This window comes from Candidatus Krumholzibacteriia bacterium (assembly GCA_035649275.1).
Classification (GTDB): Bacteria; Krumholzibacteriota; Krumholzibacteriia.
In genome coordinates this window covers 1-49,239 of sequence record DASRJW010000116.1, presented here as the reverse complement: position 1 = coordinate 49,239, position 49,239 = coordinate 1, and the positions used below count along the sequence as shown (strand labels likewise).

The 49,239-nt window shown below is 66.6% G+C and carries 39 protein-coding genes; 22 read left to right on the top strand and 17 right to left on the bottom strand.

Annotated elements, in window-relative coordinates:
* Nucleotides 1-235: 235 nt before the first annotated feature.
* Nucleotides 236-1,819, top strand: coding sequence for a hypothetical protein (locus VFE28_12335; GenBank protein ID HZM16781.1), 1,584 nt, complete (start codon nt 236-238; stop codon nt 1,817-1,819).
* Between the two features lie 50 nt (nt 1,820-1,869).
* On the opposite strand, the gene VFE28_12330 is transcribed toward VFE28_12335, so the two are convergent.
* Nucleotides 1,870-3,078, bottom strand: a complete 1,209-nt coding sequence (locus VFE28_12330; GenBank protein ID HZM16780.1) for a pyridoxal phosphate-dependent aminotransferase — start codon at nt 3,076-3,078, stop codon at nt 1,870-1,872.
* A gap of 466 nt (nt 3,079-3,544) precedes the next feature.
* Between VFE28_12330 and VFE28_12325 the strand changes: the two genes are divergently transcribed.
* Genes VFE28_12325 through VFE28_12295 form a run of 7 tightly spaced genes read left to right on the top strand, consistent with a single transcriptional unit; the run spans nt 3,545 to nt 14,933 of the window.
* On the top strand, nt 3,545-4,531 hold the full coding sequence (locus VFE28_12325) for a MoxR family ATPase (protein ID HZM16779.1): 987 nt from the start codon (nt 3,545-3,547) through the stop codon (nt 4,529-4,531).
* 29 nt (nt 4,532-4,560) lie between these two features.
* Nucleotides 4,561-5,607 carry a DUF58 domain-containing protein gene (locus tag VFE28_12320; GenBank protein HZM16778.1) on the top strand — a complete coding sequence of 349 codons (1,047 nt, stop codon included), beginning with the start codon at nt 4,561-4,563 and terminating at the stop codon, nt 5,605-5,607.
* A 46-nt stretch (nt 5,608-5,653) separates the two neighbouring features.
* Nucleotides 5,654-6,601, top strand: a complete 948-nt coding sequence (locus tag VFE28_12315; protein ID HZM16777.1) for a hypothetical protein — start codon at nt 5,654-5,656, stop codon at nt 6,599-6,601.
* Nucleotides 6,601-7,617 carry a VWA domain-containing protein gene (locus VFE28_12310; GenBank protein ID HZM16776.1) on the top strand — a complete coding sequence of 339 codons (1,017 nt, stop codon included), beginning with the start codon at nt 6,601-6,603 and terminating at the stop codon, nt 7,615-7,617. Before VFE28_12315 ends, VFE28_12310 begins: the two co-directional genes overlap by 1 nt.
* The gene (locus VFE28_12305) at nt 7,614-9,386 is read left to right on the top strand and encodes a VWA domain-containing protein (GenBank protein ID HZM16775.1); all 1,773 of its coding nucleotides are present in this window, start codon (nt 7,614-7,616) and stop codon (nt 9,384-9,386) included. The genes VFE28_12310 and VFE28_12305 overlap by 4 nt, the downstream gene beginning before the upstream one ends.
* 4 nt (nt 9,387-9,390) lie before the next feature.
* Nucleotides 9,391-11,988, top strand: a complete 2,598-nt coding sequence (locus tag VFE28_12300) for a BatD family protein (protein ID HZM16774.1) — start codon at nt 9,391-9,393, stop codon at nt 11,986-11,988.
* Between the two features lie 8 nt (nt 11,989-11,996).
* The gene (locus tag VFE28_12295; GenBank protein HZM16773.1) at nt 11,997-14,933 is read left to right on the top strand and encodes an insulinase family protein; all 2,937 of its coding nucleotides are present in this window, start codon (nt 11,997-11,999) and stop codon (nt 14,931-14,933) included.
* Here VFE28_12295 and VFE28_12290 read toward each other — a convergent pair.
* On the bottom strand, nt 14,870-16,507 hold the full coding sequence (locus VFE28_12290) for a HAMP domain-containing sensor histidine kinase (GenBank protein HZM16772.1): 1,638 nt from the start codon (nt 16,505-16,507) through the stop codon (nt 14,870-14,872). The two genes, VFE28_12295 and VFE28_12290, sit on opposite strands and share 64 nt — an antisense overlap.
* Before the next feature lie 163 nt (nt 16,508-16,670).
* Between VFE28_12290 and VFE28_12285 the strand changes: the two genes are divergently transcribed.
* The 5 genes from VFE28_12285 to VFE28_12265 all read left to right on the top strand — a co-directional run bounded on the left by VFE28_12285 (nt 16,671) and on the right by VFE28_12265 (nt 25,364).
* Nucleotides 16,671-19,601: a fused MFS/spermidine synthase gene (locus tag VFE28_12285; protein ID HZM16771.1), complete on the top strand. Its 2,931-nt coding sequence runs from the start codon at nt 16,671-16,673 to the stop codon at nt 19,599-19,601.
* A gap of 281 nt (nt 19,602-19,882) precedes the next feature.
* Nucleotides 19,883-20,926 (top strand): glycosyltransferase, encoded by a 1,044-nt coding sequence (locus VFE28_12280; GenBank protein HZM16770.1) that lies wholly within the window; start codon nt 19,883-19,885, stop codon nt 20,924-20,926.
* A 45-nt stretch (nt 20,927-20,971) separates the two neighbouring features.
* A complete protein-coding gene (locus tag VFE28_12275; protein ID HZM16769.1) occupies nt 20,972-22,801 on the top strand; it encodes an ABC transporter ATP-binding protein in 1,830 nt (609 codons plus the stop codon).
* The gene (locus VFE28_12270; protein ID HZM16768.1) at nt 22,798-24,483 is read left to right on the top strand and encodes a glycosyltransferase; all 1,686 of its coding nucleotides are present in this window, start codon (nt 22,798-22,800) and stop codon (nt 24,481-24,483) included. The genes VFE28_12275 and VFE28_12270 overlap by 4 nt, the downstream gene beginning before the upstream one ends.
* Complete coding sequence (locus VFE28_12265; GenBank protein ID HZM16767.1) at nt 24,480-25,364, top strand: polysaccharide deacetylase family protein; 885 nt, start codon at nt 24,480-24,482, stop codon at nt 25,362-25,364. The genes VFE28_12270 and VFE28_12265 overlap by 4 nt, the downstream gene beginning before the upstream one ends.
* A gap of 397 nt (nt 25,365-25,761) precedes the next feature.
* Here the strand turns inward: VFE28_12265 and VFE28_12260 are convergent, their stop codons facing one another.
* From VFE28_12260 to VFE28_12210, 11 genes are all read right to left on the bottom strand, one after another.
* A complete protein-coding gene (locus VFE28_12260; protein ID HZM16766.1) occupies nt 25,762-27,054 on the bottom strand; it encodes a GerMN domain-containing protein in 1,293 nt (430 codons plus the stop codon).
* Between the two features lie 179 nt (nt 27,055-27,233).
* A complete protein-coding gene (locus tag VFE28_12255) occupies nt 27,234-28,328 on the bottom strand; it encodes a secretin N-terminal domain-containing protein (protein HZM16765.1) in 1,095 nt (364 codons plus the stop codon).
* Between the two features lie 433 nt (nt 28,329-28,761).
* The gene (locus tag VFE28_12250) at nt 28,762-30,126 is read right to left on the bottom strand and encodes an ice-binding family protein (GenBank protein ID HZM16764.1); all 1,365 of its coding nucleotides are present in this window, start codon (nt 30,124-30,126) and stop codon (nt 28,762-28,764) included.
* A gap of 533 nt (nt 30,127-30,659) precedes the next feature.
* Complete coding sequence (locus VFE28_12245) at nt 30,660-31,394, bottom strand: ice-binding family protein (GenBank protein HZM16763.1); 735 nt, start codon at nt 31,392-31,394, stop codon at nt 30,660-30,662.
* Between the two features lie 305 nt (nt 31,395-31,699).
* Nucleotides 31,700-32,071 carry a response regulator gene (locus VFE28_12240; GenBank protein HZM16762.1) on the bottom strand — a complete coding sequence of 124 codons (372 nt, stop codon included), beginning with the start codon at nt 32,069-32,071 and terminating at the stop codon, nt 31,700-31,702.
* Between the two features lie 306 nt (nt 32,072-32,377).
* The gene (locus VFE28_12235; protein HZM16761.1) at nt 32,378-33,127 is read right to left on the bottom strand and encodes a response regulator transcription factor; all 750 of its coding nucleotides are present in this window, start codon (nt 33,125-33,127) and stop codon (nt 32,378-32,380) included.
* A 90-nt stretch (nt 33,128-33,217) separates the two neighbouring features.
* Nucleotides 33,218-33,580 (bottom strand): DUF1428 domain-containing protein, encoded by a 363-nt coding sequence (locus VFE28_12230; GenBank protein HZM16760.1) that lies wholly within the window; start codon nt 33,578-33,580, stop codon nt 33,218-33,220.
* Nucleotides 33,581-33,591: 11 nt separating this feature from the next.
* Nucleotides 33,592-34,269, bottom strand: coding sequence for a metal-dependent transcriptional regulator (locus VFE28_12225; GenBank protein ID HZM16759.1), 678 nt, complete (start codon nt 34,267-34,269; stop codon nt 33,592-33,594).
* Entirely contained in the window at nt 34,259-34,471 is a 213-nt protein-coding gene (locus VFE28_12220) for a hypothetical protein (GenBank protein ID HZM16758.1), read from the bottom strand. The genes VFE28_12225 and VFE28_12220 overlap by 11 nt, the downstream gene beginning before the upstream one ends.
* On the bottom strand, nt 34,471-36,525 hold the full coding sequence (gene feoB, locus VFE28_12215; protein ID HZM16757.1) for a ferrous iron transport protein B: 2,055 nt from the start codon (nt 36,523-36,525) through the stop codon (nt 34,471-34,473). Before feoB ends, VFE28_12220 begins: the two co-directional genes overlap by 1 nt.
* On the bottom strand, nt 36,522-36,998 hold the full coding sequence (locus tag VFE28_12210; protein ID HZM16756.1) for a Fur family transcriptional regulator: 477 nt from the start codon (nt 36,996-36,998) through the stop codon (nt 36,522-36,524). The genes feoB and VFE28_12210 overlap by 4 nt, the downstream gene beginning before the upstream one ends.
* 293 nt (nt 36,999-37,291) lie before the next feature.
* Between VFE28_12210 and VFE28_12205 the strand changes: the two genes are divergently transcribed.
* The 9 genes from VFE28_12205 (at nt 37,292) to VFE28_12165 (ending at nt 46,089) form a co-directional block, all read left to right on the top strand.
* Nucleotides 37,292-37,609: a hypothetical protein gene (locus tag VFE28_12205; protein ID HZM16755.1), complete on the top strand. Its 318-nt coding sequence runs from the start codon at nt 37,292-37,294 to the stop codon at nt 37,607-37,609.
* A gap of 116 nt (nt 37,610-37,725) precedes the next feature.
* Nucleotides 37,726-38,844 carry a hypothetical protein gene (locus VFE28_12200; protein HZM16754.1) on the top strand — a complete coding sequence of 373 codons (1,119 nt, stop codon included), beginning with the start codon at nt 37,726-37,728 and terminating at the stop codon, nt 38,842-38,844.
* A gap of 17 nt (nt 38,845-38,861) precedes the next feature.
* Complete coding sequence (locus VFE28_12195) at nt 38,862-39,821, top strand: metal ABC transporter substrate-binding protein (protein HZM16753.1); 960 nt, start codon at nt 38,862-38,864, stop codon at nt 39,819-39,821.
* A 22-nt stretch (nt 39,822-39,843) separates the two neighbouring features.
* The gene (locus VFE28_12190) at nt 39,844-40,665 is read left to right on the top strand and encodes a metal ABC transporter permease (protein ID HZM16752.1); all 822 of its coding nucleotides are present in this window, start codon (nt 39,844-39,846) and stop codon (nt 40,663-40,665) included.
* Nucleotides 40,666-40,694: 29 nt separating this feature from the next.
* A complete protein-coding gene (locus VFE28_12185) occupies nt 40,695-41,786 on the top strand; it encodes a prephenate dehydrogenase/arogenate dehydrogenase family protein (GenBank protein HZM16751.1) in 1,092 nt (363 codons plus the stop codon).
* 201 nt (nt 41,787-41,987) lie between these two features.
* The gene (locus VFE28_12180) at nt 41,988-42,485 is read left to right on the top strand and encodes a hypothetical protein (GenBank protein HZM16750.1); all 498 of its coding nucleotides are present in this window, start codon (nt 41,988-41,990) and stop codon (nt 42,483-42,485) included.
* 87 nt (nt 42,486-42,572) lie between these two features.
* Nucleotides 42,573-44,303, top strand: coding sequence for a HAMP domain-containing sensor histidine kinase (locus VFE28_12175; protein HZM16749.1), 1,731 nt, complete (start codon nt 42,573-42,575; stop codon nt 44,301-44,303).
* Entirely contained in the window at nt 44,300-45,040 is a 741-nt protein-coding gene (locus VFE28_12170) for a response regulator transcription factor (protein HZM16748.1), read from the top strand. The genes VFE28_12175 and VFE28_12170 overlap by 4 nt, the downstream gene beginning before the upstream one ends.
* Complete coding sequence (locus VFE28_12165) at nt 45,037-46,089, top strand: glycine cleavage T C-terminal barrel domain-containing protein (protein ID HZM16747.1); 1,053 nt, start codon at nt 45,037-45,039, stop codon at nt 46,087-46,089. The genes VFE28_12170 and VFE28_12165 overlap by 4 nt, the downstream gene beginning before the upstream one ends.
* Before the next feature lie 18 nt (nt 46,090-46,107).
* Here the strand turns inward: VFE28_12165 and VFE28_12160 are convergent, their stop codons facing one another.
* The 4 genes from VFE28_12160 to VFE28_12145 are packed head-to-tail and all read right to left on the bottom strand — an operon-like array spanning nt 46,108 to nt 49,075.
* Nucleotides 46,108-46,857, bottom strand: coding sequence for a response regulator (locus VFE28_12160; protein HZM16746.1), 750 nt, complete (start codon nt 46,855-46,857; stop codon nt 46,108-46,110).
* The gene (locus VFE28_12155) at nt 46,854-47,936 is read right to left on the bottom strand and encodes a histidine kinase (protein HZM16745.1); all 1,083 of its coding nucleotides are present in this window, start codon (nt 47,934-47,936) and stop codon (nt 46,854-46,856) included. The genes VFE28_12160 and VFE28_12155 overlap by 4 nt, the downstream gene beginning before the upstream one ends.
* Before the next feature lie 9 nt (nt 47,937-47,945).
* Nucleotides 47,946-48,641: a DUF5668 domain-containing protein gene (locus VFE28_12150; protein HZM16744.1), complete on the bottom strand. Its 696-nt coding sequence runs from the start codon at nt 48,639-48,641 to the stop codon at nt 47,946-47,948.
* Nucleotides 48,638-49,075, bottom strand: a complete 438-nt coding sequence (locus tag VFE28_12145; protein ID HZM16743.1) for a DUF5668 domain-containing protein — start codon at nt 49,073-49,075, stop codon at nt 48,638-48,640. The genes VFE28_12150 and VFE28_12145 overlap by 4 nt, the downstream gene beginning before the upstream one ends.
* Nucleotides 49,076-49,239 lie beyond the last annotated feature (164 nt).

Here is a 49,239-nt window from a genome sequence, read left to right as displayed (position 1 = left end):
CCGCAGCTTCGACGAGGGCATCGTCCCCCCGTTCGTGCAGAGGTGCGCTCGGCTCCACGCGCCCAGGCTACTCGGAGTGCAAGGCTCCGGGCCAGTTCAAGGTTGCCGCCCGACCGCGGGAATGGTTGGGCGTGCAGACTTAGGCACCCATGCCCCGTCGAGTGCGGAGTCGGCCGTGCGCCGGCTTGCTTCTCCGTCGACAGGGTGTGCACGACTCCCTAGACTCCAGCCGCACATGGCAGGAGTCGCGACGTTCATCCGCAGGTACTGGATACCCCTCGTCATCGCCGCCGCTGGCGCGGCACTCCTCGTCTTGCACGCCCTGGTTCTGCGCCGAATCTTCCTCGGCAACTCGGTGGACGATGCCTACATCTCCTACCGCTACGCCGACCACCTGGTGCGCGGGCTCGGGCTGGTGTTCAACCGCGGCGAGCACGTCGAAGGCTATTCGAACTTCCTCTGGGTGATCCTCCTCGCGCTGCTCCAGTCCGTGGGCGCCGACCCCGTGCGTGCTTCCCAAGGGCTCGGCGTCTCGTGCAGCGTCGCCTCCCTCGGGCTCGCTGTCATGGCAACGTGGAAGCATCTCGAGGTGCGCAGCGCTGGCGTCGTCGCCTTCGTCGCCGCGCTCCTCGCCGGCAGCGGTTACGTGGCCGCCTGGGCGGTAGGAGGGCTCGAGGGTCCTCTCTTCGGTCTGCTTCTCGTCGCGGCCTGGTGGGCATCGGCCGGCGAGAGTGCGATGTCGCTGCGCCGGCAAATCCTCGCCGCTTCGCTCTTCGCCTTGCTCGCCCTCACGCGTCCCGAGGGTGGGTTCGTCGCCCTCGGCGCGGTCGGCATGCACGTGGGGCGCGCGCACCGCCGCGGCGAGAGTTGGAGAGCGCCCAGCTTCTGGATGTTCCCGGCTCTCGTGCTCGGCGTCCTGACCGCGTATCACGCCTGGCGTTTCGTCTACTATGGCCCCCATCTCTTCCCGAACTCGGTGCGCGCCAAGCTCGGCGGCGGCGTGAGTTCTCCCTGGCGTGGCGTGCGCTACGTGGCGAGGCAATTCCTTTTTCCCTATCTGCCCCTGCTGTTGCCACCCGTGCTGCTCGGAACCTGGAAGAGGCTCGCTCCAGCCGCGGCGGCGGCCTTGCGCGCCGGGAATCCGCTCTTCCTGGGTCTGCTCCTCCTCGTCGCCGGCGTCGGAGGCGATTGGGGACAGGGGCGGTTCTTCGCGCCGCTGCTGCCGCTCGCAGCAGCTCTCTTCGCGATCTGGCTCGGGAACGGCATGGCGCGCTGGGGTTCGACTCGCTGGGGCGCCACCCTGTGGGGCCGTGGAACGTGGCGGCGCGCGGCACTCTGGGTGCTGGCGGCGGCGTATCTCGCCGGCAGCACTCTCGTGACCAGCGTGCGCCGCGAAGCAGCGGTGCGCCGCAGCTACGCCGCCGTCGACGCCGAGCGGATCATGCTCGGCAAGTGGCTGGCGGAGAACATTCCCGCCGACGTGGTGATCGCCGTGCACTCCGCCGGCCAGATTCCCTACTACTCCCGCCTGCCGGCGCACGACATGCTAGGGCTCAACGACGAGCACATCGCCGGGCTCCACGTGCCGCTCTTCGGCCGCGGCTACCCGGGGCACGAGAAGTTCGATCCTGCCTACACCCTCGAAACCATCCGGCCGGGAATCATCATCGACGGCCGTCTCATCCCGGGGCTCGAGCGCCATGTTCTCTACCGGAACGAGTACTACCCGCTGGTCCACACCTGGAAGCTGCACGAGGTGGCCATCCGCCGCGACCTGGCGCAGCGCCTCGGCAAGCTGCGGAGCGACGCGCCGCGTTGAACCAAAGGGCGAGAGGCGCGTGGCTCGAGCGTTGCGGGCGAGGGTGGAGGCTAGGGGACGGGGATCTGCCTCGGCTCCAGGCCGAGCTCGGCGGCGGCGGTTTTCCACACCGGCAGCGAGCGCTCGACGATGCCGTGATCCACTGCGTAGGAGATGCGGAAGTAACCTGGGGTGCCGAAGCCCGTGCCGGGAACGGTGAGGATGTGGTGCTTCTGCAGGTGGCGCACCAGGTCGATATCGTTCTCCAGAGGTGATTTCGGGAAGAGGTAGAAGGCGCCTTCGGGCTTGGTCATGGTGAAGCCGAGGCCGGTGAGCTCGCGGTAGAGGACATCGCGGTTGCGCTTGTAGTATTCCACGTCCACGGTGGAACCCATGATCTGCACGACGACGCGCTGCATGAGGGCGGGCGCGTTGACGAAGCCCAGTGTCCGGATGGCGAAGGCCATGCCATCGAAGAGCTCCTTGCTGTCGGTCGCGGCCGGCGAAATGGCGATGTGGCCGATGCGCTCGCCGGCGAGGCCCAGATCCTTGGAGTGCGAGGTGCAAAGGATCGTGTTGTCGTAGTAGGTGGCGACGATGGGGACTTCCACGTCGTCGTAGACGATGGCACGATAGGGCTCGTCGGTGATGACGTAGATCGTGGTGCCCAGTTCCTTCTGTTTGCTCTGCAGCAAGCGCGCCAGACCCTCGATGGAGCTGTGCCCGTAGACCCGGCCCGTGGGGTTGTTGGGATTGTTCACCACCACCGCGCGGGTCCGGGGACCGACGGCGGCCCGGATGGCGGCGAGATCGAGATCGAAATCGCTGGCGGTCGGCACGATCCGCGCCACCCCGCCGTGGTTGTCCACGTAGAAGCGGTACTCGGCGAAGAACGGCGCCAGCAGGATCACTTCGTCGCCCGGGTCGAGGACCGTCTTCAAGGTGACGTTCATGGCGCCGGCGGCACCCACGGTCATGACCACGTGATCGGCGGTGTAGTCGAGGCCGCTTTCCAGACCCAGGCGATCGGCGACCGCCTGGCGTACCTCGCGATAGCCGACGTTCTCCATGTACTGGTGTTGCCCTGGCTGCCGTTCCGCTACCACCTCGTCCAGAGCGTCGAAGAACTCGTCCGGGGGCTCCAGGATGGGGTTGCCGAGAGAGAAGTCGAAGACGTTCTGTGCCCCCACCCGCGCCTTGAGCGCCCGCCCCTCCTCGAACATGCGGCGGATCCAGGAAGCTTCGCTGATGTGTTCCTTGAGCTTCCTGGAAATGGGCATCGGCAGGTCCTTTGGGGAAGGTCCGGGGGGCGGGAGTGGGGCTCCGGACACAAGATCCGGCATCCGGACCCGTCTTGTCCAGCACGGTCCACGTCGCGAACGGCGCTGCGGGCCGGCCAACTCCGTGCCACCGGCGGACCGATCGCCGAACCCCGACACGGGACCAACCACCACCCCAGCCGGTGACCTCCCGTCAGGTGTTCAGGAGGGAGGCGCAATGGTGCGGAAAAAGGCAGAACGAAGCACTTCCGGCCTCGAACGCGCCGTTGCACGCGCCGGAGGCGTGGCACTACTCTGGGCGGCGCCCGCCCGGGCCGGGGCGGGAACGCCCCCGTCGCGGGGCGTGTAACTGCGTAGATCCGGAACTCCGGCTGGCGCGGCTGCCGGCGGCCAAGGGTGACTGGGCGGCGGTCTGGCTCGCCCGGGGTAGACGGCGCCCGCCCGGCGGCGCCTCAGGAGGTGATGCATGGACTCCCAGATCGCGAGCCTGAACGAGCGGATCAAGGAGGAATCGGCCTTCGTCGACGATCTCATGCACGAGATCGGCAAGATCATCGTCGGCCAGCGCTACATGGTGGAGCGGCTCGTCATCGGACTGCTGGCCAATGGCCATGTCCTACTCGAAGGCGTTCCGGGTCTGGCCAAGACCCTGACGGTGAAAACCCTGGCGCAAGTCATCCGAGGCAAGTTCCAGCGCATCCAGTTCACCCCCGATCTCCTGCCCGCCGACCTCATCGGCACGCTCATCTACAACCAGCGTGACGGCGTCTTCACCGTGAAGAAGGGACCGATCTTCGCCAACCTGATCTTGGCGGACGAGATCAATCGCGCCCCCGCCAAGGTGCAGAGCGCTCTCCTCGAGGCCATGCAAGAGCGGCAGGTGACGATCGGCGACCAGACCCACACCCTCGATCATCCCTTCCTGGTGCTGGCGACACAGAACCCCATCGAGCAGGAAGGCACCTACCCGCTTCCGGAGGCGCAGATCGACCGGTTCATGCTGAAGCTGCGCATTGGTTATCCCGCCAAGCCCGAGGAGCGGCAGATCATGGACCGCATGGCCGGCGACGGCCCGCCGGCGCCGAACCAGGTGATCACGCCGGAACGCATCACCCGGGCGCAACAGGTGGTGACGCGGGTGTACATGGACGAAAAGGTGAAGGACTACGTCCTCGACATCGTCTTCGCCACGCGAGAGCCGGAGAAGTACAAGGTAGACGTCAAACATCTGATCGCCTACGGCGCCTCGCCGCGGGCCAGCATCTACCTGGCGCTGGCGGCACGGGCGCACGCCTTCGTGCGCGGCCGCGGTTACGTGACGCCGGAAGACGTGAAGGCGATCGGCATGGACGTGCTGCGGCACCGGGTCATCACGACCTACGAGGCGGAGGCCGAGAACGTGACCTCCGAGGAGGTGCTGCAGCGCATCTTCGACGTGATCGAGGTGCCATGACGCCGCGGGCGCTGCTGGCGTTCCTGTAAATGCGAGGTACGACCCTGCCAGGAGGACGTCGCGACTCGGGACCTCAGGAGGAGGCCAGGAGTCCGCTGCTCCAGAGCGGCACCGCCAGCCGCCGGGAGAGCGTCGCCGCTCCCACCACGCCGCGGCGCCGCGCCCGCCGCACGCTCGGGCGGCGCCCCAGCAGCCGTGGCGCCATTCCCGCCGAGGTGTTGCAGAAGGTGCGGCGCCTCGAGATCCAGATGAAGCACCTGGTGAACGACATTTTCTCCGGCGAATACCACAGCGTCTTCAAGGGCCGCGGCATGGAATTCGCCGAGGTGCGGGAATACACGCCGGGCGACGACATCCGCGCCATCGATTGGAACGTCACGGCGCGTCTGGGCGCGCCCTACGTCAAGAAGTTCGCCGAGGAACGCGAGCTCACCGTGATGCTGGCGGTGGACCTGTCGGCGTCGGGCACCTTCGGCTCGGGGAAGCAGCTCAAGCGCGACCTGGCGGCGGAGGTGGGGGCGATCCTGGCCTTCTCGGCGGTGCGCAACAACGACAAGGTGGGTTGCGTCCTCTTCACCGACGACGTGGAGCTGTTCGTGCCGCCGCTCAAGGGGCGGCAGCACACGTTGCGTCTCGTGCGCGAGTTGCTTTACTTCCAGCCCGAGGGGCGCGGCACCAACCTGGGGGCGGCGCTGGAATTCCTCGCCCAGGTGCTGAAGCGCAAAGCGGTGGTCTTTCTGATCTCGGATTTCCTGGACCCGGGTTTCGAGACACCTCTCTCCGTGGTCTCCCGCCGCCACGACGTGGTGCCCATCACCATCACCGACGCGCGCGAGGAGCAACTGCCGGCCGTGGATCTGGTGGAGCTCGTGGATGCCGAGACCGGCCAGCGGCTCCTGGTGGACGCCGGGAGCGCCGAGGTGCGGGCGCGCTTCGAACGGCGCTCACGCATGGTGCGGGCCTGGCGGGAGCGCATCTTCCGCCGCCACGCGCTCGATGCCATCGACCTGCGCACGGACGCGCCGTACGTGCTGCCGCTCATGGCCTATTTCCGCAAGCGCGCCCGCCGCTACTGAGGTTGCAGTCGGGCCGCCTGCCAGAGCTCGAAGGGAAGCCACACGGATGACCCAGGCGCGTCGGCTGCAGCGCTTCCTCGTCGTGACCCTCCTCCTGGGCGGCGCCGCGATGGCGGCCGAGGTGGAGGTGCGCACGAGCCCGGACTCGGTCACCGTGGGCGACTCGGTCACGGTGGAGCTGCGTCTCCTGGCGCCTCCCGGCGCCCAGGTCGCCTTCCCGCGCCCGCAGACGCCGAGCCGCGTCGAAGTGCTGAAGATGGAGACGCCCCCGCCCGAGGCCGGGACCTGGCGGGCGCTCTACACGCTCGCGGTATACGACGTGGGCGATGTCGTGCTGCCGCCCTGGCCGGTGCAGGTGAAAGCGGACACGCACCTCGCCATCGTGCACACCGATTCGATCCGCCTGCACGTGGCCTCGGTGCTCGACGACTCGCTGGCTGCCGCCGACATCCGCGATCTCAAGGGACAGCAGGACGTGCCGGTGCCGCTGCCGCTTTGGGTCTGGATCGTCACCGGCGCGCTCGTCCTCGCGGCGGCGTTGGTCTTTTTCTGGTGGCGCCGTCGACGGCGGCGGCCGGTGGCCGCGGTCGCGGCCGCACCGCCGGTGGCGCCGCACACCGAGGCGCTGGCGGAGCTGCGGCAGCTGGAAGCGATGCAGCTGCCGGCGGCGGGGAAGATCAAGGAGCACTACATCCGACTCTCGGAGATCCTGCGCCGCTATCTGGAGAAGGCGCCCCAATTCGGTTTCGCCGCCTTGGAAGAGACCACGGACGAGATCCTCCGTGAGCTGCGAGCCCGGCGCTACAAGGCCGAGTGGATCCAGGCGCTGGCCGCGATGTGCCACGAAGCCGATCTGGTCAAGTTCGCCAAGCTCGAACCGACGATCGTGGAGTGCGATGCGGCGCTCGAACGAGTGCGGCGGTTCGTGAGCCGCACGGCTCAGGTCTCGGCACTGGAGCTGCGCACATCGCAGACCCTGGAGGCGGTGGCGTGATGACGCGCTTCGCGACCCCCTGGTTGCTCCTGGCCCTGTTCGCCGTGCCCCTCCTCGTCGTGTGCTACCTGCGCTGGGTGCGGCCGCGCCGGCCGGTGCTGCTCTTCTCCAACCTGCGCTTCCTCCAGGACGCGAAGCCGAGCCCGCGGCAGCGCCTGCAGTTCCTGCCCGTGCTGCTCCGCCTCCTCGCCCTGGCGCTCCTTGTCCTCGCCCTGGCGCGGCCGCAATCCGGCGCCAGCAGCACCAGCATCGACAGCGAGGGCATCGACATCATCTTGGTTCTCGACATCTCCGGCAGCATGCTGGCGGTGGACATGACCTCGGACCGCCGCGGCGCCACGCGGCAGGACGTTTCCCGCCTGGAGGTGGCGAAGGAAGCGGCGCGGGAGTTCGTCGAGGGCCGCACCGCCGATCGCATCGGCCTCGTCGTCTTCGCCGGCCAGGCGTTGACGCAGTGCCCGCCGACGCTGGACTACCCGGTGCTCCTGCATTTCCTCGACGAGGTGCAGGTGGGACAGATCGAGGACGGCACCGCCATCGGCACGGCGCTGGTGACGGCGGTGAACCGGCTGCGGGAGAGCGAGGCGAAGAGTCGCGTCATCATCCTCCTCACCGACGGTGCCAACAACGCCGGCACGGTGGACCCGATCACCGCCGCCAAGGTGGCCCGCGCCATGGGGGTCAAGATCCACACCATCGCCGCCGGCAAGGAGGAGAATGCGCGCTTTCCGGTGGAGACCTTCTTCGGCCGCCAGTACGTGCGCCAGTACAGTCCCATCGACGAGGAAACCTTGAAGAAGATCGCCGCCCTCGGCGATGGGCGCCACTTCCGCGCCACCAGTCCGGAGAAGTTGACGGAGATCTATGCGGAGATCGGCGAGATGGAAAAGACACGGATCGAAACGAAGGTCTACGTGCAGTATTCCGAGCTGGCCCGCAGCCTGGTGCTGCCGGCATTTTTCATGCTGTTGCTGGAGGGTTTCCTGGCCCATGGCTTCCTGCGGAGGTTGCCATGAACCAGTCGCTGCAGTTCGGCGCCCCGGGTCAGCTGTGGCTGCTGCTGCTGGTGCCCGCGGCGCTGCTGCTGCTCCTCCTCGGCTGGCGGCTGCGACGGCAGGCGCGGTCGACCTGGGCTGGACAATTGTTCGGCCGCTTGGCTCCGGGCTACGACCCGCAGCGCGAGTGGCTCAAGATCGGCCTGGTGCTGACCGCGTGGGCCTTCGTGGTGCTGGCGCTGGCGCGGCCGCAGTGGGGTGGTGAGATGGTGATGATGAAGCGGCGCGGCATCGATCTCATGCTGGCAGTGGATGTGTCGTCCAGCATGCTCGCCGAGGACATGCGTCCGAACCGGCTGCAGCATGCCAAGCGCGGCATCTCCGATCTCGTGAACCGGATGCAAGGGGACCGCCTCGGCCTCGTCGCCTTCGCCGGCGACGCCTACACCGTCTGCCCCTTGACGCTGGATCATGGCACCGTCCTCCTCCTCCTCGAATCCCTCGGACCGAACAGCGTCTCGACCGCGGGGACCAACCTGGCGGCTGCCATCGCCCGAACCCGCGCGGCCTTCGTCGCCGGCAAGGACTCGCACAAGGCCTTGGTGCTGGTCACCGACGGGGAAGGGCACGAAGGGGATGTGCTGGCAGAGGCGAAGGAAGCGAAGAAGGAAGGTCTCGTCATCTACACCATCGGCATCGGCTCGCCCACGGGGGAACCGATCCCGGAGCGGGACGAAGGTGGCGGCGTGGCGGGCTACAAGAAGGACCGCAGCGGCCACGTGGTGAGCACCCGCCTCGACGAGGCCACGCTGCTCTCCGTGGCGCAGGAAACCGGCGGCAAGTACTTCCGCAGCACGCCGCAGGGGCTCGAGCTCACCGTGGTGGCGGACGAGCTGCAGAAAATCGAGAAGAAGGAGCTGGAAGGGCGCGTGGCGACGAGCTACGAGGAACGCTTCCAGTGGCCCCTCGGGATCGCGGTGCTCCTGTTGATGACCGAGTTCCTCCTGCCCGCCCGGCGCCGCCGGCGCACCGGGCCGGATCTCGCCGTCGCCGGCCTGCTCTGCGCTCTGCTACTCACCGGGGGCGTGCCGCGCCAGGCGGCGACGCGGAACCGCGAAGGGACGCAAGCCTACACCGAGAAGCGCTATGGCGAGGCGGTCGACAAGTACACCGAAGCGCTGACGGAAGCGCCGGAGGCGGGCGGCATTTCCTACAATCTCGGCAACGCGCTGTATCGGGAGCAACACTACCAGGACGCGGCGACGGCGCTGGCGCGGGCGGCGCAGGGCCAAGATCCCTCGCTCCGCCACCGCTCCCTCCACAACCTAGGCAACACCTTCTTCAAGATGGGGAAGCTCCCCGAGGCCTTGCAGGCCTACCGGCAGGCACTGGCCGCTCGGCCCGACGATCGGGACACGAAGATCAACTACGAGAAAGCACTGCGCCTCGCCCAGCAACAAGAACAGCAGCAGCAGAAGCAGCCGAAGTCCGGTGACAAGAAAGACGAAGAGAAGAACGAGCAGGAGCAGCAACAACAACAGAAGGAAAACGAGCAACAGCAGCAGCAACAACAGCAGGAGCAAAACGGCGGCGAGCAGAAGGAGCAGAATCAGCCGCAGGAGCAAAAGACCGAGAGCGCCGCCGATTCGGTCGGGGTTCCCGAAGGGGAGCTGCGCCCGGAGGAGGCCATGCGTATTCTGGAAGCCATGCGCGATCGAGAGAAGGAGCTGCAGAAGGAGAAGGCCGAGAAGGCGCGGCTGCGGGCGCGGCGCGTGGACAAGGACTGGTGAGGCGATGCAGCGACTGCACCGGCTGCTGCCGGCGTTGCTTCTCGGACTCCTGCTCGGGCTCGTCCCCGGCCGGGTTCGGGGGCAGGACATCGCGGTGGAAGCGACGACGGACCGCACCGCCGCCACGCTGGACGACGAGATCCGCCTGAACATCGTGGTCCACGGCCGGTTCCAGGGCCGACCGGAGCTGCGGGGCCCGGAGTTTTCCGACTTCCGCGTGCTCACGAGTGGCGAGTCGCAGAGCTATTCCATCGTCAACGGCCAGCTCGACGCCACCTACACCTTCTCTTTCATTCTGCAGCCGCTGCATGAGGGCGAGCTCAGCATCCAGCCGTTCCTCGTCAGCTTCCGCGGCAAGGACTACCACACCGAAGCCATCCGCGTGCAGGTGAGCGGGCATGCGCAGGAGCCCACCCTCGGGGAGGAGGAGAAGGGCCAGATCAAAGACCTCTTCGTGGTGGCCCGTGTGGACAAGCCGAAGGCGTACGTGAACGAGCAGATTCTCTACACTTTCTATCTCTACTATGCGATCCGAGTCTCGAACCTCAACTACACCCCGCCCAAGTTCGAGAGCTTCTGGGTGGAAAAGCTCCAGGAAGGGGAGAAGCAGTATCACAAGATCGAGAACGGCCGGCGCTATCTGGTGGTGGAGGTGAGCACGGCTTTGTTCCCGACCACCTCGGGGACGCTGAGCATCGAGCCCTCGGTGCTGCGCCTGATGGAGATCTCCGAGCGCAGCTTCTCCTTCTTCGACCGTGGAGTGGAGCGCGTGCTGCGCAGCAAGCCCGTGCAGGTGGAGGTACTGCCGCTGCCGGCGGCCGGGCGGCCGGCGGATTTCGACGGCGCCGTCGGCGCCGGCCTGCAACTCGCATCAAGGCTCGACCGGACCCAGGTTCCCGAGGGCGAGCCGATCACGATGACCATCACCGTCAACGGCGACGGCAACGTGCGCACTTTCTCCAAGCCGCGCTTGCCCGAGCTGCCGGCGTTCAAAACCTATGACGCCGACACCAAGACCGAGGCGCGCAACCTCGATCGCGTCAGCGGCACCCGGACCTACGAGATCGTCCTCGTCCCGCGCGGGCCCGGGGAGTTCACCATCCCGCCGGTGCGCCTGGTCTACTTCGACACGATCACGAACAGCTACAAGACGCTGCAAACCGAGCCGCAGCACGTGGTGGCGACGCCGGCCGCGGGCGGTGGGCCGGCCCTCGCTCAGGGGCAGGTGCCGATGCAGCAGGACATCGAGGTCCTCGGCAGCGACATCGCCCACATTCGCACCGACGTGGCGGTCTCCGATGCGGCGACGCCGCTCTACGACCGCGGGCTCTTCCTCCTTTGCGCCCCGGTGCCCCTCGTCGCCGTGGCCGCGGCCTTCACCCGGCGGCGCCGGCGCGACCGCCTGGCGGCGGATGTGGCCCTGGCGCGCTCGTCGCGGGCGCGCAAGGTGGCGCGCAAGCACTTGGCGCAAGCGTCGCGTTTCCTCGCCGCGGGGAAGGCGCAGGAGTTCTACGCCGAGGCGCAACGCGCCCTGCTGCAGTACGTGGGGGACAGGCTGAACGTGGCGGCCGCTGGCCTGACGCACACCGCTTTGCGCGAACAGCTCGACGCCGCCGGCGCCAGCGAGGACCTCCGGGAGCGCCTGGTGCAGGTGCTGGAACACTGCGACGCGGCGCGTTTCGCCCCGGCCGGATTCACCGCCGAGCGCATGCGCTCGACGCTGCAAGAAGTGGAATCCCTGGTGATGGCGATGGAAGAGGGCCGGAGCCGCAAGAGCGGCCGGTTCGCCGTCCCCGCGGCGCTTCTCTGTGGCTTCGCCCTGCTCCACGCGGAGTCTCCGGCAGCGGCGCAGGTCGATAGCACCCGCGCGGCGCCGCCGGCGCATGTGCAGGAGTCCCCGGCGGAGTTCGCACCACCGCAGGAGTTGTTGCAGCGTGGTCATGCGGCCTACGAGGCCGGCCGCTACGCCGAAGCCATCGCGGCCTACGAAAAGGCCGAGGAGCTGGGCGTGCGCAACGGGGAGCTCTATTACGATCTGGGCAATGCGCACTTCAAGAACGGTGCGCTCGGTCTCGCCATCGCCTACTTCCGCCGGGCCGAACGCCTCATCCCCCGCGACCCGCTGGTGCATTCGAATCTGGATTTCGTCCTCGCCCGCCGCGAGGACAAGGCGGCGCAGCCGCCCGTCCCGTTCCCGCTCTCGCTCTTGCGCGCCGTGTATTCACACCTGAGCCTGAACGAGTGGATCCTGGGAACAGCGGCACTCTACCTTCTCCTGTGCGCTCTCCTCCTCGTCCGGTTGCTGCGCCGGGATCGCCGCCTGCCGCTGCGGCTCGCCGCCCAGGTGACGCTCTGCCTCTTCGCGCTGGCGGCGCTGACCCTGGCCTACAAGATCCACGACGAGCGCGGCATCGTGCGCGCCGTGATCGGGGCGGAAAAAATATCGGTCATGAGCGGACCCGGGAACGATTACACGGTAGAGTTCTGGTTGCACGAGGGTAGCGAGGTCCAGATCGAGGAGGCCCGTCCGGAGTGGCTGCGCGTTTCGCTGGGGGCGAAGCTGCGTGGTTGGGTGCCGGTGGGCAGCGTCATCCGTATCTAGGAGGCACCATGCGAAGCAGACTCAGCTGGCTGGTCCTGTTCGCGCTCGCGGCGTCGGCGCCAGGGATCGCGGCGCAAGCCGCGCCGGCAGTGCAACAGGCCCCGGCAGCCCAGGCGCAGGCGGTGCAGCAGCCTCCGACAGCCCAGGCGCCGGCGGCGTCACCGGCCGCCCCGCCCTCTGCCCTCGACCTCGACACCGTCATCCCGCTGGATCCGAAGGTGCTGCACGGCAAGCTGCCGAGCGGCATCGAGTACTACATCCGCGCCAACCAGGAGCCGCGCAACCGCGCCGAGCTCCGGCTGGTGGTGAACGCCGGTTCCATCCTGGAGAGCGAAGATCAGCAGGGGGTGGCGCACTTCGTCGAGCACATGGCCTTCAACGGCACCCAGCACTTCGGCGCCGAGGAGCTGGTGAATTACCTGGAGAGCATCGGCATGCGCTTCGGCGCCGATGTCAACGCCTACACCAACTTCGACGAGACGGTGTACATGTTGACCGTGCCCACCGACGCGGAATCGGTGCTCGCCAAAGGCTTCCTCGTCCTCGCCGATTGGGCGAAGGGCTCGACTTTCGATCCGGTGGAGGTGAACAAGGAGCGCGGCGTGGTCATCGAGGAATGGCGGATGGGCCGCGGCGCCGGCCAGCGCCTGCGGGAGAAGCACCTCCCGGTGTTGCTCAAGGGCTCGCTCTACGCCGACCGCATCCCCATCGGCAAGAAGGAAGTGCTCGACAAGTTCCCGCCCGAGGCGGCGAAGCGTTTCGTGCGCGACTGGTACCGGCCGGAGCTGATGGCGGTGATCGCGGTCGGTGACTTCGATCCGGCCCGCATCGAGGCGCTGCTGCGCCAGCACTTCGACGGCTTCAAGGCCTCGGCCCAGCCGGTGGTGCGGCCCACTTTCCCGGTGCCGGCACACCCGGAGACGCTGTTCACCATCGCCCAGGACATCGAGGCGACGACGAGCACCGTGGCGGTGATGGCCAAGTTCCCGCGGCAAGAGGAGACGACGCTGGGGGCGTATCGCCGCACGATCGTCCAGGGGCTCTACAACAGCATGCTCAACATGCGCCTCTTCGAGCTCACCCAGAAGGCGGAGCCGCCGTTCGTGCGCGCTGGCGCCGGCAGGGGCGGGGTCGTGCGGCCGCTGGACATGTGGTCGCTCGGTGTGACCACGGAGAACAACGGGCTGGAACGAGGTCTCGAAGCGACCTTGGTGGAGGCGGCGCGTGCCGTGCGCTTCGGCTTCACCCCCGGGGAGCTGGAGCGGGCGAAGGAGAGCCTGCGCAGCCGCATGGAGAGCGCCTACAACGAGCGCGAGAAGACCGACTCGTCATCGCACGCCAGGGAATACGTCGATCTCTTCCTGGAGCAGGTGCCGGCGCCTGGCATCACCTACGAGTACCAGGCCATCCAGGCTCTTCTCCCCGGGATCCAGCTCGACGAGGTCAATGCGGTGAGCCGGGAGATCACGGCGGAAGACAACGTGGTCGTCCAGGTGAGCGCGCCGGAGAAGGAAGGCGTCAGCCTCCCCGGCGCCGCGGCGCTGCAACAGGTCATCGCCTCCGTGGCGGGGCGCAACTTGGAGCCGTACGTGGACACCGCCACGGCGGCGCCGCTCGTACCGACCCCGCCGCCGCAGACCGATATCGCCACGCGCCAGCGCATAGAGCCCCTCGGCATCGAGCTCTGGACGCTGGCCAACGGCGCTCGGGTGTACGTGAAGCGCACGGATTTCAAGGACGACGAGATCCTCTTCCGCGGCTGGAGCCCGGGTGGAACCTCGCTCGCCCCCGATGCCGATTACCAGACAGCGAACCAGGCGGCCGGATTCATCTCCGGTAGCGGCGTCGGCGCCTTCAGCCTTCCGGATCTGCAGAAGAAGCTCGCGGGCAAGCAAGTGTTCGTGCGCCCCACGGTGGGGCAGCTGAGCGAGGGCTTCTTCGGCCAGACCCGGCCGCAGGACCTGGAAACCATGCTGCAGCTCGTCTATCTGAATGTCACCCAGCCTCGCCGCGACCCCGAGGCGTTCCAGAGTCAGAAGACCCGCTTCCGCGGCGTCTTGCAGAATCGCGCTTCCGATCCGGCCAATGCCTTCGCCGACACGCTCCGTCTCGTCTCCACGCGCTACCATCCGCGTTCGTATCCGCTCACTGTGCCGAGCCTGGAGCAGATCGAGCTCGACAAGGCCTTGGGCTTCTATCAGGGCCGTTTCGCCGACGCCAGCGACTTCACCTTCGCCTTCGTGGGCAACGTGGATCCCCAGGTTCTCGAGCCGCTGGTGCGGACCTACATCGGCTCCCTGCCGGTGCTGCGGCGCAAGGAGACCTGGCGCGACGTGGGGGTGAAGCGCCCGGGAGGCGTGGTGCGCCGGGAGTTCCACGGGGGCGTGGACCCGAAGGCACGCACGGCGATCCTCTTCACCGGGAACTTCGACTGGAAGCGGGAGGAGCGTTACGCCCTCAACGCCATGGTCGAAGCGTTGCAGATCCGCCTGCGCGAGGTGTTGCGGGAGGATCTCGGGGGTGTCTACGGCGTGCAAGTCTCCGGCGGCAGCCAGCGCGATCCCAAACCGGAGTACCGGGTGCAGGTCGGCTTCCAATGCGATCCGCACCGGTTGCAGGAGCTCACCAGCCAGGTGTTCCAGGTGATCCAGGGTTTCCGCGATACCGGACCGGATACCGACGACGTGGCCAAGGTGGTGGAGATCCAGCGCAAGAATTACGAGGTCAACCTGCGGGAGAACGGCTACTGGCTGGGTGAGATCGAGTTCCGCGATTCCTACGGTCTCGACCTGAACGAGATCCTGCAGTACGAGAAGCTCTATGCCACGCTCGATGTGAAGATGGTGCGCCAGGCCGCGAAGAAATACCTGCGCACGGACCACTACGTGCAGGTGTCCATGCTCCCGGAGGAAGTGGGCGCCGGGTCCAGCCGCGAGGAGGACTGAGCCGCGTCGCGTCGGCGCAGCGCGGCGACGAAGGCGCTGGCCAGGGGGGCCCGCGTCGCGGCGCTCCAGGTACCGAGGATGCGGAAGCGGAGCGGCGGCAAAGGCTGGTGGCGGCGCACGAGATTCACCTTTTCGTGTTCTTCCTCGAGCCGTTGGATCAGGTCCGCCAGGCCGTGGTCCTGACCGGTCGCCACCACCAGGACCCAGGTCGCCGGACCGGCGCGAACGAGGAGGTCGGTGCGGCACAGCCGCTCCTCCAGGAAGAGACCCAGGAGGTCTCCGGCGCGCCCGCTCGTCTCCATCCCTGGTTGCCGCGGCTCCTCTGCCCGCGTTTCTCCCGCCGGGTGTTTCCTTGCTGGTTTTCCGGCCCGCAGCGGACCGACCTCCGCGTCCACACGCAAAAGCGAGACGGTGGCGGAAGCCTGGCGGAAGTAAGCGACGTGCTGGAGGTAGTGGTGCAGCAACGTCTCTGGATTCCAGGTGGGCACGGAGAAGGAGAAGACGCTGCCGATGCCCATACTGCTGTGCAGGGTCATGTCCCCGAAGTTGAGTACCACCAGTTCCTTGGCGATGTGCAAGCCGAGGCCGAAGCCCTTGGGTTGCATCGCCTCGGCGGGAGCGGTCTGCTTGAAGCGCTCGAACACCAGTTCCCGGCTCTCCCGCGGGATCCCCGGCCCGTGGTCGGTGACGCCGATGCGCACCAGGCCGTCGTCGATGTCGTGCAGGGCCCACATGCGCACGACGCGGCCAGGGGGCGAGAACTTCAGCGCGTTCACCACCAAGTTGATGAGGACCCGGGCGATCTTGTCGGGATCGCAGAAGAGGTCGGGCAGTCCCTCGTCGGCCATGAATTCCACCACGACCTCGCACTTGCGCGCCTTGGGGGCCACCGTCTCCTGCACCCGCGCGGCGATGGCTTCGATCCGGCAGGGGCACCGCGAGATGCGCACGATGTCCGACTCCAGGCGGGTGACGTCGATCAGGTCGTCCACCATGAGACTCAGGTCGTCGACCCGGGCATGCAGGACCTCGAAGAACCGCCGCGTCTCCGCATCGAGAGCCTCGCCCTCCAGGGCTTCTTCCAGCGCCGCGACGTACTCCTTGATCACAGTGAGCGGGGTGCGGAACTCGTGGGAGACATTGCCGACGAAGTCATAGGCCATGTGGTAGAGCTTGAGCATCTGCGTCGCCTGCGCTTGCAGGGCCGCGGTGCGCTGCGCCACCTGCTCCTCCAGGTCCTGATTCCGGGCGGCGAATTCCCCGTGCATCCTTTCTCGGAGCGCAACCTCATCTTCCAGGGCGGCATTGCGGACGCTGATGGCGAGGAAGCGCCGCTGCTGCAGGGTCAAGGAGGCGACGAACAGCAGCACCAGGAGGAGGAGGGCGGAGACGAGGGCGGTCTCCGTGTGTTGCCAGGGCCAGCCGGAGCGGCCATCGCCGTGCAACTGCGCGAACAAAGCCAGGGAGAGACCCAAGGTGGAAGCGATACAGATGCCGGCGAGCAGGAACCAGTGGCGCCATTCATAGCGCACGGTCGAGGGTTGGCGCATTGCCTGGTACGGCGGTGCAGACATGCTTTTCCCAGTCCCAGGTCCGACCCAGCGACCTGGGGACTGGCCTTTACAATAGTGGAACCAAGATCCGTGCCGGACCGCGAGGGCCCGGGGTGGTGCCGGGCTCGCAGCACGCGCCACGACACCGAGGGGTGGTTGGGGAACGCATGCGAATGAAGAGGCCATGACGGCGACGCAGAGGAGCCCAGGCCGCGGCATGTTCTCTCTCCTGCCAGTGGTCTTCTTCGCTTCCGGGGCCGCCGCGCTGGTGTTCGAGGTGGTTTGGTTCCACCAGAGCGGTCTCGTTTTCGGCAACAGCGTCTGGGCCACGAGCATCGTGCTCGCGAGCTTCATGGGTGGGCTCGGGCTCGGGAATCATCTCGTCGGCCGGTACGGCGCTAACGTCCACCGCCCCATCCGTGCCTACGCCGGGCTCGAAGTCTGCATCGGGCTCACGGGCTTTCTCCTCACCCTCTTGCTCCCCCACTTGCCGCGGCTCCTGACTCCGGTCTTCGGGCCGCTCCTCGACTCGCCGTGGCTCGTCAACCCGCTGCGTCTCGCTCTTGCCTTCGTGCTCTTGCTGGTGCCGACGACCGCCATGGGCGCGACGCTGCCGCTCCTCGTCGCCGCCGCTTGCCGCGAGGGCAGCGGCTTCGGCAGCGCTCTCGGCCGGATGTACGGCGTCAACACCCTCGGCGCCGTCGCCGGTGTGCTGCTGGTCGAGACCTTTCTCGTCGAGCGACTCGGCATCCGCGGCGCAGCGGCCACCGCGGCGCTCACGAATCTCCTGGCCTCCGGTGCGGCGCTCCAGCTGGCGCGTCGCTTCGAGGTCACGGGAAAGCGACTGTCGCCGGCGGGAACAGGGATGGGTGCGGCGCCTTCGCCCGCGGGAACGTCGGCTGCGCCCGCCAAGGGAACGGGGGGGCCCCGCGCCTTCCTCCTCGCCGCCTTCCTCGCCGGCGCCGCATTGCTCGCGCTCGAGGTGCTCTGGTTCCGCTTCCTCCTCCTCTTCGTCACCAACAACACCCTGGCACTCAGCATCATGCTCGCCGTGGTGCTGGCGGGAATCGCCGGCGGCGGTCTCCTGGCCTCGTGGCGTTTGCGCTCGGCCACCCGTCCGGGAGCCCGGGGGGCTGCTTCACCGGGGAAGGAAACGGCTGCCGGCGGTGGCCGCCATGGAGAACGTGGTGCCTTTCGGTCTCGAGGCGGTGCGGAAAGAATGTTGCCGTGGACGGCCCTGGCGGCGGCAGTCTGCGTCACCCTTACCTATGTCGCCTTCCAGTTCGGTCTCGAAGCGGCGCCCTTTCGCTGGACCGCGGTGCTATGGATGGCGCTCCGGCTCATCCTGCCGGTAGCGCTCGTCTCCGGCTTTCTCTTCACCCTCCAGGGCGAGGCCTTGCGGGGGCGCAGTCGGGCCGACACCGAGGCTGCCGGTCAGCTGACTCTGGCGAACACCCTCGGGGCCATGATCGGTTCCCTGTGCGGGGGCTTCGTGCTCCTGCCGCTCTTGGGAACAGAGCGTTCCTTCGCCGCTCTCACCCTGGTGTATGCGGCGATCGCTCTCGTCTTGGCGCCGCGAGGCGCGCGCCGGGAGCGAGTGATCGCCGCCGCCGTCGCTGTCGTCGCTCTGCTCCTCGTCGTCTTCCCTTTCGGCTTCATGACCAAGACGTACATCCCGAGATCGGTGCGGCAGTTCACCGCCGACGGCTCGAAGATCGTCGCGGTGCGGGAAGGTCCGATCGAGACGAGCGTGCTCCTGCGCCAAGACTGGCTGGCGCAGCCCGTGTACCACCGTCTGGTGACCAACGGCTTCACCATGTCGGGGACTGGAATCCAGGCCAAGCGCTACATGCGCCTCTTCGCTTTCATGCCGGCCATCGTGCACGCCGCGCCGCTGCGCCGTGCGCTGGTCATCAGCTACGGCGTCGGGGTCACCGCCACCGCCGTCCGGGATCTCGACTCGGTGCAAAGCATCGACGTGGTGGACATCTCCCGTGACATCGTCGAGCTGAGCGACCGGCTCTACACAGCGGAGAACCATCCTTTGCATGATCCCCGCGTCCGGCTACACCTGGAGGACGGACGTCACTTCCTGCAGAACACGCGCACGAGCTACGACCTGATCACCGGCGAGCCGCCGCCGCCGCGCCTGCCCGGCACGGTGAACCTCTATTCCCGGGAGTATTTCCAGTTGATCCACGATCGACTGGCGGAGGGGGGCATGACGACCTACTGGCTCCCCATCCCGGACCTGCTGGTGGAAGACACCTTGGCGATCATCCGCGCCTTCTGCGAGGTGTTCGACAACTGCACGCTGTGGAACGGCACGCCCATGGATTGGATGCTGGTGGGTTTCCGCGGCACGCCGCCCGCGACTTCGGCGGCGGACTTCCGGCGCCTCTGGAGTGATCCCCGCGTCGGCCCGCAGCTGCGCGAGATCGGCCTCGAGATGCCGGAGCAATTGCTGGCCACCTTCATCGGCGATGCCGTGACCTGGGGTCAGGTGACGGCGAAAACGGCACCGCTCACCGATGACCGGCCCAAGCGCTTGCGCACGCTGTACAAGGAGCCGCCCGATACGCGACTCGATTTCTATCTCGCCGCCATCGACCCGGGGCGCGGCCGGCAGGCGCTGGCCCGGAGCGCGTTGGCGAAGCAGCTCTTCCCGGCGGAGATTCTGCAGGCCGCTGGACCGTACTTCGAAGTGCAGCAGATGGTGAACTTGGCGCTCACCAATCCGCCGTCGCCGTTGCCCCACCTGAACCAGATCCACATGCTGTTGAGCAGGACCTCGCTGCGTACGTTGCCCCTCTGGTTGCTCGGTTCGAACGAGACGAGCCTGCGCATCGCGGCGGCAGCCCCGGACGACGGCACCGGCGCCGCGGACTACGTGCTCGGCCTCGGAGCCCTGGTGGATCGCGATTACGCTCGCGCCGCCGCGAGCCTGGCGCGCACCAGGCAACTGGGCTGGCGACCCGGTCTCTCGGGCCCTCTGTACGCCTACGCGCTCTGCATGTGCGGTCGTCTCGAAGAAGTGAAAGCCCTGAGGCTGCAGTTGCGTCCCCCGGCGGCGGACCCGGTTTGGCGCTGGCTGGGTGAGACCTTCGCCCTGTAGCGCGGGTCGGCGAGGTCCGGCGCCCGGCGACGCTGGGCGAGGCATCGAACGGGTCGATTTCCACACTCCAGAGTTTCTCGGGTCGGTTCACCCATTGGAGCGTGGGACTCGCCGCGCGTGCAGCGCGGACAGGGACGCGACCTGGACGGCTTTTGCTCGTCTCCCTGTGTGGGTTCTATAATTCATTACGGAGTCCCCTTGGGCCGCCGGGCCGGACGGGGGCGCCCACCTTTCTCTGCCGTTGCAATCGACGTTGTCTACTGGGTGAGACGGATCTCGACATGCCCCAAGCTACGTCCGATCCGGGGCCCGGAGGGCTCCCTGAGATCACCGTATTGATGCCGGTGTACAACGGCGCGCGCTATGTCGCCCTGGCGATCGAGAGCGTGCTCGGCCAGACGCATCGCGCCTTCGAGTTCCTCATCCTGGACGATGGTTCCACCGACGAAACGCCGCAGATCCTGGCGGAGTACGCGGCCCGGGACCCGCGCCTCCGGATCGTTCGCCATCCCAACATGGATCAGCCCGCGACGCTGAACCGCGGTCTCGCACTGGCCCGCCATGATTGGGTCGCCATCCTCGACCACGACGACGTCTGCCTGCCGCAGCGGTTGGAGCGCCAGCTGGCCATGCTCGAGCAGGAACCGGGAGCGCGCCTCGTTGGCTCCTGGGTGCAGGAGATCAACGCGGCGGGAGCTAAAATCGGCGAGCGCTGTGGTGGACCAACCAGCGCCGCGGAGTTCCGCGCCCTCCACGCCGCGGGTCAGCGCGTGCCGCTGACGCACCCCTCGGTGCTGCTGCATCGCCCGACCATCCTGGCCCTCGGCGGCTACGACCCGGCCTTCGGTTCGGCAGCGGACACGGAGCTGTGGACGCGCGTCGCCCGGGAGCACACCATCGTCGTGGTGCCGGAGCCCTTGGTCCACTATCGCATCCACAGCCAGAGCATGTCGTTCCGCCGCGTCTTCGAGCAGCGCGAGATGCTGCGCTGGATTCTAGAACGCGACGGGGCACGGCGCTCGGGCCGCTCGTTGCCGAGCTTCGCCGCGTTCCGTGCCGCCCGGCCGTGGTGGCGAGTGCGACGCTGGCGGGAGCGCCGGCAGGACCTCTTCTGGTTCTTCCGCTCTTACTGTCTGCTTGCCGTCTCCGACGGCGAAACCCTTGTCGCCGCGGCGCTCGCAGTCTGCGCCGCCGCCATCGCGCCACGGAACGCCATGCGTCTCGCCCGCCGCTGGCTGCTCGAACGGCTGCCGCGGCGCGGGATACGTGTCGCGCGCCGCCGGCTGGTCGCATGGCTGGCCGGGGCGGCCTGGGCCCGGCGCTAACACTCCTCGTCGCGGTTTCGAACGTCATGGCTGCGGGAGACTCGGTTGACCGAACTCGGTGTCGTTCGCGCCCTCGCCCCGCTGCGCCGCTGGCATCCGTGGCTCGTTCCGGGACTGGTGGGGCTCGGCCTCCTGGCCGCTCTCTCCGAGGGCGTGGGCCTCTCGCTCTTCATGCCGTTCCTCTACAGCCTGGGGGACGGCACCTTCGCGCCCCCCGCCGACGGCTTCCTCGGCCAGGCGCTGCAGCACCTCTTCGAGAGCTTCCCGGCTTCCCATCGTCTCCTCGCCGTGGGCCTCGGCATCCTGGGCCTCGTGTTGTTGAAGAACCTTCTCGTCTATGGTACCGAGATGCTGCAGAGCTGGACGCGCACCCTCCTGGTGCACTCGCTGCGCGCGCGCCTGGCCGATGTCCTCCTCGACGCCCGGCTCGACCGCATCGAGAGCACCGATTCTGGGAAGCTGCTGAACGCGCTGCAGAATCAAACCCAGGAGACCGGCGTCGCCTTCGCCACCTATGGCGAGCTGCTGGTCCGCGTCTGCGCGGCCATCGTCTTCGCGGCCTTCCTCTTCCTCGTCTCCTGGAAGCTGACCCTCGGCGTGGGTTGCGCGCTGCTCGCGATCTCGCTCCTCGTCCGGCAAGCATGGCGTCGCGTCGAGGCCGGATCGCAGCGTTACGTCCGCGCTTTGGACGAGCTTTCCCAGCGCAGCTTGGAGCTGCTGTCCGGGATGCGCACGATCCGGGTCTTCGCCCGCGAGGAGTACGAGCGCCAGCGCTTCAGCCGTGCCTCGCACCGGGCGAGCCAGATCTGGTTCCGCCTCGACCAGCTGTCGGGACTGGTGCGACCGGCCTCGGAAGTGCTCGTCATCGTCGTCCTCGTGGCGGTGCTCTTCGGGTCGCTGCGTGATGTTTCCAACCTGCCGACCATTCTCACCTTCGGCTTCATCGTCTACCGGCTGCGGCCGCACGTGCAGGGCATCGACGTGGCGCGGGCGCAGCTCCTGGCGGCAAAGGCCCCGGTCGAGTCGGTGATGGCGCTGCTCCGCGCGCACGCGGCGCCGGCGTCGCAGGTGGGAGCGCAGCCCTTCACGGCCTTGGACCACGAGATCCGCTTCGAGCAGGTGGATTTCCGCCCTGCCGGCGCGGAGCGCGACATTCTTCGCGGTGTGGCGCTGCGGATTCCGGCGCGCCGCACCACTGCCGTCATCGGACCGAGCGGCGCGGGCAAGTCCACCCTCATCCATCTCTTGCTCCGGCTCTACGACCCCACCCGGGGCGCCATCCTGGTGGACGGTGTCCCCCTCGCCGACCTGGAGCTCGCCGCCTGGCGCCGCCGCGTCGCTGCGGTGACGCAGGACGCCATCCTCTTCAACGCCAGCGTGCGAGAGAACATCGCCTACGGCCGCGCCAATGCCACGTTCGAGGACGTGGTGCGCGCCGCCCGCTTGGCCGGGGCCGACGCGTTCATCCGTGCCTTGCCGAACGGCTACGACACCCTCGTGGGCGATCAGGGGTTCCGCCTCTCGGGAGGCCAGAAACAACGACTCGCCCTCGGACGCGCCCTCATCCGCGATCCGGAGATCCTCATTCTCGACGAAGCGACGAACGCCCTCGACGCCGAAACGGAAACCCTCGTGCAGGATGCGGTGGCGTCGCTGGGAGAGGAGCTGACGCTCATTGTGGTCTCCCACCGACTCTCCGCCGTGGCCCGCGCCGACCACTTCGTGCTCCTCGAGGAGGGAAGAGTCACGGCACAAGGCCCGCGCGCCGAGATCCCTTTGCTCATGGAAACCGTGCACCGCCTCTACGGGGAGGGTTTCGTGTCTGGCTGGGAACGTGGCGGCGACTCGCGCCTGGCGGCGGCAGGTGACGCATGAGGCGCGCACCGACGGTATCCGCCGTGATCTGTTTCCTCGACGCCGAGCGCTTTCTGCGCGAGGCGATTCGAAGCGTCTGGGCGCAGACCTTCACCGACTGGGAGTTGCTCCTGGTCGACGACGGCTCGCGGGACGGCGGGCACGAGATCGCCCAGGAGATGCTGTCGCAACGCCCTGAGCAGATGCGTCTCCTCGAGCACCCGGGGCGCGAGAACCGCGGCATCAGCGCCTCACGCAATCTGGCGCTCCGGGAGGCGCGCGGCCGCTACGTGGCCTTCCTGGACGCCGACGACGTCTGGCTGCCCGAGAAGCTCGAGCGCCAGGTCGCTCTCCTCGACGCGCATCCCGAGATCGGGATGACCTACGGCCGCACGCAGCGCTGGTACGGGTGGACGGGCAAGCCCGGCGACGCCAAGCGGGACCTGTGGTATCCGAACTATGTCCCGGATGGAACGATCGTGGCGGCTCCGGATCTCCTCACCCTCTACCTGCAGAGCGGCGGCGCGGCAGTGCCCGGCATCTGCAGTTTGCTCGCGCGTCGCGAGGCCGTGATGGCGGTCGGCGGCTTCGACGACCACTTCCGCGGCATCTTCGAAGATCAGGTCTTCTACGCGCGGATGTGCCTGCAGCATGCGGTGCTGGTGACCGACGACGAGACGACGCGCTATCGCCAGCACGAGACCTCGTGCTGCGCTGGCGCGCAGCAGAGGGGCGACTACGATCCGTTCCTCCCCAACGCCGGCCGGCGCCGCTATCTGCACTGGTTGCGTGATCTCGTCCAGGAGCGGCGCTGCGAGGACGCAGTGCTCTGGAAAGCGCTGCGCCGCGAGCTGCGGCCATACGGGCACCCGCTGCTTTCCTGGCCTTGGTTCCATTTCCCACGCTGGCGGGCACAGTCGAAGGAGGCGCTGAAGGAGCTGGCGCGCAGAGCGCTGCCCGCTCCGCTTCTGCGCTGGGTCAAGGCGCGACTGCGCCGGCGCGCCTACGTGCCGCCGGCAGGTTGGGTGCGCTTCGGCGATTTACGGCGCCGCGAGCCGATGAGCCGCACCTTTGGCTACGACCGCGGCCTGCCGGTGGACCGCCTCTATATCGAGCGCTTCCTCGCTGCCCATGCTGCGGATGTCCGTGGCCGCGCCCTCGAGGTGGGCGACGACACCTACACGCGCCGCTTCGGGCGTGAGCGCGTGCAGCGCCGCGATGTGCTGCATCCGAGCGCCGGTGCGTCGGGCGCCACCGTCATCGCCGATCTCGCCCGTGCAGAGCACCTCCCCGCCGACACCTTCGACTGCATCGTCCTCACCCAAACGCTCCAGTTCATCTACGACCTGCCGGCTGCGGTGAGGACCTTGCACCGCATCCTCAAGCCTGGTGGTGTCGTCCTCGCCACCGTGCCGGGCTTGACCCCACTGGGCGACTACGAGTGGACCTGGTGCTGGAGCTTCACGCCGCACTCGGCGCGGCGTCTGTTCACCTCGGTGTTCGCGGCGGGCGCGGTCGAAGTCGAGGCGTTTGGCAACGTGCTGACCGCCACGGCTTTCCTCCACGGCATCGCCGCGGAGGAGCTGCGCCCGGAAGAGCTCGAGCACCACGACCCGAGCTATCCGCTGCTGATCACGGTGCGCGCGGTGAAAGAAGCGGAAGAGGGGGTCGCGGGAAGCGATGCCGGTGGGGTGGCGGCGTGATCGGTCAGCGCGGTACCAAGCTCCGCCGCCTGGCGCGCCGTGCCGTGCAGCGCCTCGCGCCCGGCTCGATGATCCTGCTCTATCACCGCATCGCCGAAGCTCGAGCCGACCCTTGGTCCCTCTGCGTCCGCCCGCATCACTTCGCCGAGCACCTCGAGGTGCTGTGCGGCCGCATCGCGCCATTGACGGAGATCTGCGAAAACGCGTCGAGCGCGCGTACGGGTGGACGATTCGCCCTCACCTTCGACGACGGGTACGCCGACACGCTCCACACGGCGCTGCCGCTCCTCGAGCGACACGAGGCGCCGGCCACCGTGTTCGTGGCGACCGGTGGTGTGGACGACGGGCGACCCTTCTGGTGGGACGAGCTCGTAGCGCTCACCGAGGCACAGGAACCTTCCGTACAGCGAGAGCTCCAGGCTCTCCTCGGCGATCTCGACCGGGTGAGCCGCCAGGAGCATCTCGTGGCGCTACGCGTTGAGGCGGGGGTCGAGGTGTCTGCTTCGACGCCGGCGCGCGCCTTGAACCGCGCGGAGATCGTCCGGCTCGCCACCGGCGGGCTGGTGGAAATCGGCGCGCACACCGTGTCGCACCCGAAGCTCCCGGCGCTGGCGCCGGCTGCTCAGGAGCGCGAGATCCGCGACAGCCGGGACTTCTTGGCTGCCATCATCGGGCGCCCGATCACGAGCTTCGCCTACCCGCATGGCCGCCACGATGCGACGACACGCAGAATCGTGCACGAGGCCGGCTTCCGCCGCGCCTGCACCAGTCACGGCGGCACCGTGCGGCGCTGCACCGATCCACTCCGCCTGCCCCGCCTCGAGGTCCCGGACTGCGACGGCGACACCTTCGCCCGCATCCTCCGGCGCCTGGGCTTCTGAGAACCGCTGCATTATCGGCAAGACGGTGACCTCAAGGCGCGAGATCTGGTGACGCACCACCGGGAGGCGTTGTCATTTCTTCCGGTGCTTGGCCTTGATCTCGCTCTAGGACGATCTCTCGACGGCAACGGGAGGCGCGAACTTCTGGATGCGGTGGTTCTCGGTATCAGCGACGGATGGCGCCGAAGATGTCCACGGCGATTCCGGAAGGCGTCCGCGTTCGAATCGACCGCGATGCCTCGGGGGCGAGCGAGCTGGCCATCCCTGCTGCCCCAGGCGAGAACGAAGAGCCTGCGAGCGCGTGATGAACGGCAAGGCTCGGTTCCGCGTCGTACTCACGACCGGACACTGAGGCCCGCGCTCGGGATCACGCCACATGCCTGCCGCGTCACACGACTTATGGCTGCAGGATATTTTCCGTTTTGCCCACGATGGAGATCCGGACCGACTGGACCGTGGGAAACTGCCGGAGAGACGCGTCGATTTGAGCTCGGATTGCCGACATCCGGCACGAGTCACCGGCGCGCTCCATCTCCTCGCTGAAGTCGACGGTCGCGACGCCGTTTTTGATGATCAGGCCTCGGACACGCACCCCCGCGTCGATACTCGTGAAATAGCCTTGTGCTTTTTCCTCGGGCGTGGGACCCGCGAGGAGCGCTTCGAGGGCCGCACGCGCCGGCCCCTGCGTCCGCGGGACCGTCCGGACGACCGGGAAGATCGCTTCGCAGTCGCCCTTCGCATCCACGGCCATGCCGTGGTTCCCAAAATACGCCTGGACCAAGCTTACTCCCGCCGAAGATTCTCCCGGTTCCGTCGTGCCGAATCGAACCGGCATGAGAAACTCGTCGGCCTGCTCCGAGAGCCCGGATGGATTGTTCTTCTCCAGAACCAACGTTCCCGAAGTTCCCGGGGCTGGCGCACTGAACTCGAGCACGGCCTCGAACGGAACGAAGTTCTCCGTCATCCACTCGCCGCGAGCTTCTGCCGGTGCGATCGCGATTTCTTGGCCGTCCTGATTCAGCAACCGCACTGGGAAGTTGGCCTCGAAGAACCAGGTGCCACGTGCTTCGCCGCTCACGCGCAGTGGGCTCGTGACGGTGTTGCCCGTCCGAGGTGTCGTGACGCGGAGGAGACTCGTCTTCCCGGTCGCGATCTTCGACCTGGACATCTGGTCCTGGGCCCAATGGCGCCAATGGTTCGTTTCACCACGTAGCGTGATGTCCTCGAGCATCCCCATGAGCCGATCATTCTTCCGGTCGGTACGCAGCGTCAGCCTGGCGATGGCCTGGATGGTCCGGATGTGCTCGGGCGAAACCTCCAGGGCCGCGTTGTAGGCATCGAACGCTCGCTCATTCAGTCCCGCTTTTTCGAGCGTCAAACCGAGGTTCAACCTCGGGTCCGGGTTTCCGGGCATGAGCTTGCGTGCCAACTCGAACTCGTTGGCGGCCTCGTAGAGCCTAGACTGCCGTAAATACAGCACTCCCAAGTCGTTGTGTGCGGGTCCGTGATAGAGGTCGGCCTTCAGGGCCGCATTCAGGAGTTCCTCTGCCTTTGCCGAGTCGCTTTCGATGACGTCCAGAGCCTCGAGGGTCAGCTCGTGGGCCTTTCCGGGATCGTGGCTTGCGTCGTCGTCGTGAGTCGGGGAGATCCTCGCCGAAGACGACGTACAGGAGGAGATGCAGGGAAGCAAGATGAAGGCGGCGACAACGTACTTCACCGGGACCGAACGAAGAGTATGTCCAGCGAAACGCAGGTTGCCGGAATGAGAGCAAAGGCCACGATCACGCCGAGGCGCAGCGCTAGAGTTGACCGCCCCTCTTCGCATATTCGGGCCCTCCTGGCAGCCCTCCCAAACGCTATTCGCCTGGCTCATCTGATCAGGGCCGGCTCGACCTCGGGCCAGCCGGGATCGAGGTCGGCTCTATGCAATTCGACGTCGCTCAGGAACTTCAGATGTTGGAAGTCCGCGCCACGGAGGATGCTGGCGCGGATGAAGACATAGAAGCGCGAGTGCGAGGTCAGCTTGGACTCGGAGCGGAACAGCCGTCCGAGCAGAGGCAGCCTTCCAAGGAAAGGCACCTGCGAGGTCTGCTCCGTCTCGCTCGTCGTCTCCAGACCGCCGAGTGCGACGGTGTAACCGTCGGGGATCGTGGCGACGCTCTGCAGGTTGTTCTGCTGGCGCGGCGGGGGCAGGGAAGGGTCGCTCGCTGTGCCCACGAACGTGCTCAGGACGATGGAATACTCCAGGACAAGGTGATCGGCCTCGGCAATCTGAGGCCGGACCTGGATCGTGGTGCCGGCGTCTTGAGTGCCACCGAAGGTGGTCGTAGCGACAACGGTGGTGGAGTTGGTGCTGAGGAAGGGAGTCTGCAGCACCGAGGCGAGGTTCGCCATTTGGTTGGAGTTCACCAGGACCTTGGGGATGTTGAGTGCGCGCCCTTTGTTGAGGATCTGCAGGGCGTTCACCAGCACGCTGAAGTCGCCTGGATTGAGCACGACGCCCGTGAAGCCGGACACGGTCGGGAGCACCAGGTCGGCGATCGGGTTGGGCGCACCCAGGCCGAAGAGAGAGGAGAGGATCACGATGGCGCTTTTGTCCCTGATGCCACGAATCTCGACCCCCAAGTCAAAGGCGTCGCTGTCGCTCAAGTTGAGGATCAGGACCTCGATCATGACTTGCGACGCCATCACGTCGAGCGTCTTGATGAGCCCCTCGACCTTGTCGATGAGGCTCGCATCGCCGGTGGCGAACAGAGTGTTGGTAGCTACGTCGGCGCTCAGCACCAGCCTGCCGTGATCCGCACGCAAAGCAGTCGCTGGGAACGGGGTCGCGGCGGGCGTCGTAGCATTCTGGTTCGTCTCCCCGCTCGTCGCTGGCTCCGCCAGATTCAAGACGCCGGTGCCGATCAAGCGGTTCAGGACCTCGGCGAGTTCCAAGGCGCTACGGTTGCGGATCGAGAACACGCGAACGTTCAGGCTCTCGACGCTGGGTGGACTCTGGGTCGCTGTGGAAGCCTCGGGGCCCTGAGCTGCGACGAACGACGCCAGAAAGACAAGCACGGTCGCCGCCCTCGCGCAAAGAACGACAGCGGGGCCTACAGCACGGAGTAGTGGAATCGCGAGTATCCATGCTTGAGGTGCTCGCGGTGGGGGCGGAGGTTCTCCGAGATACGTGCCAGTCGCGCAGCAAGGCAGCGAGCCTAACCGCTGCCGCGCATGCTCCACCCTCTGCAAGAGAGCATGTTTGCTCATAACCCTCGACGACGGCTGTTTGCCGTTGGCGCAGAGATGGTTCGCGATACCTGCACCAGATAAGACCAAGAAAACTCGTCTCCTCCCGAGTCGATTCTTCCAGTCTTGAACAGCCGGGCCCGTTACCACGGGCCCGGCCTCCCAATTACCTCGAGGAAAGCGCCAGCGCCTGGGTGGAGACGCTGCTGGTATCCATCGTCACGGCGGCCGTTCGTGCTAGGGCTCGACCGGACACCTTGGTCCCTTTACTCAGGGTGATGCTTGCGAGCGCGATAATGTTGCCCTTGAAGTCAACGCCTGCAGCGAGAGTGGCGGAGCTGCCAACCTGCCAGAACACGTTTGCATCTTGAGCGCCGTTGATCAACTTGACCGACGAGTTGATCGCGGGCAGGAGTGTGCTCCCGATCTGGAAGATGAAGACCGCCTTGGGGTCGCCTAGAGCATCGAGAGTGAGGACTCCGTTCAAGGGAGCCGACGCCGCGAAACAGTAGACGCCAGGCTTGAGCGTGTGCCCACCTAGATCTTGACCCGTCAAGGTCGTGGTGCACACCGCGCCCGCACAGGCGTTGTAGGCCTTGGTGACATCGCTTTGAGCCTGGAGCGCGACGGGGTCACCCGCGTGGCGCGTTCCCGTCATGGTCCCCGGAGGAAAGCCGGTGACTGCGGTACCCGGGCTGACACCCAGATCCCCGGTGATCGTGCTTAGGCCGGTACTGGTCACCGTCGAGGCACCCAGGACCGCAAAACTCTGCGCCGAGCCGAGTGAGGGCACAAATGCCACCGGCGGCGGCACTGGCGGCGTCACCGGCTGCGTGCCGATTGATCCGACAGAGACGCTGCTGTTATCCATCGTCACGGCGGCAGTTCGTGCCAGGGCTCGACCGGATACCTTGGTTCCGTTACTCAGGGTGATGCTTGCGAGCGCGATAATGTTGCCCTTGAAGTCAACGCCTGCAGCGAGAGTGGCGGAGCTGCCAACCTGCCAGAACACGTTTGCATCTTGAGCACCGTTGATCAACTTGACCGACGAGTTGATCGCCGCCAGGAGCGTACTCCCGATCTGGAAGATGAAGACCCCATTGGTGTCCCCCAGTGCATCGAGAGTGAGGACTCCGTTCAAGGGAGCCGACGCCGCGAAACAGTAGACGCCAGGCTTGAGCGTGTGCCCACCCAGATCTTGACCCGTCAAGGTCGTGGTGCACACAGCGCCCGCACAGGCGTTGTAGGCCGTGGTGACATCGCTTTGAGCCTGGAGCGCGACCGCATCACCCGCGTGGCGCGTTCCTGTCATGGTCCCCGGAGGAAAGCCGGTGACTGCGGTACCCGGGCTGACACCCAGATCCCCGGTGATCGTGCTTAGGCCGGTACTGGTCACCGTCGAGGCACCCAGGACCGCAAAACTCTGCGCCGAGCCGAGTGACGGCCTTTGGGCAAGAGCTGGCGACGATCCGAGTAGGAGAGCGGCAAATCCGAGACTTGCCAGGATCATCAAACAAGACTTGAAGTTCACTTGAGTTCCTTTGCGGAAGAGCCAGCGTTGGCCAGTTGCGTTAACTGGCTGCAGCCGGACGGTTGATGAAGTTGAGAGGATGTTTGGAAGAGGAGAGGATGTTTGTAAGAGACGACCATCTGCGGAAATAATCGACTCCCCATTTTTACGCATCACAGCGTCTGAGATGTTATGGGGAACTCGCACGGTCATCTCCTTTTGTACGGTTGGATACTGGGCCTGTGACGAGTCTATTGATATGGGACAATAGTCTCATGGGCCGGCTTCCACGCTCTGTCCCGAAAACCCGCCTCGGGCGCAGACCATCGAGCCGTTCTGCATCTGCATGAAACGGCAGCGTCGGTCAAACGCGCGTAGCGCCTCCGTAGTCCGTCCTCGTTCTCGTGGCGCGTGCAAATTGAGGGATTGAACCCTAATCGCCCGGAGCATGGATCATGTTTTTGACTGTACTGTTTGTGTTGGCGTCGCCGGTTCGCCGGCCCATAAGACCGATGTCGACGGGCGACGCCAATTTCGCGGCCCCATCAACATATCTACCGATAAATCACCTTGATCATGCCCCACGTAGTCTTTTCTAATGGCACTCCTGTGGCGTCGCCAACAAAGTTGGCATCCATCGTCACGGCGCCTGTGCGCGCCAGAGCTTTGCCATCCAGGCGCACACCGGTCGTCAGCGTGATGCTCGCAAGCGCGACAATGTTGCCTCCGAAAACAGTGCCGGTGCCGAGGGTTGCACTGCTGCCCACCTGCCAATACACGTTCGTGCTTTGCGCTCCACCAGTCAGGTTGAGAGCTGCGTCCGTTGCGGTCGTGAGCGTACTCCCGATTTGGAATACGAAAACCGCATTGGAATTGCCCTGAGCGTCGAGCGTGAGTGTTCCCGTCACCGGAGCCGACGAATTGAAACAATAGACGCCCGGTGCAAGCGTCTGGCCACCGAGATCCTGGCCGGTCAGGTTGGTGCCGCAGGCCATGCCTGCGAGCGAATTGTAAGCGCCTGTGAGATCACTTTGAGCTTGAGCCGCGACGTCCTCGCCGGCGTGAACCGTGCCTCCAGTCGGCTGCCCCGCAGGAAGGCCGGTGATCGCGGTTCCCGGGCTTACTCCCACACTCCCGATGATGGTGGTCGCCCCGGCATTGGTGACCGTCGAGCCCGCCAGGACGGCGAAACTCCCTGCAGAACCCAACGACTGAGCCAATCCGAGGGAGGGAAGGACGAACAGCGCCACAAGTCCGACGCCGACGATGATTCTGTATCTAGAATTCATGGTTTACCTCCACAATTGCGCAGCCACTTGTGACAGTGATGCTCCGCAGCGCGCTGTCGTTTCTCGCGATGTGTGACAGTACTAGAAACTCTCTTCGAGTGAAGCTCGACCTAGGTCGTACGACGTATGGCCAATATCAGATACGCGGTGCGACATCACGATCCGCGCTGCCGCTGAAGGTCTCGACCCCAACATGGCGCCGGTTCAGGATGTCATGACGCGCGAGGTCGGGTCTTGCTTCGAGGATGACGACGTCAAAGTGGCCGCGAAGCGCATGTGCAGGCGCCGGATGCGGGCCGAGAATCCTACTTCGCCTCGCGCTTGCCGATCGCACGGCCGATGGCGTCTAGCAGAGTCTTGTCGTTGAAGGGTTTGTGGAGAACTTCAGGCCCGGTGGTGCGACGGGTCAAGTCCACTCCGTTCGTCGCCGTGATGCAGACCACGGGAATCGGGTGTCCCATCTCTGCGAGCCGATCGCGCAGTTCCGTGCCCGTGATTCCTGGCATGTCACTATCCAAGACCAGGCAGTCCGGATCGCGGCCATCGAGCCTGAGAAGGAACTCCTCACTCGAAGCGTAGGTTTCCACTCCCATTTGGGCGGTTCGCAGCAAACGCGTCAGCGCCCTGCGTATGGACGTGTCGCCATCGATCACCACGATGATAGGTCGATCACTCATACTGGAAGGATGGACCCATAGCAAGGGGCTTGATATAGGACCTTAGTCCCGCGTCTGCCTTCACTACACCCGGCTAGGACTAGAGTCCCATTTCAAAAGCCACATTCCAGGGCCATCGTCCGACTCAGGATGGATCCCGTCGGTCCGGCGGCTGACAGGAGACGAGACTCGCCAAGCGGCCGGAGGAGGGCTGGTGGTGCGGTCGGCGCCGGACTTCTGACGGATGCGGTTCAACCGATCGTGCTCAAAAGAGGCCGGTCGCCGTGACCTGGTCAGGGAGCAATGGCGGTGGGCAGGATCTCCGTCTCACGGCACGCGAATCCCTGCCTTCTCGCACAGCCGCACCAGGTCGGCGACGGACTGCACCTCCAGCTTGTGCATCACCCGGCCACGATGCACCTTGACGGTCTTCTCCGAGGTGCCGAGCGTCGCGGCGATTTGCTTGTTGGGCCGGCCCGTGATCACCTGGAGCATGACCTCGTGCTCGCGTGGCGTGAGCCTCGCGAGTAGGCGTTTGACGTCGGCCGAGTTGGCTCGCTGCTTCGACTGCAGCTGGGCCGTCTCGAGCGCCCGCGCGATTGCTTCGAGCAGATCCTTCGCGTCGAAGGGCTTGGAAAGGAAATCAACGGCGCCACCCTTCATGGCACGAACGCTCATCGGAATGTCGCCATGGCCGGTGATGAAGATGATCGGCAGGGGGCGGTCCGTTTCCGTGAGCGCTCGCTGCAGCTCCAGCCCGTTCAGTTCGGGCATCTGCACGTCGAGCACCAGGCAACCGGCTCCGACGTCGGGATCGTGCTGCAGGAAATCACGAGCAGAAGCGAACGCTTCCACGCGATACCCGGCCGCCTTGAGGAGACGGCCGAGGCTCTTGCGCACCGAGGGCTCGTCATCGACGACGAATACGGTCGACTCTGCCGCACTCATACTCTCACCTTTTCCACGGCGGGGAGCATGCACCAAAAGGTCGTCACGCGGCCAGAGTTGTTCGTGAACCCGATGCGGCCACCATGTAGCCTGGATGAGCGACCGGCAGATGGCCAGGCCAAGCCCCATGCGGGGCGCACGTCCAGGACAAGACGAGGAAGCAAATCGATGCCGCTTTGTCGGCCGGGATGCTTCCGCCACGCGTCGTGCCGGGCGTGCTCAGGCGTCGACGAGGACCTCGAAACCGCCGTAGAGCATGCGCTTCGGCTGCACGTAGGGCATCGCCTGCGTCGCCATTTTGATCAGGCGCGGATCCTTCATCACCTTGGCGTTGACGCGATCCCGGTGCGTCCGCGACTTGAACACCACCCAAGAGAAAACCACCGTCTCGCCGGGCCTGACCTTGACCTGGCGGGGGAACGAGGCCATGCCCTTCACGTTCAGGTCCTCGCCGATGCATTCCCTGTACTCGAGGGCACCGTGTTCGCGCCAGATCTTGCCGGCCTTCTGCGCCAGCCGGCGGTAGGCTTGGACCTTCTTCTTCGGCACCGGCAGGACATAACCGTCGACGTACTGAGCCACGGGAAACCTCCTCAAGTATCGCGGCGGACGTAGATCTCCCGCGCCACGTCGCGGTCGAGGGCGAGGCTCGTGCCGTCGACGTCGATGACCACGGAAGGTTGCGTCTGCCGCAGCCTGATGCTCGTGCCCGGGACGACGCCGAAGAGGCCGAGGCGCTCGTAGCGCTTCTGCGAGTCCGGCGTCATGAAGACGATGTGGCCGCTGCGGCCGCGCTCCAGCTCCGGCAGCGGTACCACCAGCGGTTTGAACTGGCGCTGGTCGCGCTCGCGGCAGCAATCCCCCGGCGGGATCGGCAGGCCCTCGGGACAGCGCGGCGGGTGCCCGAGGAGCGCGCAGACCGCGTTCGCCGCCACCGGATGCAGCACGTGCTCCATGAGGCAGGCGGTGCGCTCGGCCTCCAGGGCCGGCAGGGCGAGAACGTCGCAGAGGAGCCGCTTGGCCAACCGGTGGCCGCGGATAATGAGTCGAGCGCGCGCTTCGCCGCTCTCGGTGAGACGGACGCGGTCGCCTTCCAGGCGCAGGAACCCTTCGCGCTGCAGTTGTTGCACCAGAGCCGCGGTGTCCTCGCCGCCGTCCTCCGGCGTCACGGCGCCGAGCAACCCCGAGAGCGTCTCGTCCCCCACTTCGCGTCGCGACCACACCTGCTCGAGGATCTCGTCGGTGGGTTGCGCTTGGAACTCAGGATGCATGGCTCTCCTGTCGGCGCCGGCGGAAGAGCCGGGCGAAGAAATCCAGGGTGGCGGACCGGGGCTGCACGGTGGTGTAGCCGCAGCGATCGCAGCAGAGCATGGCGCAGCCAGAGTGCATGGGGCAGGAGTTGCAGCCGCCGACGCTGTCGTGCAGGTCGCCGCCGCAGAGCGGGCAACGGACGGTGCTGGGTTCGGGTTGCATCAGAAGTGCACCCCCAGGGCGCGCAGGCTCAGGTTGAGCGCGCCTCCCACCACGAAAGCGAAGGGCACGATGAAGGCCACCATGACGAGCGCCGTGCGGACGCCGCGTTCCTTCAGCATGATGAGGAAGTTGGCGACGCAGGGGACGAAGAGCGTGATCGTCACCATGGAGACCACGAGCTGCACGCTGTCCATCTGCCCGTCGCGGGCCATGTCGTAGAGGCCGGCGGCGCCGTAGTCCCGCCGCAGGAAGCCGATGAGGAAGGCCTCGGCAGCGCGTTCGGGGAGTCCCAGGATGCCAACGACGAGAGGCGCCGAGAGCCGCTCGATGACTTGGAGAGCGTGCATCGCCTGGAGGACGAAGAGCAGCAGCGTTCCGAACAGGAAGAGCGGCACCGCCTCGCGCAGATACCACTCGATGCGCGCCATGGTCTTCACCCCGAGGTTGGAGAGCTGAGGCCGGCGGATTGGCGGCAGCTCCAGGACGAAATCGGAAGCGCGCCCGGGCACGACGCGGGCGGCGGTCCAGCCGACCAGGAAGAGGACGAGCAGCGTGCACCCGGCCCATACCAGCGTCGCCGCGAGGGAGAGCGAGCGCATCATCCCCAGGATGACGCCGAGCTGGGCGGAGCAGGGCACCGCGAGCGCCAGGAGCAGAGTGACCAGGATGCGCTCCTTGCGCGTCTCCAGGATGCGCGTCGTCAGCGTCGCCATGGTGTCGCAGCCGAGTCCGAGGACCATGGGCAGCACCGCTTTGCCGTTCAGTCCCATCGAACGGAACAGGCGATTCACCATCACCGCGAGCCGCGGCAAATACCCCGAATCCTCCAGGATCCCGAAGGCCAGGAAGAAGGTGCTGACGATGGGCAGGATGAGGGCGATGGAATAGGAGAGGGCCATGGTGATCTGCCCGTAGGGCCCGACGAGGAGATCGTGGAAGAAGCGGAGCACCTCTTGACCGGAGCCGAGGACACCGTGGGTGTACTGCGGCAGGAGTACGCCTTGCGCCAGGGCGTGGGTGTGCGGGAAGGGAAAGACGAAGTCGGCGGCCCGCATCGCCCAAGGCGAGAGCACGTTGCCGAAGAGCTTCGTCTCCAGGAGATCCACCAGTGTACCGGCACCGAAGACGCCGACGAATTGGTACATGCCCCACAGCACCACGAGGAGCACGGGGATGCCCCAAACGGGATGCATGCTCCAGCTGCCGAGCGTGTCGAGGAGCGAGCCGACGCGCCGGCTCGGGCGCCGTTCCACCTGGCGCAGCACGGCGTCGATCGCCAGCAGGCGGTGGCGGTGGATCACGGTGCTCAAGGGCTCGCGCAACAGCGCCTGCGTCCTGGTGCGGATGCCGTCCAGGACTTGCAGGTCGGCGGCACTCGTGTGTGATTCCAGCCAGGGGAGGAGCGTGGTGTCGCCGGCGAGCAGCGTGAGGGCGAGGCCGCGCCGCTGCAAATGCGTCTGTGGCAGGTGCCCTTCCATCTCCTGGATCGCGGCCTCGATGCTTTCGGGATAACGCACCTGGAAGGTGGAGCGGCGCTGTTCGAGGAGAGCGTCGCGCAGCTCGTCGAGTCCCTTGCGGCGCACCGCCACCGTGGCCAGGACGCGGACGCCGAGCAACGCCTCGAGTCCGGCGCGATCGAGGTGCAAACCTTGATCGCCGGCCTCGTCCATCATGTTCAGGTCGAGGGCGAAGGGCAGGCCGAGCTCGGCGATCTGCACGCTCAGGATGAGGGCGCGGCGCAGGTTCTTGGCGTCCGCCACCTGCACCAGCGCGCCAGGCTCTTGGCGCAGGAGAATGTCGCGGGTGACTTCCTCGTCCTCCGAGGTCGGCACCAGGCTGTTGACGCCGGGGGTGTCGAGGACCTCGAGCTGGTGCCCGTCGAGACGCATGGAACCGCGCGTCACCGTCACCGTCGTCCCGGGATAATTGGACACCGTGACGTAGCGCCGGGTGAGGGCGCCGAAGAGCACGCTTTTCCCCACGTTGGGGTTCCCCACCAGGACGACCCGGGGGTGGAAGGCGAGCGACGACTGTTTCTCGACCGCTGTGCTCACGAATGCTCCGCCTGGCAGTCTTTGCAGAGGCCGAAGATCTGGTGCACGTGTCCGTGGGCACGGAAGCCGTGCTGCTCGCAGATCTCTTCCTGCAGCGCCTCGATCTGCTCGCTCACGAATTCGATCACCTGGCCGCAGCGCTCGCACACCATGTGATCGTGATGGGCCCGGTTGAAGTTGCTCTCGAAGCGGGCGTGTCCTTCTTGGAAGTGATGGCGCTTGACGAGCCCGGCTTCCGCCAGATGGTCCAGAGTGCGGTAGAGAGTGGCGCGGCTCACCGGACGGTTGGAGCGCCGCAGCGCCTCCAGGAGCTCTTCGGCGTCGAAATGACCGGATTGCGTCATGGCGCCGTGCAGCACTGTGAGGCGTTCCGGCGTTATGCGCAGGTTGCGCGATTTCAGGTGTTCGCGCAGTCGTTCCTCGGGGCTGCGCTCCGCGCCGCTGTTGTCGTCGCCGTGCGCTATGGGAGTCAAGCCGCCACCTCTGCGATTGAGACTCAGTCTCAAGAGTACCTTACGATGCTGGGCCGGCAACGTCAAGGGGTGTCGACCCGGGACTTTCTGGAGGGCCTCTCGGTTAGAACCCAGGGGGGTGGGGACGCCTCGTTTCGGGGGTGTGGAGCGATGCCCCCAGTCGGTGAAAGTAACATTGGCAGTCGGCGAGGGTGCCTAGAGACATGACCCGGAAGTTCTGGAAGCATGACCCGGCCGTTCTTGGCTTGATCCACCGCGCGAACGGGGCATAGAGTTTGCGCGGAGGCAGGAAGATGACTGGTTCCACACCACTCCGGGCAACCTTCCAGCGCCTGCGGAAGGCTGCTCCCTATGTCCTGGCTCTGGCTCTCCTCGCCGGGTTGGCCGTGCGTGTGGTCACACCGCACAGCCATGACGCCGGCCTGGCCCATGACTTCGCCTGTGTCGCCTGCCGCGTTCTCGTCACCGTGCTCGACCTGCCGGCGGCCTCCAGCGCGCTTCTCGGCAGCGTTCCTGAGATCCCCGAGATCCAAGGGCTCGAGCCCCTGATCTGCACCCTCGAGACCCGAGTTCCCAGCCCTCAGAGCCGCCGCGGTCCTCCCTCCGCCTGAAACTCCTGCGAAGCCGTTCCCGAGCGGCGGGCGTCATTTCGCCCGTCGCCAAGGGTCTTTCTCGGTGGCACCCCCTGGTGCGACACCGAAGGCTCGAGTTTCACGGAGGGTCGCGGATGTCCCGTCGGATCTTGTCTCTGGCGTGCGCCGGGCTCTGCGCCATGCTCCCTGAGCTGGCGCGAGCAGGCGTCACCAACCCCGATATCTCGGTCGTCGGACAACCCTTCTTCGCTGTCACCGACGACCCGAACAATCTCGACCGGAACCGTCTGGTACCGGACCTCGGCGAGGTCGAGCTCGTTTTCGAGGCGTACTTGAATCCCTATGCCCGCGGCTATCTCCGGCCCACGATCGGCGAGGAGGGGTTGGAGGTCGAGGAGGGTTATTTCCATCTCCTCCGCGGTCTGCCCCTCGGATTCTCGCTCCGGGGCGGGCAGTATCGCGTCGGCTTCGGACGTCTCAATCAGATGCACCCGCACATGCTGCCTTTCGCCGAGCGCTTCGGCGTCATGGCGGCCTACCTTCCCGGCGAGGAAGCGGTGATCGAGATCGGCGCGTCCGTTTCGAACCGCATCCCGATCCACGGGGATTTCTCCGTCGACCTGGCCGCAGACTGGTTGCGAGGCGACTCCTTCCGGATCCAGCGCGAGCCGAGCACGGATCCCGCCGATCCGCTCAACACCGGCGGCGACGACCACGCCGGCGAGCACCGGCCCGCCTACAACGGCCGTCTCACGGGATTCGCCATGCTGGGCGAGCAGTCGGCGTTGGAATTCGGACTCTCCGGCCTGGGGGGAACGAACAACGTGGCGGCGGGCACGACCACGCAAGTCTACGGCGCCGACCTGAAGGCGAAGCTCTGGACCTCGCCGCGGGCGTATCTGGTGCTGCAGGCGGAGGGGCTCGTGCTCGAACGCGAGGACGCCGCCTGGGACTCTGCGTCCGCCGGCTACACCAGCACACGGGTGCGGCCGGTGGGCGGCTCCATGTACGCCAACTACAACTTCGCGCTGCGCTACAACGTCGGCGCTTCCTATGAGCAGTACCAAGAACCGGAGCCCGACAAGCCCTGGAGCCAGAGCGTCGGCGCCTTCGCCGGCTATTCGCTGCTCGAGGAAACCACGGTGTTCGCCGCCGACTGGCGCCGTTTCATTCCCGAGACGGGAGACGCGGTTGACACCTTCACGTTGCGGGTCATCTTCTCGATGGGTCCGCACAAGGCCCATCAGTTCTAGTCATGAGGAGAACGATCATGAGCTTGAATCACTCCAGGCGCCGCGGGAACCCCGAGGGGAACCGCTGTAGCCACTCTTGGCACCTCGGATTCGTCCTCATCGTCGGAGTGCTGGTGTGCTTCGCCGCCGGCCCGGCGGCTGCGAAGGTTCTCGTCGCGGCCTCGACCACCGATCTCGCCTCCATCGCCTCCAGCGTGGGCGGGGATCTGGTCGAGGTCGTTGCGATAGGACGCCCGAACGCGGACCCGCACCGCGTCGAGGTTCTGCCTTCTTATATGGTGCGGGTGTCACGGGCGCGCATCTATCTCAAGGTGGGGCTGTGGCTGGATCAGTGGGCGGACCAGATCATCGACGGCTCGCACAACAATGACCTGGTCATCGTGGATTGTTCCCGCGGTATTCCTGTCCTGGAAAAACCCACCGGCAAGGTGGACGCCTCGATGGGCGACGTGCACCCCGACGGCAACCCGCACTACTGGCTCGACCCGCGCAATGGGAGCATCGTGGCGCACACGATCGCCGAGGCATTGTCGCGTTTCGATCCGGCGCACGCCAGCGAGTACGCGGCAGGGAGTGAGCGCTTCGCCAAGGAAATGGAAGCGTTAGTGCAGCATGGCGAGCGGGCCCTGGCGGGGATCCCGAGCCGCGACATCATCACCTTCCATCGTTCCTGGAGCTACTTCGCCAATACCTTCGGCCTGAATGTGGTGTCGACGATGGAGCCCATCCCGGGCATCCCACCGACCGGAAAGCACTTGCAGGACCTGGTCAGCGTCATCAAGGAGCGCAAGGTGACGGTGGCGCTGCAGGAGCCGTACTTCTCCGAGGACGCCGGCAAGTTCCTGGCCCGTGAGACAGGAATTCGCATCGTCAGGATCGCCGCCGCCTGCGACGACACCGCCGCCGGCAGCTACGCCTCGCATTTCGAGGCGCTCTTCGCCCTTCTGTCGGGCAACGCCGCGGCGGGGCAGCCATGAGTCGTTGAAGAAAGGTGGGACGATGGAAGCGCTCGGCATGCCGTTCTTCCGTACTGCGCTTTTCGCCATCCTGGTCCTCGGGGGCATCCATGCCTATCTGGGGTTCCACGTCGTGCGGCGAGGGGTCATCTTCGTGGATCTGGCGCTGGCGCAGATGGCGGCGCTCGGTGTGGCCTTGGCAGTCGCCGTCGAGCACCACGAGGATCCGGTGGCGGCCTACTCGCTCCCGCTGGCCATGACGCTGGTCGGGGCGGCGTGTTTCGCGTGGCTGCGCAGCCAGGAACGGCGCGTCCCTCTGGAGGCGTTCATCGGCATCGTCTTCGCCACCGCTCAGGCCGCGGTGTTCCTGGTCCTAGAGAAGAGCCCATCGGGGCCGGAGCACCTGAAGGAAACCCTCGTCGGCACGCTCTACACCGTGGATCCGCGGCACCTGCTGCAAACGGCCATGTTGTACGCGGTGATCGGTGGCGCGCACCTCCTCCTGCGCCGGCCGTTCTTCGAGATCACCAACGATCCCGAAGGCGCACGTGTCCGCGGCCGCCGGTTGTTCCTCTGGGACTTCGTCTTCTATGCTCTCTTTGGCGTCGTGGTCACGTCCTCGGTGCGGATTGCAGGCGTGCTGCTGGTCTTCGGACTCCTGGTCATTCCGGCGGTGGCCGGTTTGTTGACCACAGGACGCACGCTCCCGGCACTCGCCATGGGCTGGAGCTTCGCGTTCGTTGCCAGCTTCGCCGGTCTCCTGGCCTCCCTGCGCTGGGACATGCCGGCAGCGCCGAGCATCCTCATCTCGCTCACGTTGTTCCTGGGTCTCCATGGCATCGTGCTCCGACTGCGAAGGGGTTGAGGGCGCAGCGCTTGTGAGGGGCACCGAAAGTGGCGGAAGAAGACCTGGACACATTACGAGAGCGCATTCGGGAGCTCGATCTGCATCTCGTGGCGCTGGTGGCGGAGCGCGTGGGGTTGGCCAGGCAGGTGGGGGAGCTCAAGCGCCTGCAGAAGCGTGCGACGGTGGACTACGCGCAAGAGAGAGTGGTGCTGGAGCGCGCCCGTGCCGCTGCCGCCCAGCGTGGGCTCGATCCGGCGGTGGCGGAGGATCTCCTGGCGGGGCTCATCCGCGCCTCGGTGACCGCGCAGGATGCGGACAGTTTGCGCCTTGCCGCCGTGGGCGCGGGCAAGAGCGCCGTGGTGGTCGGCGGTGCCGGCCGCATGGGCCGCTGGTTCGCCCGCTTCCTCTCGGCGCAGGGCTACACCACCGGTTCCCTCGATCCGGCGGCGGCGCCGGAAGAAAACGACTGGGCCCATCAGGCATTGCCCGCAGCGGAGCTCGTCGTTTGTTCCACGCCACCGGCAGCCACCGCGGCGCTGTACGCCGATTGGGTCAGGAAGCCGCCCGCCGGAGTGGTGGTCGACATCGCCAGCATCAAGACACCGCTCCTCGAGCCGATCCGCGCTCTCCAGCGGGCCGGCGGCCGCGTCGCCTCGATCCATCCGATGTTCGGACCCAGCATCTTCCTGCTGCGCGATGCCGACCTGGTGATCTGCGACACCGGCGATCGTGAAGCGGCGGCGGCGGTGGAGCGACTCTTCCAGCCCACCACGGCCCACCTCGTGCACCTGCCGCTCGCCGACCACGACCGCGTCATGGCAGATCTCTTGAGCCTCGCACATGCCACAGCCATCGCCTTCGCCCTCACCTTGCCGGAAACCGAGCATCCGGTGCGCAGCACGACCTTCCAAGCTCTCGAGTCGCTCGCGGCCGCCGTCGTGCGCGAGAGCCCGGATGTCTACTACGAGATCCAAACGATGAATCCGCACTCGGCGGAGGCGCTCGAACGGCTGCGGTCGGCGCTGGATCGCATCGTCGGCGCGGTGGCAGCTCGCGACGCGGGCGGCTTCCGTGCTCTGCTCGAGGAAGGGCAGCGGCGGACGGTGGTGGAGCGACCCTCGCGGCCGGCTGCAACCTAGAAGCCCCCACCGGCGTCTTCACAGAGGTAGGAGGCCAGGAGAGGGCCGCCTTCCTCCTGAGGCCTCTGAATGCCGCAGGATTCCGCGGCACCGGTCCGGCGAGTATCATGGAGGACGCCCCGCCGGCCTTGGCAGCCACTTGTGTGGGGCTCCGGAAGAATCGGGCCCGGCCGCTTGTTGGGGAAAGAGGGGGAGGACACCATGCGGTCCCGGCGGACAGGGCTGTCACGGGGATCCCGACTCTGGGCTGCCCTCGCCGTCGCGGCAGCCACTCTCCTCGTTGCGGCAGAAGCTCTCCTCCTCGCGGCTCCGGTCCGAGCCGCCGACAGCCCCGAAACGCCCTGCGCTGCCTGCCGGTTGTGGGACACTGCCATGGCGGGTGTGCCGGTGGACGCGGTGACCTTCGAAGCCGAGGAGATCCCCGACGGCGTGCTCCTGCGCGCCACTTCTCTCGATCCCCAGGTCCAGACCACGCTCTGGAACGCTTGCACGCAGCGTCAGCATTTGCTCGAGATGCTGCAGCGGCGCGAAGCTGTTCCGCTCTGTGCTCCGTGCCAGGCCAATCTGGACGCCTTCGCCTCCTTGCGGATCGACGCCCTGCGTCTCCCTGACGGCGTGTTGCTGCTGTACACCTCGACGGACCCCGAGGTCGTGCACCGGCTGCAAAGCATGGTGAGCGCCGCCAAACTGACCCTATAGGGAGTCCGCGAGCGCGACGCCCCCTCGCCTTTTCGCTTTGCTCGTCCCGGGCTACACTCGTACGCAATCACGGCACGGGTGGTGCGCATGGCTGTCTTCCGCTTCACACGCAAACGCACTCTGGTCCTGGCGGCGCTCGGGATCCTGCTCCCCACCGCGTTCCTCGCCTTCCTCAGCATCCGCCTGCAGCGGGAGATGTTCGGCTTCCAGAACCACATCCTCGAAGAGACGGCGCACTTCACCGCCGATCACGCCGTTTCCCAGGTGCAGGACCGGATTCGCGCCAAGGAGCGCGAAATCCACATGCACTTCCGCATGGTCGCGTTGCTGCAGCGTTTCGATCCCGCCACCGAGCTCGCACGGGTCGAGGCGACCTATCCCTACGTCGACCGCGCCTTTCTCCTGCGCCCTGACCGCAGCGTGGCCTTCTCGCAGCGAAGCGATGGGGATTCGCTGCGCGACCGCGCCGCCCGCATTCTCGACGAGGTTCTCGACTCGGACACCTTCGAACACCTGCTCGGCTCCACGGAGGCGCATTTCTTCCGCGGCCAGGAGGGCGGCGAGCCCTTCCACTTGACGGCGTTCGGTCTCTTCGATGCCAAGGGGCAGGCGTACGGCGTCGCCGGATTCTTCCTGCACTTGCCCTATGTCCGCGAGCGCTTCCTGGCCCATGTGCTCGAGGAGGCCATCGAGTCGGCGACGGAACGCTTCTCGCCGCGCTTCGGCCAAGACCTCGCCTTCGCCGTCTACGATCAGAGCGGCAGGCTCGTCTACCCGAGCGCCAGCGGTGACAAGCAACTCGGCGACCAGCCCGGGGAGTCGCTCGCCGAGGCCGAGCTCTGGGACGTGCTCCCGGGATGGACGGTGCGCCTGCACTACGCCAGCCCGAAGGGACCCAAGTACCAGCGCGACATCTGGCTGTCGAACACGCTGCTGCTCGCCGTCATGGGGGTCATCGCCATCGGCGGCATCCTGGTTTCCATGCGCTTCTTGCTCCGGCAGATGGAGCTCGCCCATCTCAAGTCGCACTTCGTCTCCAACATCACACACGAGCTGAAAACGCCGCTGGCGGCGATCCGCCTGTACACGGAGACACTGAAGGAAGGCCGTTTCCACGACGAACAGCAGGAGAAGAAATTCCTCGGCATCATCCACAAGGAAACGGTGCGGCTCACGCATCTGATCAACAATATTCTGGATTTCGCCCGCATCGAGCAGGGGAAGAAGCGCTACCATTTCGAGCCAGCGTCGGTGGGCGAGGTCGTGCGGGGCGTGCTGGATGCGTACGCATACCAGTTGCGGTCGAAGGGGTTCGAAGTGCAGCTGGAGGTGCAGCCCGATCTGCCGCCGGTGTGGCTGGATCGCGATGCCCTGAGTCAGGCGGTGCTCAACCTGCTCGACAACGCCATGAAATACTCGGCGATGAACAAGGGAATCGATGTGCACGTCCTGCGGGCGAACGGTAGCGGCGGGGAGAGCCACCGGGCCCGTCCCGGTGGAACCGCCGCGAGCGAGCCGGGTGGCGAGGATGGCGCCGTCCAGATCGTGGTGAGCGATCATGGCATCGGCATCGCGCCGCGTGAGCAATCTCGCGTCTTCGATGCTTTCTACCGCATCGAGAAAGGTCTCGAGCACGACGTGAAGGGCTCGGGCCTCGGTCTCGCGGTGGTGAAGCACGTCGTCGAAGCTCATGGGGGCACGGTGCGGCTGGAAAGCCGGCAAGGCGAGGGCAGCACTTTCACCCTGCGGCTCCCGGTGAACGGTGCTTCGCAGCGAGCAGCACAAGAGGCTCGGGATCACCAGGAGAGCAAGACATGAGCGCGACGAAACCGCTCATCCTGATCGTGGAGGACGAGGAGGACATGCTCCTCGGCCTGCAGCACAATTTGGAGTACGAGAGCTACCGGACGCTGACGGCTAGGAACGGCCGCGACGGCCTCGAGAAAGCGCTCACCGGCACCGCCGACCTGATCCTCCTCGACGTCATGCTGCCGGAGCTCAGCGGTTTCGACCTGCTGCGCGAGCTGCGCCGCCGCAAGGTCCGGACGCCGGTCATCTTGCTCACCTCCAAGAGCCTGGAGGCCGACAAGCTGAGCGGCTTCGCCCTGGGTGCCGACGACTACGTCACCAAGCCGTTCAGCATCCAAGAGCTCCTCGCCCGGGTGCGGGCGGTGCTGCAGCGCGCCCGGGCGCGGCCGGAGCCGGAGTCGATGTTCCACTTTGGCGACGTCGAAGTGGACTTCGTGGAACGGCGCCTGCGGCGCCACGGCGAGCCGGTGGCGCTGGCTCTCAAGGAGTTCGAGATCCTGCATCTACTGGTGCGCTATCAGGGGGAGCTGGTGACGCGGGAGCAGATGCTGCAGGAAGTCTGGGGATACGAGGACGGCAATCTGCCCGAAACGCGCACCGTGGACAACCATGTCGCCAAGCTCCGCACCAAGCTCGGCGCGGATTGCATCGAGACCGTTCCCAAGCTCGGGTATCGGTTTTTGGGCAAGGGCAAGGATCGCTCGCGTCCCAGGCCCTCCTTGGAAAGCCCACGGGAGGAAGCATGACGGCGGCGGCGCACCCGGGCCTCCAGGCCCAGTACGAAGCGCTGCGCCGGCACGCCGGCCTCCTCGATCTCACGGCGCGCGGCAAGCTGCGCCTGGGCGGCGCCGACCGCGGTCGCTTCCTCAACGATCTCTTGACGAACGACATCCTAGTACTGCGGCCGGGCCAAGGCTGCAACGCTCTCAAGGTGACGCTGCAGGGGAAGATGGAGGCGGCGCTCCGGATCCTCTGCTTCGAGGACGAGCTCTGGTGCGATCTGGACGCAGAGCCTCTGGCGGCGCTGCTCCGGACGCTGCGCATGCGCATCCTCCGCGCTGCGGTCACGGTGGAGGACACGAGCGCAGCCTGGGCGCTCTTCTCCTTGCAAGGGCCCGAGGCGGTGGCGGTGCTCGAGAAGTTGGGCGTGAGCGCTGGCGGGCTCGGCGAGTTGCATCGCCACGCCGGAACCGTGCTCGCCGGCATCGAAGTGCATCTCGTGCGCAGCGATCACACCGGCGAGGGTGGCTACGATGTCTGGGTGCCGGAGGCCGCCGCGGGCAGCTTGCGCGCCGCGTTGCTCGAAGCGGGGGCCGTGCCCGTGGGCCCGGAAGCGCTCGAGGTCCGCCGCATCGAGGCGGGCATCCCCCGGCAGGGGGTCGAGATCACCACGGAGCGTTTCCCCCAGGAAGCGGGGCTCGAGGCCGGCTGGATCAGCTACACCAAGGGCTGCTTCTTTGGCCAGGAGACGATCGCACGGCTGCATCACCTCGGGCACGTGAACCGCCACCTGTGCGGCGTCTGCCTCGATGCCGACTCGGCGCGATCGTTCGGTGACGCACAGCTCCTGGATGCAGCGAACGCCGGCGAAGCGTTGCCACGGCCGGGGTCAGTTGTCGTGGTCGACGGCAAGGAGGTGGGTATGGTGACGAGCGCGGTGCGCTCCCTCGGTCTCGGAGTTCCGGTTGCCCTCGCCTACGTCCGTCGCGACTTCGCCCAGCCCGACACCGCGGTCCGCATCCAGGTCGGGGCCGCGTCCCTTCCCGGACGCATCGTGACGCTGCCGTTCCTTTGAATGCCAAGTGTGCCCAGCTCAAAGCAAGGTCGAGAGGCGTGTGTAGCCCGCGCGACTCACGGGGAGTTTCGTGCCGTCTTGCAGGATGGCGACGCGGCTGTCCTTGGCGTAGGGCTCGACGCGGGACAAGCGCTCGATGTGGAGCAGGTAGGAGCGGTGGATGCGGACGAAGCGCTTTGCATCGAGCTGCGTCTCCAGATTCGCCAGCGTTTCGTGTTTCATGTACTTCTTGCCGCCGCTGTGGAAGAGGACATAGTCGTCCTGAGCTTCGACGTAATCGATGTGCTCGACGCTGAGGATATGCACCCGCGCGCCGTCGCGGATGAGGATGCGCTCCAGGGGTCCTTGGGGGCGCGCCGCAGCCGCGAGGGCGGCGACCGGCAAACGTTCCTGCGCCTGGAGGCGCCGGCGTGCCTCTATGAGCGCCGCCGCCAAGCGCTCCTCGCCGAACGGCTTCAAGAGGTAGTCGACGGCGTGGACCTCGAAAGCGCGCAAGGCGTACTGATCGTAAGCGGTGACGAAGACGACGGCTACGTCACGGTCCAGGAGCTCGAGCACCTCGAAGCCGTTCAGCTTCGGCATCTGGATGTCCAGGAAGACGAGGTCCGGCTGCAGCTCGCTCACCGCCTTCACCGCCTCGAAGCCGTTGGCACACTCGCCGGCGACTTCGATGTCCGCGTGCGTGGCGAGCAGCTCGCGCAGCACGGTCCGCGCCAGCTCCTCGTCGTCCACCAGGAGGGCGCGCAGGCGGGTGCGTGTCTCGCTCACAACTCCACCCCGGGTGTGAGGGTCGCGGGATCCAGTTCCAAGGGTAGCGTGATCTCGGTACGGAAGCACTCGGCGTTCTCGCTGGTGCTGAGCGTGGCACGTCCGCCGTAGGAAAGACGCAGGCGCTTGCGCACGTTCTCGATTCCCGTGCCCGAGCCGGCACGGCGCGGAGTCTCGGGGTCGATGGAGTTCTCCACTGCCAGGATCAGTGCGGCGCCGTTTCGGCGCACCTCGAGGCGCACGAAGCCACCGTTCACGAGATTCGCGATGCCATGGGTGATGCTGTTCTCCACCAGCGGCTGCAGGAGTAGGCTGGGTACGGCCAGGGCCTCGAGACCGGGCTCGATGCGGAACTCCGGGCGCAAGCGCTCGCCGAAGCGCAACGCTTCTACTCCTAGGTATTCCCGCACCAACGCCAGCTCCTGCTCGAGCGGGATCGTCGCCTGGGCTCCCACCTGCAGGCTCGTGCGCAGGAGGTCCGAGAGCAGCACGCACATTTGCCGCGCTTTCTTCGGATCCACCGAGACGAGGGCGTTGATCGAATTCAGGCTGTTGAAGAGGAAGTGCGGATCGAGCTGCGCGCGCAGCGCGCGCAGCTCCGCATCCCGGGCCAGTACTTGCAGCTCGAGGCCGGTGCGTTCGGCGCGGCGGGAGGCTTCGAAGGCCAGAAGAATGTAGTGCACCGCGGCGGCGAAGAGGAAAACGAGCACGCCGGCGAAAAAGAGCAGCGGGTTGCGCATCTCGATCCGGCTCACCGAATCGGCGAATGCGGGAGCGAGGACGGAAGCCCAGATGCGTCCGAGAAGTAGCCAGAGCGCGCTCGAGGCGGCGGCAGCGCCGACGTGCGCCACAGCGAGGCGTACGGCGTGTTCTCGCCGCAGTGGCAGCGCCCGGCACAGATACCAGGTGGCGAGGGACAAGGAGGCATGAATGAGGGCGAGCGGCAACGCGACGAGCAGCGCCTCGCCCCAAGAGATGCCGGCCTGCTGCACGAAGGCTGCGGCGAGGAGGCCACCGAGCGGCAGCCAGCCCCCCAGGTAGAGGGCGAGAAAACGTGGGTTGGCGAGGATCGGGCTCACTGGCGAGCCTCAGTTATTCACTTCGATGCCGCCCATGACGACGAGGCCGCGCAACACGAGGCGCTGCGTCGTGTTTCCGGTGGGGGGCTTCGTGTTGTCCTCGTAAGCGCCCATGAAGGGGTTCACCTGGCAGACCACGGTCCAGTCGGCGGGCACTTTGATGTCGATGCCGCCCCAGAAGGCGAAGACATCCAGCACGGCCTCGCCGTCCTTGATCTTGGCCTGGGTCAAGTCGGCATCGACGCCACCCATGATGGCGGTCAGCTCACCACCGCGGAAGTCCGGCGAGTTGCTCTTGCGATCGGCGCCGCTCCAGATGCAGAACGCCGTGATCGTCGACACCGTATCGCCCGGAGGGGCTGGGCGCTCGTGGCGCCTCCAAGTGCGCCAGAGCACCGAGGCGCCGGCGAGGATGAGAAGGAGCGGCCAGAAGTCCCAGAAGGCGAAGGGGATGGCGTTCAGGTTCCACGCCAGGATCCAGGCCCCCACCAGGATCCAGAGCGCCGCGCCGAGGCGGCCGGGCGTGGTGGAATGTTGACCCAGCTTGACCAAGCCGACGCCGATCAGCAACAAGGGCCAGAAGTCCGTGAAGCGATCAATGTCCACCCGTCCCAAGTTGTCGAGCATGTACAAGATGCCGACGACGATGATGAAGAGACCCAGGACGAATTGAGGTGTGAGCCAGCCACTACGAGTGGAGTTCATCGGGAGCCTCCCTCGCTGGGCGGAGCGGTGCTGCCGCGCACCGCCTTCCACACCATCGACAAGCCGACCAGGACGACCAGGAGCGGCCAGGAATCATGATACGTGAGACCCCAGATTTCCCACTCGTTGACGAAGAGCCAGAGGCCGATGGCGATCAGCCAGAGTCCGCTACCGCGATTCGGGCTGTCGATCATCCGAACCACGCCGAAGATCACGATGAAGAGCGGCCATGCATCCCAGGTGAAGCGGAAGTCGACGAGCCGCAGGTTCGCCAGCAAGAAGAGCACACCCAGCAACATCAGGGCGACACCCGTGGCCAGGCCACGCCGGCCGCGGTGACGGGGTTGCCCGCCCAGAACGGCGCCCGCCGTCAGTTGCACGTGTGGGTTAGACGTCTTCACCCCGACGAAATGGGGATTGTTCTCGTCACTCATGGCGTGACCCTCCTTCATTCACGACAGGGTGAGAACCTGGACCGCGATCCGGACCATTGCGGCGAAGAGCGCGCCCGCGACCCCGAGCACGTCGTGCAGCAAGCCCGAGTGTGCGGCGGCGAAGAAGAGAACCACGCCGCAGAGGCTGGCTCCCGCGATCAGCG

Bases quoted from the DNA above. Each gene is read 5' to 3' on its own strand.
- VFE28_12270 (HZM16768.1), top strand. From the start codon at position 22,798: ATGAGGCGCGCACCGACGGTATCCGCCGTGATCTGTTTCCTCGACGCC.
- VFE28_12295 (HZM16773.1), top strand. From the start codon at position 11,997: ATGCGAAGCAGACTCAGCTGGCTGGTCCTGTTCGCGCTCGCGGCGTCG.
- VFE28_12280 (HZM16770.1), top strand. From the start codon at position 19,883: ATGCCCCAAGCTACGTCCGATCCGGGGCCCGGAGGGCTCCCTGAGATC.
- VFE28_12145 (HZM16743.1), bottom strand. From the start codon at position 49,075: ATGAGTGACGAGAACAATCCCCATTTCGTCGGGGTGAAGACGTCTAAC.
- VFE28_12170 (HZM16748.1), top strand. From the start codon at position 44,300: ATGAGCGCGACGAAACCGCTCATCCTGATCGTGGAGGACGAGGAGGAC.
- VFE28_12200 (HZM16754.1), top strand. From the start codon at position 37,726: ATGTCCCGTCGGATCTTGTCTCTGGCGTGCGCCGGGCTCTGCGCCATG.
- VFE28_12205 (HZM16755.1), top strand. From the start codon at position 37,292: ATGACTGGTTCCACACCACTCCGGGCAACCTTCCAGCGCCTGCGGAAG.
- VFE28_12285 (HZM16771.1), top strand. From the start codon at position 16,671: ATGACGGCGACGCAGAGGAGCCCAGGCCGCGGCATGTTCTCTCTCCTG.
- VFE28_12325 (HZM16779.1), top strand. From the start codon at position 3,545: ATGGACTCCCAGATCGCGAGCCTGAACGAGCGGATCAAGGAGGAATCG.
- VFE28_12305 (HZM16775.1), top strand. From the start codon at position 7,614: ATGAACCAGTCGCTGCAGTTCGGCGCCCCGGGTCAGCTGTGGCTGCTG.
- VFE28_12335 (HZM16781.1), top strand. From the start codon at position 236: ATGGCAGGAGTCGCGACGTTCATCCGCAGGTACTGGATACCCCTCGTC.
- VFE28_12220 (HZM16758.1), bottom strand. From the start codon at position 34,471: ATGCAACCCGAACCCAGCACCGTCCGTTGCCCGCTCTGCGGCGGCGAC.
- VFE28_12175 (HZM16749.1), top strand. From the start codon at position 42,573: ATGGCTGTCTTCCGCTTCACACGCAAACGCACTCTGGTCCTGGCGGCG.
- VFE28_12330 (HZM16780.1), bottom strand. From the start codon at position 3,078: ATGCCCATTTCCAGGAAGCTCAAGGAACACATCAGCGAAGCTTCCTGG.
- VFE28_12300 (HZM16774.1), top strand. From the start codon at position 9,391: ATGCAGCGACTGCACCGGCTGCTGCCGGCGTTGCTTCTCGGACTCCTG.
- VFE28_12225 (HZM16759.1), bottom strand. From the start codon at position 34,269: ATGCATCCTGAGTTCCAAGCGCAACCCACCGACGAGATCCTCGAGCAG.
- VFE28_12190 (HZM16752.1), top strand. From the start codon at position 39,844: ATGGAAGCGCTCGGCATGCCGTTCTTCCGTACTGCGCTTTTCGCCATC.
- VFE28_12320 (HZM16778.1), top strand. From the start codon at position 4,561: ATGCGAGGTACGACCCTGCCAGGAGGACGTCGCGACTCGGGACCTCAG.
- VFE28_12315 (HZM16777.1), top strand. From the start codon at position 5,654: ATGACCCAGGCGCGTCGGCTGCAGCGCTTCCTCGTCGTGACCCTCCTC.
- VFE28_12195 (HZM16753.1), top strand. From the start codon at position 38,862: ATGAGCTTGAATCACTCCAGGCGCCGCGGGAACCCCGAGGGGAACCGC.
- VFE28_12310 (HZM16776.1), top strand. From the start codon at position 6,601: ATGACGCGCTTCGCGACCCCCTGGTTGCTCCTGGCCCTGTTCGCCGTG.
- VFE28_12235 (HZM16761.1), bottom strand. From the start codon at position 33,127: ATGGGGCTTGGCCTGGCCATCTGCCGGTCGCTCATCCAGGCTACATGG.
- VFE28_12245 (HZM16763.1), bottom strand. From the start codon at position 31,394: ATGAATTCTAGATACAGAATCATCGTCGGCGTCGGACTTGTGGCGCTG.
- VFE28_12240 (HZM16762.1), bottom strand. From the start codon at position 32,071: ATGAGTGATCGACCTATCATCGTGGTGATCGATGGCGACACGTCCATA.
- VFE28_12165 (HZM16747.1), top strand. From the start codon at position 45,037: ATGACGGCGGCGGCGCACCCGGGCCTCCAGGCCCAGTACGAAGCGCTG.
- VFE28_12180 (HZM16750.1), top strand. From the start codon at position 41,988: ATGCGGTCCCGGCGGACAGGGCTGTCACGGGGATCCCGACTCTGGGCT.
- VFE28_12290 (HZM16772.1), bottom strand. From the start codon at position 16,507: ATGTCTGCACCGCCGTACCAGGCAATGCGCCAACCCTCGACCGTGCGC.
- VFE28_12150 (HZM16744.1), bottom strand. From the start codon at position 48,641: ATGAACTCCACTCGTAGTGGCTGGCTCACACCTCAATTCGTCCTGGGT.